55 protein-coding genes, 2 tRNA genes and 1 rRNA gene are annotated in these 54,679 nt (G+C 43.7%); 54 read left to right on the top strand and 4 right to left on the bottom strand.

The window, feature by feature from the left end:
• From rrf to rsmI, 11 genes are all read left to right on the top strand, one after another.
• A 5S ribosomal RNA gene (gene rrf, locus ACQCT8_RS18130) occupies positions 1-89 on the top strand; the annotation flags it as partial.
• Between the two features lie 198 nt (positions 90-287).
• The gene (locus tag ACQCT8_RS18135) at positions 288-449 is read left to right on the top strand and encodes a sigma factor G inhibitor Gin (protein WP_426873455.1); all 162 of its coding nucleotides are present in this window, start codon (positions 288-290) and stop codon (positions 447-449) included.
• A 322-nt stretch (positions 450-771) separates the two neighbouring features.
• Entirely contained in the window at positions 772-2,214 is a 1,443-nt protein-coding gene (locus tag ACQCT8_RS18140; RefSeq protein ID WP_426873457.1) for an aminotransferase class I/II-fold pyridoxal phosphate-dependent enzyme, read from the top strand.
• On the top strand, positions 2,207-2,848 hold the full coding sequence (gene tmk, locus ACQCT8_RS18145) for a dTMP kinase (RefSeq protein WP_426873459.1): 642 nt from the start codon (positions 2,207-2,209) through the stop codon (positions 2,846-2,848). The genes ACQCT8_RS18140 and tmk overlap by 8 nt, the downstream gene beginning before the upstream one ends.
• Before the next feature lie 103 nt (positions 2,849-2,951).
• Entirely contained in the window at positions 2,952-3,281 is a 330-nt protein-coding gene (locus ACQCT8_RS18150) for a cyclic-di-AMP receptor (RefSeq protein ID WP_278242518.1), read from the top strand.
• Positions 3,282-3,312: 31 nt separating this feature from the next.
• Complete coding sequence (gene holB / locus ACQCT8_RS18155) at positions 3,313-4,317, top strand: DNA polymerase III subunit delta' (RefSeq protein ID WP_426873461.1); 1,005 nt, start codon at positions 3,313-3,315, stop codon at positions 4,315-4,317.
• Complete coding sequence (locus ACQCT8_RS18160; protein ID WP_426873463.1) at positions 4,310-5,137, top strand: PSP1 domain-containing protein; 828 nt, start codon at positions 4,310-4,312, stop codon at positions 5,135-5,137. The genes holB and ACQCT8_RS18160 overlap by 8 nt, the downstream gene beginning before the upstream one ends.
• Positions 5,138-5,150: 13 nt before the next feature.
• A complete protein-coding gene (gene yabA / locus ACQCT8_RS18165; protein ID WP_278242515.1) occupies positions 5,151-5,522 on the top strand; it encodes a DNA replication initiation control protein YabA in 372 nt (123 codons plus the stop codon).
• 121 nt (positions 5,523-5,643) lie between these two features.
• Positions 5,644-6,387 (top strand): tRNA1(Val) (adenine(37)-N6)-methyltransferase, encoded by a 744-nt coding sequence (locus tag ACQCT8_RS18170; RefSeq protein ID WP_426873466.1) that lies wholly within the window; start codon positions 5,644-5,646, stop codon positions 6,385-6,387.
• On the top strand, positions 6,371-6,661 hold the full coding sequence (locus ACQCT8_RS18175; protein WP_426873468.1) for a GIY-YIG nuclease family protein: 291 nt from the start codon (positions 6,371-6,373) through the stop codon (positions 6,659-6,661). The genes ACQCT8_RS18170 and ACQCT8_RS18175 overlap by 17 nt, the downstream gene beginning before the upstream one ends.
• On the top strand, positions 6,639-7,529 hold the full coding sequence (gene rsmI / locus ACQCT8_RS18180; RefSeq protein ID WP_426873546.1) for a 16S rRNA (cytidine(1402)-2'-O)-methyltransferase: 891 nt from the start codon (positions 6,639-6,641) through the stop codon (positions 7,527-7,529). Before ACQCT8_RS18175 ends, rsmI begins: the two co-directional genes overlap by 23 nt.
• 85 nt (positions 7,530-7,614) lie before the next feature.
• Here rsmI and ACQCT8_RS18185 read toward each other — a convergent pair whose 3' ends face one another.
• Complete coding sequence (locus ACQCT8_RS18185) at positions 7,615-7,902, bottom strand: AbrB/MazE/SpoVT family DNA-binding domain-containing protein (protein ID WP_278242522.1); 288 nt, start codon at positions 7,900-7,902, stop codon at positions 7,615-7,617.
• Between the two features lie 576 nt (positions 7,903-8,478).
• On the opposite strand from ACQCT8_RS18185, the gene metG reads away from it, so the two are divergent.
• The 28 genes from metG (at position 8,479) to ACQCT8_RS18325 (ending at position 36,336) form a co-directional block, all read left to right on the top strand.
• Positions 8,479-10,464, top strand: coding sequence for a methionine--tRNA ligase (gene metG, locus ACQCT8_RS18190; protein ID WP_426873470.1), 1,986 nt, complete (start codon positions 8,479-8,481; stop codon positions 10,462-10,464).
• 435 nt (positions 10,465-10,899) lie between these two features.
• Complete coding sequence (locus tag ACQCT8_RS18195) at positions 10,900-11,664, top strand: TatD family hydrolase (protein WP_426873472.1); 765 nt, start codon at positions 10,900-10,902, stop codon at positions 11,662-11,664.
• 245 nt (positions 11,665-11,909) lie between these two features.
• Positions 11,910-13,238 carry a ubiquitin-like domain-containing protein gene (locus tag ACQCT8_RS18200; protein WP_426873474.1) on the top strand — a complete coding sequence of 443 codons (1,329 nt, stop codon included), beginning with the start codon at positions 11,910-11,912 and terminating at the stop codon, positions 13,236-13,238.
• A gap of 135 nt (positions 13,239-13,373) precedes the next feature.
• Positions 13,374-13,934: a ribonuclease M5 gene (rnmV, locus tag ACQCT8_RS18205; RefSeq protein ID WP_426873476.1), complete on the top strand. Its 561-nt coding sequence runs from the start codon at positions 13,374-13,376 to the stop codon at positions 13,932-13,934.
• Complete coding sequence (rsmA, locus tag ACQCT8_RS18210; RefSeq protein ID WP_426873478.1) at positions 13,927-14,811, top strand: 16S rRNA (adenine(1518)-N(6)/adenine(1519)-N(6))-dimethyltransferase RsmA; 885 nt, start codon at positions 13,927-13,929, stop codon at positions 14,809-14,811. Before rnmV ends, rsmA begins: the two co-directional genes overlap by 8 nt.
• Positions 14,812-15,074: 263 nt before the next feature.
• A complete protein-coding gene (yabG, locus tag ACQCT8_RS18215) occupies positions 15,075-15,932 on the top strand; it encodes a sporulation peptidase YabG (RefSeq protein ID WP_426873480.1) in 858 nt (285 codons plus the stop codon).
• A 146-nt stretch (positions 15,933-16,078) separates the two neighbouring features.
• On the top strand, positions 16,079-16,342 hold the full coding sequence (veg, locus tag ACQCT8_RS18220) for a biofilm formation stimulator Veg (protein WP_278242505.1): 264 nt from the start codon (positions 16,079-16,081) through the stop codon (positions 16,340-16,342).
• Between the two features lie 105 nt (positions 16,343-16,447).
• Positions 16,448-16,624 (top strand): small, acid-soluble spore protein, alpha/beta type, encoded by a 177-nt coding sequence (locus tag ACQCT8_RS18225; RefSeq protein WP_278242504.1) that lies wholly within the window; start codon positions 16,448-16,450, stop codon positions 16,622-16,624.
• 885 nt (positions 16,625-17,509) lie between these two features.
• A complete protein-coding gene (gene ispE, locus ACQCT8_RS18230; protein WP_426873483.1) occupies positions 17,510-18,379 on the top strand; it encodes a 4-(cytidine 5'-diphospho)-2-C-methyl-D-erythritol kinase in 870 nt (289 codons plus the stop codon).
• Positions 18,380-18,441: 62 nt separating this feature from the next.
• Positions 18,442-19,290 carry a pur operon repressor gene (gene purR / locus ACQCT8_RS18235; protein ID WP_426873485.1) on the top strand — a complete coding sequence of 283 codons (849 nt, stop codon included), beginning with the start codon at positions 18,442-18,444 and terminating at the stop codon, positions 19,288-19,290.
• A 21-nt stretch (positions 19,291-19,311) separates the two neighbouring features.
• Positions 19,312-19,689 (top strand): RidA family protein, encoded by a 378-nt coding sequence (locus ACQCT8_RS18240; RefSeq protein ID WP_426873487.1) that lies wholly within the window; start codon positions 19,312-19,314, stop codon positions 19,687-19,689.
• A 292-nt stretch (positions 19,690-19,981) separates the two neighbouring features.
• Positions 19,982-20,272 carry a septation regulator SpoVG gene (spoVG, locus tag ACQCT8_RS18245; protein ID WP_041054567.1) on the top strand — a complete coding sequence of 97 codons (291 nt, stop codon included), beginning with the start codon at positions 19,982-19,984 and terminating at the stop codon, positions 20,270-20,272.
• A 245-nt stretch (positions 20,273-20,517) separates the two neighbouring features.
• Positions 20,518-21,891 carry a bifunctional UDP-N-acetylglucosamine diphosphorylase/glucosamine-1-phosphate N-acetyltransferase GlmU gene (gene glmU, locus ACQCT8_RS18250; protein WP_426873489.1) on the top strand — a complete coding sequence of 458 codons (1,374 nt, stop codon included), beginning with the start codon at positions 20,518-20,520 and terminating at the stop codon, positions 21,889-21,891.
• A gap of 11 nt (positions 21,892-21,902) precedes the next feature.
• Positions 21,903-22,862: a ribose-phosphate diphosphokinase gene (locus ACQCT8_RS18255; protein WP_426873491.1), complete on the top strand. Its 960-nt coding sequence runs from the start codon at positions 21,903-21,905 to the stop codon at positions 22,860-22,862.
• Positions 22,863-23,130: 268 nt separating this feature from the next.
• Positions 23,131-23,769 carry a 50S ribosomal protein L25/general stress protein Ctc gene (locus ACQCT8_RS18260; protein ID WP_426873493.1) on the top strand — a complete coding sequence of 213 codons (639 nt, stop codon included), beginning with the start codon at positions 23,131-23,133 and terminating at the stop codon, positions 23,767-23,769.
• A 102-nt stretch (positions 23,770-23,871) separates the two neighbouring features.
• Complete coding sequence (gene pth, locus ACQCT8_RS18265) at positions 23,872-24,438, top strand: aminoacyl-tRNA hydrolase (RefSeq protein WP_426873495.1); 567 nt, start codon at positions 23,872-23,874, stop codon at positions 24,436-24,438.
• A 61-nt stretch (positions 24,439-24,499) separates the two neighbouring features.
• A complete protein-coding gene (locus ACQCT8_RS18270; RefSeq protein WP_278242495.1) occupies positions 24,500-24,730 on the top strand; it encodes an anti-sigma-F factor Fin family protein in 231 nt (76 codons plus the stop codon).
• Between the two features lie 664 nt (positions 24,731-25,394).
• Positions 25,395-28,943, top strand: coding sequence for a transcription-repair coupling factor (gene mfd / locus ACQCT8_RS18275; protein ID WP_426873497.1), 3,549 nt, complete (start codon positions 25,395-25,397; stop codon positions 28,941-28,943).
• Between the two features lie 453 nt (positions 28,944-29,396).
• Entirely contained in the window at positions 29,397-29,933 is a 537-nt protein-coding gene (spoVT, locus tag ACQCT8_RS18280; RefSeq protein ID WP_426873499.1) for a stage V sporulation protein T, read from the top strand.
• Between the two features lie 106 nt (positions 29,934-30,039).
• The gene (locus ACQCT8_RS18285) at positions 30,040-31,701 is read left to right on the top strand and encodes a putative polysaccharide biosynthesis protein (RefSeq protein WP_426873501.1); all 1,662 of its coding nucleotides are present in this window, start codon (positions 30,040-30,042) and stop codon (positions 31,699-31,701) included.
• A gap of 34 nt (positions 31,702-31,735) precedes the next feature.
• Entirely contained in the window at positions 31,736-33,199 is a 1,464-nt protein-coding gene (mazG, locus tag ACQCT8_RS18290; RefSeq protein WP_426873503.1) for a nucleoside triphosphate pyrophosphohydrolase, read from the top strand.
• Positions 33,200-33,214: 15 nt separating this feature from the next.
• A complete protein-coding gene (locus ACQCT8_RS18295) occupies positions 33,215-33,481 on the top strand; it encodes an RNA-binding S4 domain-containing protein (RefSeq protein ID WP_426873505.1) in 267 nt (88 codons plus the stop codon).
• A gap of 102 nt (positions 33,482-33,583) precedes the next feature.
• Positions 33,584-33,865 (top strand): sporulation protein YabP, encoded by a 282-nt coding sequence (gene yabP, locus ACQCT8_RS18300; RefSeq protein ID WP_426873548.1) that lies wholly within the window; start codon positions 33,584-33,586, stop codon positions 33,863-33,865.
• Entirely contained in the window at positions 33,862-34,410 is a 549-nt protein-coding gene (gene yabQ / locus ACQCT8_RS18305; protein ID WP_426873507.1) for a spore cortex biosynthesis protein YabQ, read from the top strand. The genes yabP and yabQ overlap by 4 nt, the downstream gene beginning before the upstream one ends.
• Positions 34,411-34,468: 58 nt before the next feature.
• Positions 34,469-34,888, top strand: coding sequence for an FtsB family cell division protein (locus ACQCT8_RS18310; protein WP_426873509.1), 420 nt, complete (start codon positions 34,469-34,471; stop codon positions 34,886-34,888).
• Between the two features lie 107 nt (positions 34,889-34,995).
• Positions 34,996-35,442 (top strand): S1 domain-containing RNA-binding protein, encoded by a 447-nt coding sequence (locus ACQCT8_RS18315; protein WP_278242487.1) that lies wholly within the window; start codon positions 34,996-34,998, stop codon positions 35,440-35,442.
• Positions 35,443-35,867: 425 nt separating this feature from the next.
• Positions 35,868-36,080, top strand: a complete 213-nt coding sequence (locus ACQCT8_RS18320; RefSeq protein ID WP_426873512.1) for a hypothetical protein — start codon at positions 35,868-35,870, stop codon at positions 36,078-36,080.
• Between the two features lie 25 nt (positions 36,081-36,105).
• Positions 36,106-36,336 carry a hypothetical protein gene (locus ACQCT8_RS18325; RefSeq protein ID WP_426873514.1) on the top strand — a complete coding sequence of 77 codons (231 nt, stop codon included), beginning with the start codon at positions 36,106-36,108 and terminating at the stop codon, positions 36,334-36,336.
• Between the two features lie 35 nt (positions 36,337-36,371).
• Here ACQCT8_RS18325 and ACQCT8_RS18330 read toward each other — a convergent pair.
• The 3 genes from ACQCT8_RS18330 to ACQCT8_RS18340 form a co-directional block, all read right to left on the bottom strand.
• A tRNA-Glu gene (locus ACQCT8_RS18330) sits at positions 36,372-36,443 on the bottom strand.
• Positions 36,444-36,447: 4 nt separating this feature from the next.
• Positions 36,448-36,524, bottom strand: a tRNA-Met gene (locus ACQCT8_RS18335).
• A 113-nt stretch (positions 36,525-36,637) separates the two neighbouring features.
• A complete protein-coding gene (locus ACQCT8_RS18340) occupies positions 36,638-36,763 on the bottom strand; it encodes a hypothetical protein (RefSeq protein WP_426873516.1) in 126 nt (41 codons plus the stop codon).
• Between the two features lie 343 nt (positions 36,764-37,106).
• Here ACQCT8_RS18340 and spoIIE point away from each other — a divergent pair, with 343 nt between their 5' ends.
• From spoIIE to lysS, 15 genes are all read left to right on the top strand, one after another.
• Complete coding sequence (spoIIE, locus tag ACQCT8_RS18345; protein WP_426873518.1) at positions 37,107-39,554, top strand: stage II sporulation protein E; 2,448 nt, start codon at positions 37,107-37,109, stop codon at positions 39,552-39,554.
• A gap of 93 nt (positions 39,555-39,647) precedes the next feature.
• Positions 39,648-41,066: a tRNA lysidine(34) synthetase TilS gene (gene tilS / locus ACQCT8_RS18350; protein ID WP_426873520.1), complete on the top strand. Its 1,419-nt coding sequence runs from the start codon at positions 39,648-39,650 to the stop codon at positions 41,064-41,066.
• The gene (gene hpt, locus ACQCT8_RS18355; protein ID WP_278242482.1) at positions 41,060-41,608 is read left to right on the top strand and encodes a hypoxanthine phosphoribosyltransferase; all 549 of its coding nucleotides are present in this window, start codon (positions 41,060-41,062) and stop codon (positions 41,606-41,608) included. Before tilS ends, hpt begins: the two co-directional genes overlap by 7 nt.
• Before the next feature lie 123 nt (positions 41,609-41,731).
• A complete protein-coding gene (gene ftsH, locus ACQCT8_RS18360) occupies positions 41,732-43,765 on the top strand; it encodes an ATP-dependent zinc metalloprotease FtsH (protein ID WP_426873522.1) in 2,034 nt (677 codons plus the stop codon).
• A 335-nt stretch (positions 43,766-44,100) separates the two neighbouring features.
• The gene (locus tag ACQCT8_RS18365; RefSeq protein ID WP_426873524.1) at positions 44,101-44,889 is read left to right on the top strand and encodes a type III pantothenate kinase; all 789 of its coding nucleotides are present in this window, start codon (positions 44,101-44,103) and stop codon (positions 44,887-44,889) included.
• On the top strand, positions 44,886-45,764 hold the full coding sequence (hslO, locus tag ACQCT8_RS18370; RefSeq protein WP_426873526.1) for an Hsp33 family molecular chaperone HslO: 879 nt from the start codon (positions 44,886-44,888) through the stop codon (positions 45,762-45,764). The genes ACQCT8_RS18365 and hslO overlap by 4 nt, the downstream gene beginning before the upstream one ends.
• Positions 45,765-45,766: 2 nt before the next feature.
• Positions 45,767-46,675 carry a peptidyl-prolyl cis-trans isomerase gene (locus ACQCT8_RS18375; RefSeq protein ID WP_426873528.1) on the top strand — a complete coding sequence of 303 codons (909 nt, stop codon included), beginning with the start codon at positions 45,767-45,769 and terminating at the stop codon, positions 46,673-46,675.
• Positions 46,676-46,840: 165 nt separating this feature from the next.
• Positions 46,841-47,767 carry a cysteine synthase A gene (gene cysK, locus ACQCT8_RS18380; protein ID WP_426873530.1) on the top strand — a complete coding sequence of 309 codons (927 nt, stop codon included), beginning with the start codon at positions 46,841-46,843 and terminating at the stop codon, positions 47,765-47,767.
• A gap of 217 nt (positions 47,768-47,984) precedes the next feature.
• Positions 47,985-49,400 carry an anthranilate synthase component I family protein gene (locus ACQCT8_RS18385; RefSeq protein ID WP_426873532.1) on the top strand — a complete coding sequence of 472 codons (1,416 nt, stop codon included), beginning with the start codon at positions 47,985-47,987 and terminating at the stop codon, positions 49,398-49,400.
• Entirely contained in the window at positions 49,397-49,993 is a 597-nt protein-coding gene (pabA, locus tag ACQCT8_RS18390; protein WP_426873534.1) for an aminodeoxychorismate/anthranilate synthase component II, read from the top strand. Before ACQCT8_RS18385 ends, pabA begins: the two co-directional genes overlap by 4 nt.
• Positions 49,990-50,850, top strand: a complete 861-nt coding sequence (gene pabC, locus ACQCT8_RS18395) for an aminodeoxychorismate lyase (RefSeq protein ID WP_426873536.1) — start codon at positions 49,990-49,992, stop codon at positions 50,848-50,850. The genes pabA and pabC overlap by 4 nt, the downstream gene beginning before the upstream one ends.
• A gap of 2 nt (positions 50,851-50,852) precedes the next feature.
• Positions 50,853-51,680: a dihydropteroate synthase gene (gene folP, locus ACQCT8_RS18400; protein ID WP_426873538.1), complete on the top strand. Its 828-nt coding sequence runs from the start codon at positions 50,853-50,855 to the stop codon at positions 51,678-51,680.
• A complete protein-coding gene (gene folB / locus ACQCT8_RS18405) occupies positions 51,673-52,035 on the top strand; it encodes a dihydroneopterin aldolase (RefSeq protein ID WP_426873540.1) in 363 nt (120 codons plus the stop codon). Before folP ends, folB begins: the two co-directional genes overlap by 8 nt.
• Before the next feature lies 1 nt (position 52,036).
• Positions 52,037-52,558, top strand: a complete 522-nt coding sequence (folK, locus tag ACQCT8_RS18410) for a 2-amino-4-hydroxy-6-hydroxymethyldihydropteridine diphosphokinase (protein WP_426873542.1) — start codon at positions 52,037-52,039, stop codon at positions 52,556-52,558.
• Positions 52,559-52,808: 250 nt separating this feature from the next.
• Positions 52,809-54,296 carry a lysine--tRNA ligase gene (lysS, locus tag ACQCT8_RS18415; protein WP_426873544.1) on the top strand — a complete coding sequence of 496 codons (1,488 nt, stop codon included), beginning with the start codon at positions 52,809-52,811 and terminating at the stop codon, positions 54,294-54,296.
• Positions 54,297-54,679: the final 383 nt, after the last annotated feature.

A 54,679-nucleotide genomic window follows, 5' to 3' on the forward strand; every position in this document is an offset into this window, starting at 1 on the left:
CCCGTTCCCATGCCGAACACGGAAGTTAAGCTCTTCAGCGCCGATGGTAGTTGGGGGTCTCCCCCTGTGAGAGTAGGACGTCGCTAGGCACAAAAAAAGAGTCATTCCCTTTGGGAATGGCTTTTTTATTTTCAGGTCACATCCGGGTAAATTTTTATATGGAGAAAAAGAGATGAAAAGACAGGCACATTCTTTTTTATAATGAATACTATAGTTAGGATTAGGTTCAATTAATCGTGTCCATACTTGATGATAAGAACCATCGAGAAGTGGAGGAGTGGAGTGGGATGAGAGTGTGCCAAGCTTGCCGCAGACGATATAAAAGAGGAATTCAATTACAAAACAAACTCATTTGTTCCTGGTGTGAACAATCACTAATTAAAATGGATACAGATGATCAAACCTATGATCGCTGGGTCTATATTTTAAGAAGGGATACACAAGCTTAATAGAATAAAAGTAAGGTATGCAGGATGAGGTTGGGACAAAACTCAAGAACGTTTTAAAAATGAAGATATTTTTATTAGTAGTATTAGGTGAGCGGAACGGAAGGCGGCGACTCCTGAAGAACATGACGGCAAGCTGAGCCTTTACAGAGCAAGGCTCTGAAAAGGCTCAGCGCCGTCCCTGCGGAAAGCGAAAGCCCGACTAAAGCGAAGTGAACCGGTATTAGAGCTTGAGACAGTTTTGTCCCAGGCTCATTTTATATTGGTTCAGATACTTTAACCCGTCTTTAAATGTTACAATTGTACGTAAAGACAGGTGAAGAAGATGAATCAAAAGAAAATGCCTTTAATTGAGGCTTTGCATACATTTAAAATGAAAAAACCCGTTTCCTTTCATGTGCCAGGTCATAAGAATGGCCTGATCGACCCGGGAGATCTTTTTTCTGCTGCAGGACGCTTTGATGCTACAGAGCTTTCATCTCTTGATGATCTGCATGCGCCTGATAGTGTGATCAAAGAGGCAATGGAGCTTCTTCGCAATCATTATCGCTCGATGTCTAGCTATTTTCTGGTTAACGGCTCGACTGTGGGAAATTTGACGATGCTGCTGACTGCGTGTGAAGCAGAGGACACGGTCTTTATCGCCAGCAACAGTCACAAATCCATTCTTCATGCCTGTTCGTTAAGTAAGGTGAAACCGGTATTTTTAGAGCCTGAGGTAGATTCTGTGACGTTAACCCCTAAAGGAATCTCACAGGAGGTGCTGTCTGAGGCACTGCAGCTTTATCCCGAGGCTAAGGCGCTCGTGATGACCTACCCTTCTTATTATGGCCATACAAGTGATCTGGAGGGGCTGATTTCTTTAGCAAAGAAAAAACAGCTGATAGTTCTGGTAGATGAAGCACACGGTGCACATTTTACTGCAGGCAGTCCGTTTCCAGCGTCCAGTCTTGCTGCAGGCGCGGATATGGTGGTTCATTCCGCACATAAAACGCTCCCTGCTTTTACCATGGGCTCCTTTTTACATATTGGTACTAACAGAGTAGACCAGCTGAAGGTAAAGAGAGTGTTAGGTATGCTGCAATCCAGCAGTCCTTCTTATTTAATTATGGCGTCGTTGGATGGGGCACGGTCTTATCTGGCCGGATTTGGGCAGCAGGATCTTGATCACTTTTTAAACCAGAGAAAAAGTTTTATCAGCAGCCTTCAAAAGCTGCCGTTTATTACGGTTATTGAACCGGAAGATCCGTTAAAGCTTATTTTAAGAGCTAATGGGATGACGGGCTATGAGCTTCAGCAGATTCTTGAAGAACAAGGGATTTTTCCTGAGTTGGCGGATCCTCTTCAGGTATTGCTGATCCTCCCTCTTTTAAAAGAGGGAATGTCCTATACTGAAGAGTTTGACCGCACAATCGAGGCATTAAAAGGAGCAGGAGATCGACAGGCAGACAATCTGATGCCGCCTAAGCCTAAGGTGCTGACCGGTCCTGGCAGCCGGATTAAGGAGCTTGCAATGTCAGTTGGAGACGCAGAAATAGCGCCTTTTGAATGGATTGCGCTTGATGCCTCTTGTGGAAGAATTGCAGCGGCTTCCATTATTCCCTATCCTCCGGGAGTGCCGTTTGTAATTGCAGGTGAAAAGCTGACAGAAGATAAAAGAGATCAGCTGATCAATTGGAGCTGTATGGAGATGCGCTTTCAAGGGGAGCAGCGGGTAAAAGAAAAAGAAATTAAGGTAGTGAAGGATTGTGAGGAACGGCATGGGTAAGAAAAGAGGACTATTTATTTCAGTAGAAGGACCAGAAGGCGCAGGAAAAACGACAGTGATCAAAGAGATTGAGCAGCAGCTGATCAGCCGAGGACACTCCGTGCTTCTTACAAGAGAGCCCGGTGGAATCGAAATCGCTGAGAAAATAAGAGGCATTATTCTGGATCCCGACCATATAGCCATGGACAGCAGGACGGAAGCGCTGTTATATGCAGCTGCGAGACGTCAGCACCTGGTGGAAAAGGTATTTCCTGCTTTAAATGAGGGAACGATTGTATTGTGCGACAGGTTTATTGACAGCTCCCTTGCTTACCAGGGATATGCAAGGGGACTGGGAATCGATGAGGTCTGGAGCATTAATCAATTTGCGATTGAGGATCAAATGCCTGACTGCACATTGTTTTTTGATCTAGAGCCTGAAGCAGGAATGGCAAGGATCGCACAGAACAGCCAACGGGAAATTAATCGGCTTGATTTAGAAGCCTTGTCCTTTCATGAGAAGGTGTATGAGGGGTACAAGCTGCTAACAGAGCGCTTCCCTGATCGAATCAAAGTGATCGATGCGGCACAGCCTGTAGAAAATGTTTGCCGTGACGCTCTGCTTGCTCTCACCCCTTATGTGGAACAGACATAGGCTAATGAGTGAGATAAAAGAATGATTTAGTAAAGTTTATTCATTCTTGTTATAATAGAAAGAAATTACACTTACTACATTTAATAAAGAGAGGGTGGAATTCATGAAACTGGTCGTGGCAGTAGTACAGGATCAAGATAGCAACCGTTTATCAACTGCTTTGATGAAAAATAATTTTCGTGCTACAAAGCTTGCTAGTACGGGTGGATTCTTAAAATCAGGAAACACAACTTTTATGATTGGTACAGAAGATACACGAGTAGACAAAGCACTCCAGGTGATTAATGAGAGCTGCCGTTCAAGAGAACAGATGGTGGCTCCAGTATCACCTATGGGAGGCAATGCAGACTCGTACATCCCGTACCCGGTGGAGGTAGAGGTAGGAGGAGCAACCGTATTTGTTCTTCCAATCGAACAATTCCATCAATTTTAAAAGAAATACGATATGTGGATGAGGGATTAGTATGGCTGCAACCTGGAATGAATTACAGCAGTGGCAGCCGCTCGCTGCTCAAATGCTGGTAAACAGTCTGTCAAAAGAAAGAGTGGCGCATGCGTATTTGTTTGAAGGCGCACGCGGCACAGGGAAAAAGGAAATGGCCGTTTTTTTAGCGCAGGGTTTATTTTGCCTGAACCCTGATCACGGTGTTCCCTGTATGGCGTGTGATCACTGCATGCGGATTAAAAGCGGCAACCACCCGGATATCCACTTAGTGGAGCCGGATGGTTTATCGATCAAAAAAGATCAGATTAAAGCGCTTCAGGAGGAGTTCAGCAAGTCCGGTGTTGAGTCCAGGCGAAAAGTATACATTCTTACTTTCGCAGACAAAATGACATCCCAGGCTGCGAACTCTCTGCTGAAGTTTCTGGAAGAACCGCATCCTTCTACGACTGCGATTTTAATTACAGAGCAAATGCATCAAATGCTGCCAACGATTCTCTCAAGATGTCAGCATGTGCCATTTCAATCTCTGACCCCTGTTTTCTTTAAAGAACGCCTGACCGAACAGGGAGTTCATCCTACTATGGCTGCTCTTCTTTCAAAATTAACGAACCAGCAAGAAGAAGGGATTCGCTTAAGTACGGATGAGTGGTTTGTACAAGGACGAAAAATCATGTTAAAATTATACGAAGCGCTGAAGGTTCACCCATTTGAAGCAATGACGCGTCTTCAAGGTGAATTTTTGCCGCATTTTAAAGAGAAAGATCAAATCGAATTGTCTTTAGATTTGTTTCTTCATATATATAAGGACCTCCTTTACATCCAAACGGACAAGCATGACCACCTTTCTTACCCGGATCAGCTTGAAGTGTTTCAAAAAGATGCGCTTCAAACATCGACGAAGCAATTGTCGGATCAATTGACCACCATTTTGGAAGCCAAGAGAAAGTTACACCAAAATATGAATACACAGCTGCTTATGGAGCAGCTGATGCTTAAATTGCAGGGGGGATCTGCACTTGTATGATGTAGTAGGAGTCCGTTTTAAGAAAGCGGGCAAAATTTATTATTTCGATCCGAACCAGCTTCAAATTGTCAAAGACGATTATGTCATTGTTGAAACGGTTCGAGGAGTCGAATATGGTAAAGTTGTAGTAGACGTGAAAAAGGTTGATGAAAACGATGTTGTACTTCCTTTAAAAAAGGTTGTACGCATAGCGGATCAAAAAGACCGCCTGTCCGTTCAGGAAAATAAAGATGAAGCACTCCATGCTTACGAGGTTTGTTCCAGCAAGATCAGTGAGCATGATTTAGATATGAAGCTTGTTGATGTAGAATATACGTTTGATCGAAATAAAGTGATCTTTTATTTCACAGCAGACGGTCGAGTGGACTTCAGAAACCTGGTTAAAGACTTAGCGTCTGTTTTTCGAACACGAATTGAGTTAAGACAAATCGGTGTTCGTGATGAAGCCAAGATGCTTGGTGGAATTGGACCATGTGGAAGAATGCTTTGCTGTTCCACTTTCCTGGGCGATTTTGAACCGGTCTCCATTAAAATGGCCAAGGATCAAAATCTGTCACTGAATCCGGCAAAAATATCAGGTCTTTGCGGCCGTTTAATGTGCTGCTTAAAGTACGAAAACGATGAGTACGAAGCTGCAAAAGAAGAAATGCCGGATCTCGGACAGTTTGTCAATACTCCTGAAGGAAAAGGGAAAGTAATTGGCTTAAATATGCTCGAACGGGTACTTCAGATTGAAATGAAGGGTCAGGACCGTACGCTGGAATATACGCTTGAAGAAATAATGAACAACGAGATCGCTACAATTCAAGCCACAGAGTAATGAGGTGGGGTTCGTGGATAAGAAGGAGTTCTTTGATTCCGTCAGCAATATGGAGCAGCAAATTGGTCACTTGTACCAGCAGCTGGGTGAATTAAAACAGCATCTGGCTGAAATGATGGAAGAGAACCATTCGCTTCAAATTGAGAATGATCACTTGCGCAGAAGGCTCGAGCAGCTTGAGACAGCTCGTAAAAAAGCAGGCAGAGTCAGCGGAAGCGGAAAAGAAAGCGGGTCAGAAGAAGCACAGGTATCAGATATAGGGGAAGGCTACGATAATCTTGCCCGCCTTTACCAGGAAGGGTTCCATATTTGCAATATCCATTTTGGGAGCCCGCGTAAAGATGAAGATTGTTTATTTTGTCTATCATTTTTAAACAAAAAATAATAGGTGCAATATGGGGGCGAACGTTTGTGACCTTGTTTAGATCTTTGGGCAGAAAAAGTGCTCGAAGGATAAACAGGTTCAAACGCAGCTCCCTTTTTTTGTGCCAGGGAGGTGCAGCAGCATGAATTTAACGGGAGACGAACGACTGGATTATTTATTGGCGGAGGACCTGACAATTATCCAAAGCCCCTCTGTTTTTGCGTTTTCTTTGGATGCCGTTTTACTGGCTCGTTTTGTGCAGGTGCCCATACAAAAAGGAAGTCTTGTGGATCTTTGTTCAGGAAACGGGGTCATTCCTTTATTACTAAGCACCCGGACAAAAGGGAAAATTACAGGTGTGGAGATTCAGGAAAAACTTTATGACATGGCAGTCAGAAGTATCGCACATAACGGACTTGAACACAGGCTTGAGATGGTGCATGAAGACTTAAAAGTCGTGGTGCCTGCTCTTGGTTGGGCAAAGCATGATGTCGTGACGTGCAACCCTCCTTACTTTTTAACACCATCAAAAGAAGAAAAAAACAGGAATGAACACTTTGCCATCGCCAGGCATGAGATTATGTGCACCCTTGAAGATACAGTCAAAGTAAGCAGTGATTTGTTAAAACAGGGGGGAAAGGCAGCGTTTGTTCACCGCCCTGGCAGATTGCTGGATTTAGTGACGCTCATGAGAAAATACCGCCTCGAACCGAAACGCATTCAATTTGTTTATCCGAAAATGGGAAAAGAAGCGAACACCATTTTAATAGAAGGAACGAAAGATGGGAAAGCAGATACTAAGATTTTGCCGCCTCTTTATGTGTATCAGGAGAATGGGGAATATACAGATGAAGTAAAGGAGATCTTGTATGGAAGCCTTACATAATCATTTTTTCTATGTGCTGCATTGCGCAGATGGGTCTTACTATGGCGGGTATACGATTGATTTAGAACGCAGACTTCAGCAGCATAATGAAGGAATCGCTTCAAAATATACCCGTACACGCACCCCTGTTACCCTTTATTACTGGAAAGGGTATGAATCCAAGCGTGAAGCGATGCAGGCGGAATACGCGTTTAAACAGCTTACTCGGAAACAAAAGGATCATTTTCTTTGGGAAAGAAGGGTTGAGTGTGATTTCGACACAGCAAAGCTTTAAAGAAATGAGTGAGGGCAGACTTTATTTAGTGCCCACCCCCATTGGCAATTTAGAAGATATGACGTTCAGAGCCATCCGTTTATTAAAAGAAGCAGATCTAATTGCAGCGGAGGATACGAGAAATACAAAAAAGCTCTGTAATTATTTTGAAATAACAACTCATGTGGTCAGCTATCACGAGCACAATAAAGAAACCAGCGGGGAAAAACTGCTGGAGCGACTACGAAGGGGAGAGCAGGTGGCTCTCGTCAGTGATGCCGGTATGCCATGCATATCCGATCCAGGATTTGAGCTGGTGCAGGAAGCGCTCAAGCAAGGTATCAACGTGGTGCCGCTGCCCGGAGCGAATGCTGCCTTAACCTCTTTAATTGCCTCGGGTCTTGTTCCACAGCCATTTTATTATTATGGATTTTTAGGAAGAGGGAAGAAGGAAAAGCGGGAGCAGCTTGAATTTCTGGCAACCATTCCTTCGACCTTTATCTTATATGAATCTCCTCACCGCCTGAAGGATACGCTTAAAGAAATGGTGGATTCTCTTGGAGGTGCCCGTCAAATCGTTATTTCAAGAGAATTAACGAAGAAGTTTGAGGAATTTATAAGAGGGACGATTGAAGAGGGTCTGGCATGGGCAGAGGAAAATGAGCTTCGCGGGGAATTTTGTCTGGTGGTCGAAGGAGCTTCTGCGGAAGATTGGCAGGCTGAAGGCGCTGACTGGTGGGAGCCGTTAACGATTGAACAGCATGTTGCTCATTATATGGAGGAGCAGGGCCTTACGTCTAAAGCCGCTATTAAGGAAACAGCTAAAGACAGAGGACAATCCAAAAGAGACATTTATCAGTCTTACCATGTCGATGGGGAACAGCGATAAAAGTGTCCGTCTGTTTTCTTCGTTTATATATAAAAAAAAGCCTGTTCAAGAAATTGCTTGAACAGGCTCACCATAGTCATTTAAATTAAGCGTCTTGAAGGTTGTTTTGAATTTCTTTAATAAGCAATTCAGCGCCTTCACGGCTAAGAACTAATTTTCCGCCAGCTAGTTTCAAATTGTCATCTGAAACCTCACCAGTAATTTGGCAAGTCATGCTTGGCTTGTACTTTTTAAGAATGATCTTCTCATCATCCACATAAATTTCCAAAGCGTCTTTCTCTGCAATTCCCAATGTGCGGCGAAGCTCGATTGGAATGACCACACGGCCTAATTCATCTACTTTACGAACAATTCCTGTTGATTTCATAAAAATTCCCCTCTCAAAATGGTTTTGAATGTACATACCCTCTTCGTCATGTTTCGACAAATTTCTCTCTGTGCTAACATCATACCAACGTTTCCCATATACGTCAATAAATAAATCTTAGAAACTTTTATTAAATTAATCTCATAAAAAAGCCCGAAATTACAAGCGCCGAAATAGTTTAACAATAATTTACTACTACATTATTCACTATATCATGAAATATATGTAAGTGTAAATAAAATAGTTTTAATTCAAACTATTAGAGCGTTCGACAAAATATTCATTTGAAGATTTTAGTTCGACATAAATGGAAATTAACGTATATTAAATATGTCATAGGCTTGCAATGAACTGTTCAAGCTTGTCTTTAACTGAAGGGCCCAATACCGCATGGGTAAAAATATACATTTAGTTTGAATAGAAGCGGAGAAGAAAGGCTGGACTGCATCGATCTGCTGCTCCTTGCTTCCATTTCAACAGGTTGCATTCACCGTCGTTTTCGGTTATATTTTTTAGCATATGAATGCGCGTCAGTATTGGTTTTCTGACGGTAAATGAGAAGGAACGTGAGGAGGATTTTCGGTGAGTCAGTCTAATAAGACATTTTACATTACTACCCCTATTTATTATCCTAGTGGCAAATTGCATATCGGTCATGCCTATACAACAGTGGCTGGTGATGCGATGGCACGTTATAAACGACTTCGAGGCTTTGATGTAATGTATCTGACTGGTACGGATGAGCATGGTCAGAAAATCCAGGAAAAAGCAAAAGAAAAGGGAATTTCTCCTCAAGCTTATGTAGATGAGATTGTCGAAGGGATTCAGGAGCTCTGGGGCAAGATGGATATTTCCTATGATGACTTTATTCGTACGACTGAAAAACGACATGAGGAAATTGTAGAAAAGGTCTTTAAAAAGTTTTTAGATCAGGGTGATATTTACCTTGGTGAATATGAAGGATGGTATTCGATTCCTGATGAAACTTTTTATACTGAAACCCAGCTTGAAAATAAGAAGTTGGATGAGAATGGAACGGTCATTGGCGGCAATAGCCCGGACAGCGGCCATCCTGTAGAAAAGGTAAGAGAGGAATCTTACTTTTTCCGCATGGGCAAGTATTCAGATCAATTAGTGAAGTATTATCAGGAGAACCCCGAATTTATACAGCCTGAATCGCGTAAAAACGAGATGCTGAATAATTTTATCAAGCCGGGACTTGAGGATCTTGCAGTATCCCGAACCACCTATGACTGGGGCGTGAAGGTTCCGGGGAATGCTAAGCATGTGATCTACGTGTGGATTGATGCATTGCTGAATTATATCACCGCTCTTGGTTATGGGTCGGAAAATGAAGAAAAATATAATCAGTTCTGGCCGGCTAATGTTCATCTGATGAGCAAGGAAATCGTCCGTTTCCATACAATTTACTGGCCAATTATGCTGATGGCGCTTGATCTTCCGCTGCCTAAAAAAGTATTTGCTCACGGCTGGCTGCTGATGAAAGACGGCAAGATGTCGAAGTCCAAAGGAAATGTTGTAGATCCCGTAACCCTGATCGACCGTTACGGACTTGACGCGCTGCGCTACTACTTATTAAGAGAAGTGCCATTTGGATCGGATGGGATTTTTACTCCGGAAGGATTTGTCGAAAGAATCAATTTTGATTTGGCCAACGACCTAGGAAATCTGCTGAATCGCACAGTGGCCATGATTAATAAATATTTTGATGGCGAAATCCCAACCTATAAAGGCTCTGAAGGTGTATTTGACCGGCAGTTAAAAGAATTAAATGAATCGACGGTCGAAAAGTATCAGGATGCCATGGAAAAAATGGAATTCTCCGTCGCTCTATCAACCATTTGGCAGCTGATCAGCCGAACAAATAAATACATTGATGAAACACAGCCGTGGGTTCTTGCGAAAGAGGAAGCGAAAAAACACGAGCTTGGCAATGTTATGAATCATTTAGCCGAAACACTTCGCCGGATTGCTGTTTTGCTGCAGCCATTTTTAACTCAAACGCCTGCATTTATTTTGAATCAGCTGCAGTTGACAGATGAGCGTCATTTGACATGGGACAGCTTGCAGAATTTTGGAGCGATTCCAGAAGGTGTTAAGGTAGTGAAAAAAGGAGAGCCGATTTTCCCGCGTCTGGAAGTAGAAGAAGAAGTCGCTTATATTCAGGAAAAAATGACGGGATCGGCACCTGCAGCTTTTAAAGAAGAACCGGTGGAAATAGAAGAAGAGATCGCAATTGATGATTTTATGAAAGTCGACCTCCGTGTTGCAACAGTTACGGAAGCGGAGCCGGTTAAGAAAACAGACAAATTGCTGAAAATTCAGCTGGACTTGGGCTTTGAAAAGCGACAAGTGGTGTCTGGTATAGCTAAATTTTATGAACCAAAGGATCTGATCGGAAGAAAAGTCATTTGTGTTACGAATTTAAAGCCTGTTAAGCTGAGAGGCGAACTGTCTCAGGGAATGATTTTAGCCGGTGAGAAAGATGGTGTGCTGGCTCTTGCCGAAGTAGCAGCATCCCTTCAAAACGGGGCACGCGTTAAATGAATAGGAATTGGATGAAGGAGCGGCTCTCCATTTGCAGAGCCACTCCTTTTCCGTTTTTTTATGCCTGTTTCAATTATTACACAAAGGTGACAGTAATGTTACGAGACTGTTTGTTGTGTAGTTTAGACTAAAAAACAAGTAATTTAGTCGATATATAGGCACTTTGTTGCATAAACAAGAGTTAATATGAGTGATATATATCAGAATAGTTTATAGCGAAGGAAATGTTGATTAGAGGCAACATTACCTTTAAATAATACTATATAAATATATTTTTGTTGCGAGTAAATATACACATATGCCATATTTCCTTTTTACATCATTAGACAATCAAATTAAAAATGTGACGAACTTGTTATCTGTTTGTTACATAACTGTGATGCATGTCACAGGAATTTTTAATAAACTAAATTTGCTGCTAAAGGAGAGAGTGAAATGTTATTTGATACACATGTCCACTTAAATGCAGATCAATTTGAAGAAGATATCGATGAAGTCATCAGCCGGGCAATGGAGAACGACGTTGAATGGATGACGGTGGTCGGATTTGATACCCCAACCATCCACAAAGCGATGGAACTTGCAGAGAAGCATGACTTTATCTATGCTGCAGTTGGCTGGCATCCGGTTGACGCAATTGATATGACAGAAAAAGAACTTAATTGGATTGAAGAGCTTGCCAAGCATCCCAAGGTTGTAGCAATTGGTGAAATGGGTCTTGATTACCATTGGGATAAATCGCCAAAAGATGTGCAGCAAGATGTATTCCGCAAACAGATTCAGCTTGCCAAGCGTGTTCAGCTGCCGATCGTCATTCACAATCGTGATGCGACACAGGACGTAGTGGACATTTTACGGGAAGAGAACGCTTCTGAAGTAGGAGGCATCATGCATTGCTACAGCGGAAGCCTCGAAATCGCACAGCAATGCGTCGACATGAACTTTATGATTTCTTTAGGCGGACCAGTTACATTCAAAAATGCAAAAAAGCCAAAAGAGGTCGCAGAAGGCATTGATTTGAACCATCTGCTTATTGAAACAGATGCTCCATTTCTTGCTCCTCATCCATACAGAGGCAAACGAAATGAACCTGCATATGTAAAATTAGTTGCAGAAAAGATTGCTGAAATAAAAGGCATTTCTTACGAAGAAGTGGGAAATCAAACGACACAAAACGCTAAAAAAATATTTAAACTATAAACTGTCTGAATAAGAAGCGGTTATTGGATAAACTTCATGGGAATTCGATTGTATGCGCGACAAAATGCCCAATGATTCTTCGAGTTTGAGACTGGATTTGTCGAAAAGAAAATCTTTTCAAGCCATATGCCTCTATGCATAATGGGACATAAATCACCTGTGCAGGGCAGCAAGTCATAGATTTCAAGGTTGACAAGTCAAAATAAACGTCTTTATAATCACTCGGAGTAGAGGGGGAGTTTTTCATGCAATCGAATAACACCGTGAAAAACCTGATTCAAGGGTCTGTAAACAAAAGGAACTGGGTCTATAGTCTAATCACCATTACTGTTTTTGTACTGGCTGTCACGTTTTTGTTTCAGGAAGGAATGAAAAAGACCGTTTCACTTTCTGTAAACGGTGAAGAGCAGCTTGTTCGTACAAATGCGGATCATGTAAAAGATATATTTGCAGAATTAGAGATTGATGTAGATTCCAAGGATTATCTGAATCCATCAGGTGATTCAGCAGTTTACCATGATATGAAGGTAAAGTGGGAAGCGGCAAAGGAAGTATCGCTTACGATGAGCGGACAAACCTGGCAGGTGAAGACCACTGCGGATACCATTAAAGAATTTTTGGACAAAGAAAATATTGAAATAAACGAAAAAGATAGTCTTTCTCATGAGTTAACGGCCGATATTGAAGAAGATATGGCGATTACGCTGGAGCAGGCTTTTGCCTGGACCTTGGTTGACGGCACAAATAAACAAGAGGCATGGTCGACTTCGATCACCGTCGCTGACTTTTTAAAGCAGCAGGATATAAAGCTGAATAAAGACGACCGCATTGAACCGGCTCTCGATACAAAACTATCGCGAGGAACGTCAGTGAAGATTGTCCGTGTTGAAAAAGTCACCGATGTGGTGGAAGAATCCAAAAACTTCGCTGTAGAGACAAGAGAAGATTCAGAGCTTACGTCCGGGGCAGAAGAAGTGGTTCAAAAAGGCGAAAAAGGCCTTGTAGAAAAGACCTATGATATTGTTCTTGAAAATGGAAAAGAAGTGTCTCGCAAACTTGCATCTGAAAAAGTAGTTAAAGAGAGCATCAATCAGGTTGTATCCATTGGTACAAAAACAGTAGTGGCTGACGTTTCACGTGAAACGGAAGCAGTGCAGGCATCATCTGAAAAAACAGAGTCAGCTTCACAGCCCGTTCAAACGGTGGCAACCGCTGCGTCTGCGCCTGCTGCAACTACGACCGCTGCTCAGGCTGTTAACACTTCAACGGACGAGCCGGAGGGCGGAAAAGAATTTACAGTGTCATCTACGGCCTATACGGCTTCATGCAATGGGTGTTCAGGCATTACAGCCACAGGAATTGATTTAAAAGCAAATCCTGGGATGAAAGTAATCGCTGTGGATCCTTCTGTTATCCCGCTTGGTTCAAAAGTATATGTGGAAGGCTATGGCTATGCAGTAGCTGGAGATACGGGCGGAGCAATTAAGGGAAATAAGATTGATGTCTTTATCCCAAGTAAAGAAGAAGCGTATCGCTGGGGAAATCGACAGGTGAAAATTAAAATTTTGCCATAGAACAGAATGCCATGGAACAGGAAGAGAAATCTTCCTGTTTTTTGTGTGTTTTCGCAAAAATTGATTTATACTAAGAAGATACAAAAAACGAGTTCCTTATACAATAGAAGAAACAAGGAATTTATGGAGGAACACATGAAAATCAAAGAAATTATTGTCGTAGAAGGAAGAGATGATACCACTGCGATAAAAAGGGCAGTAAATGCCGATACAATAGAGACAAACGGCTCAGCCGTCCATAAAAGTGTTTTGGAAAAGATTAAGCATGCTCAGGAAAAGCGCGGAGTCATTGTCTTAACGGATCCAGACTATCCCGGCCAGAGAATTCGGCAAATTGTGCAGGAATATGTACCGGGCTGCAAGCATGCTTTTATTGACCGGCAGGATGCACTGAGAAAAAAGGGAAGAGGGCTTGGAGTCGAGCACGCCTCCGCGGACATTATCCGGGAAGCTTTGAAGCATGCTCATACTATGATGGAAGCACCAGTTGAACAGATATCAAAAGAAGAGCTTATGGAAGCTGGACTAATAGGCGGGCCAAAAGCCAAAGTTCGCAGAGAACTTCTAGGAAAAAGGCTAAATATCGGGTATTCAAATGGAAAGCAGCTGTATAATCGCCTTCTGATGTTCCAAATATCAAAAGATGAGTTCATCCACGAGATGTCACGTATACTACAGGAGGAACAACATGACTAAAGACATTGCAACACCCATTAGAACAAAAGAAATAATGAAGAAATATGGATTCTCTTTTAAAAAGAGCCTTGGTCAGAATTTTTTAATCGACCCAAACATATTAGTAAATATCGTGGATCATGCCGGCCTGACAAAAGAAGACGGGGCGATTGAAGTGGGACCGGGCATTGGAGCGTTGACCGAGCACCTGGCGAGAGCCTCCAAAAAAGTCGTCTCCTTTGAAATTGATCAGCGGCTGCTGCCGATTCTTAAGGACACCTTGTCTCCGTACAATAACATCAACGTTCTCCATTCCGATATCTTGAAAGCTGACGTGGAAAAGACGATTAAAGAAGAGCTGGCAGATGTACAAAAAGTAATGGTTGTCGCGAATCTACCCTATTACGTAACGACGCCGATTATTTTAAAGCTGCTCACTGAAAATCTGCCCATTCAGGGATTGGTGGTTATGCTGCAAAAAGAAGTGGCAGACCGGATTGCAGCGAAGCCAGGTTCTAAAACATACGGTTCTTTGTCCATAGCGATTCAATACTACACAGAGGCATCCACGGTGATGGTTGTACCAAAAACGGTGTTTATGCCGCAGCCCAATGTTGACTCAGCGGTTATAAAGCTGATGAAGAGGGAAAAACCTGCAGTGGACGTAATAAATGAAGAATTTTTCTTCCAGGTCACGCGATCCTCTTTTGCTCAGCGCAGAAAAACCATCTTAAATAATTTAACAAGTCAGCTGCCAAATGGGAAAGCGAAAAAAGAAAGTATTCTCAGCGCATTGTCAGCTGCTGCAATTGACCCGGCCAGAAGAGGAGAAAGCCTTTCAATTCCGGAATTCGGTGCGCTTTCCGATGCCTTATATCCATTTTTTAAGCAGGACTGAATCAATTTTAAAAAGCACGGAGCTAAAGGCATTCGTAACTAAGATGTATTCACGAGACAGCTGTTTTCGCGAATGCATTCTTTTTTATGTGGTTTATTTTTTTAATTTGATGACATTATAAGTAAGAGCTTTTTACACTTTGCGTTAAAGTGGATGGCCTGCTTCAGGAGTTACACAGCTTCAGCCTGAAATAATAAATCAATCACCCATAGGCAGCTTCCTGCATAAAGTAAAGAGAGGTCAGGGAGACAGGAGGCCGCGCCATGGAATGGATCAACCAGTTAGTTGGACGGAAATCATACGGATGTGATGTATTGTTTCGTGTAGTGGATGTGGTAGAGCGGGATGGAGAAGAAGTGGCGATCTTGTTTGGTTCTGACATCCGGTTAGTGGCAGATGCCCCAGTAGCGGATCTAACACTGATGACAGAAAAAGATATTGAGCGTATAGAAGAAGAATGGAGAAGCCAAGAGGAGGAATCATTTCATTCCTTTAAAAACGACACAAAGAAAAAAGAGCAGCGAAATAATTCCTCCTCTAGTCAATCTTTTCATTTACCAGGTAAAGTTCTTCACATTGATGGCGATCCTCAATATTTAAATAAGTGTATCGATGCTTATTCCTCACTGGGTGTACCTGTAGTTGGAATCCATTGCCAGGAGCAGGAGATGCCTGAGCGCGTTTCAGCACTCATTGAGAAATATCAGCCGCAAATTTTGGTTCTGACAGGGCACGATGCTTATCTTCCCTCGCGTGGAAAAAAAACCGATATTAATTCCTACCGAAATTCAGCGGCATTCGTGAAAGCCGTGCAAACTGCAAGAAGAAAAATGCCCAGCCTGGATCAGCTTGTTATTTTTGCTGGCGCATGCCAATCGCATTTTGAATCGTTAATTCATGCTGGAGCGAATTTTGCCAGTTCGCCGCTCCGTGTAAATATTCATGCACTTGACCCTGTTTATACAGTAGGAAAAGTGAGTTATACCTCCTTTAAAGAATCTGTATTTATGGAAGACATTTTACAGCATACACTAGCGGATGAAGACGGAATTGGCGGTGTAGAAACAAAAGGTGTACTGAGAACAGGTACTCCTTATCGGGCTGAAATGTACACAGAATAAGGGAAAATACGAACTGCTGACGAAAAACAGCGGTATTTGCAAAATAAAAAACATTGACATTCACATTGAAACATTGATAAAATAATTTATTTGTTTGACCTCGCAGGAACGATGTGTTATACTAAAACCAGTGAGGTGGAAGCGAAATGCCAAAAACTTTAGCCGACATTAAAAAGGCACTTGATTTAAATCTCGGAAAACGTCTAATGTTAAAAGCCAATGGTGGAAGACGCAAGACAATCGAGCGTTCAGGAGTTCTTACTGAAACGTATCCATCCATTTTTATCGTGGAACTCGATCAGGATGAGCATGCTTTTGAACGGGTATCGTACAGCTACACCGATGTATTAACTGAATCTGTGGAATTAACCTTTATTGATGAAGGTTCTGAAGCAATTAACGTAAGCTAGCAGTGGACAGTCGTTTACTGCTTTTTTATTTTTTCTCGGATGCATAGCTCCTTTAATTTTGTACATAGTAAAGATGGCTGTTACCGACGGAGGGGGAAAACCGACGTGGGTAGACGTAGAAGCATCATGTCTGATCAACTCAAAGAAGAGATCGCCAAAGAACTCGGGTTTTACGACACGGTCCAGCAGGAAGGCTGGGGCGGCATAAAATCACGAGATGCCGGTAATATGGTGAAGCGAGCCATCGAAATGGCTGAAACACAGCTAGCGAAAAAGCAGTAAAGTACTTTTTACGATCATGTCAATTTTCGTTAACGACAGCTTGGGTGCGTGCAGGTTCATCAAATACAAACAGGTATCAGCCGCAAACCAGCAGAGGAAACTCTGCTGGTTTTTTCTATGGGGAGAGGCTTGGTGTTTTTAAGTGTGTTTAAAGACCATTCAGTGCCCAGCTTGCTTTGTGCTTGTCAGGGCAGAACGCCTGCTTCCCCTTTTCTTGGTGTCCAGTTCCAGCAGGCAGCCCTTCGAGTCACAAGTCAGTTCTCTGCGGTGGTAAAGAACGCCCTCCTCGCGAACCGCCTTGTGCTTGTCAGGGCAGAACGCCTGCTTCCCCTTTTCCTGATATCCAGCTGCAGGCGCTAGCTCCTCGAGGTCATAAGTCACGCTGTCCCCACAGGCAAAGTGCATGCCTGTGGGGACAGCGTGTCTTATGCTTGTCGGAGCTGAACAAGCGCCTTACGCTTTAATGTGATCCAGTTCCAGCAGGCAGCCCTTCGAGTCACAAGTCGATTCTCTGCGGTGGTAAAGAACGCCCTCCTCGCGAACCGTCTTGTGCTTGTCAGGGCAGAACGCCTGCTTCCCCTTTTCCTGATCCAGTTCCAGCAGGCAGGGGCTCGAGGTCATAAGCCAACCCGCCCAATAGGCAAAAAGCGCCTATGTGTGCAGGCTGTTTTATGCTTGTCGCCCCTAAACGCCTGCTTCCACTTTTCTTGATGTCCAGTTCCAGCAGGCTGCCCTTCGAGTCACAAGTCGATTCTCTGCGGTGGTAAAGAACGCCCTCCTCGCGAACCGCCTTGTGCTTGTCAGGGCAGAACGCCTGCTTCCACTTTTCTTCATTTATGCTACAATAGCTTCATTGAACTGTTTTGATGATTGAGGTGAAGTAGGTTGAAGATGATGGTAAAGGCACCTGCGAAGATTAATTTGTCGCTGGATGTGCTGGGTAAGAGATCTGATGGGTTTCATGAGGTGGAAATGGTAATGACAACCGTGGATTTAGCGGATCGGATTGAGCTGGAGATTGTACGGGATGGCTCAATTTATATTTTGTCGCATGATCGGTTTGTTCCGGGCGATCACCGTAACCTTGCGTATAAGGCGGCGGATTTATTGCAGCGCCGTTTTAAGGTGAAGCAGGGTGTTTCAATTACGATTCAAAAGCAAATTCCTGTTGCAGCGGGGCTGGCAGGAGGAAGCAGTGATGCCGCGGCGACACTGCGTGGGTTAAATCAGCTGTGGGCATTAAATTTATCGCTTGATGAACTGGCTGAAATTGGGTCAGAGATCGGATCCGATGTTTCATTTTGTGTTTACGGAGGAACGGCGCTTGCGACCGGAAGAGGAGAGATCATTCAGGAGCTTCCTTGCCCCCCTAAATGCTGGGTGATTCTGGCGAAACCGTCTATTGGGGTTTCGACAGCGGATGTGTATCGGAATTTAAAGACTGATCGGATCGAGCACCCCGATACAAAAGCTATGGTACAGGCGATTTATGATCAGGACTTTAAAGCAATGTGTGCTAATTTAGGCAATGCGTTAGAGGCTGTAACACTAAACATGCACCCTGAAGTAGCGCATATAAAAGACCAAATGGAGCGCTTTGGGGCTGATGCGGTCTTAATGAGCGGAAGTGGGCCTACGGTATTCGGTATTGTGGAGTATGAGTCAAAGGTCCAGCGGGTTTACAATGGCCTTCGCGGATTCTGTGATCAGGTTTTTGCTGTACGCCTATTGGGTGAACGGAACCCCCTTGCTTGAATCCGTATAATAATGATATAGTTACTATACATTATTCGGGTTTTAGGAGGTAGTAAACGGCAATGAAGGTCAAACGCAGTGAACGGCTTATTGATATGACTCATTACTTAATGGAACATCCAAGAGAACTTGTATCATTAACATTTTTTGCAGAGCGATTTCAATCTGCTAAATCTTCTATAAGCGAGGATTTAGTCATTGTGAAAGAAACGTTTGAACTTCGCGGTGTCGGAACGCTTCAAACCGTACCGGGTGCAGCGGGTGGAGTAAAGTACATCCCTGGGATTAAACGGGAGTACGCAAAAGAGCTGATTGAATCTTTACGCACCCACGTGTCTCATTCAAATCGTCTGCTGCCTGGCGGGTATTTATATATGACGGATATTCTTGGAGATATTCATTTAATGAATCATGTCGGCAAGCTCTTTGCTGCAGCTTTTGCAGACCAGAAAATTGACGTGATTATGACAGTCGCAACAAAAGGGATCGGAATTGCTCACGCAGTAGCACGGTATCTTGGGGTGCCGGTGGTCGTGGTCAGGCGTGACAGTAAAGTAACAGAAGGTTCAACTGTCAGCATAAATTATGTTTCAGGATCCTCCAAGAGAATTCAGACGATGGTGCTGTCTAAAAGGAGTCTGGCTCAAGGCTCCCGTGTTCTGATTGTGGATGATTTTATGCGTGCTGGCGGTACAGCTGCAGGAATGAAAAATCTTTTAGAGGAATTTTCGGCAACGGTAGCAGGTGTAGGGATCTTTATTGAATCTGAATACAGTGAAGAGCGATTGATTGATAATTGGATTTCCTTATTGAATTTGACGGGTGTAGACGAAAAAGGCAAAACGATTGGAGTAGAAACAGGCAATTATTTTGATCAGGTTCCATCCTTTTTAGGCGAAAAAAAGGAATAGAAATGATTAGGAGGAATTGAAATGAAGTTTGTTCAGACAAATCAAGCTCCCGCGGCTATAGGTCCGTATTCTCAAGGTGTTATTGTAAATAATCTTTTTTACAGCTCAGGGCAAATCCCGCTCACAGCGGAAGGAACGTTGGTTGAAGGAGCGATTGAAGGGCAGACCCATCAGGTTTTTAGCAACCTTCGTGCGGTTCTTGAAGAAGCGGGTGCATCATTTTCAACGGTTGTAAAAACGACCGTCTTTTTAACAAACCTCGAAAATTTTGCAGCGGTGAATGAAATTTACAGTGAATACTTTGAAGACCATCGTCCGGCAAGGTCGTGTGTAGAGGTTTCTAAGCTTCCTAAAGGCGCTGACATTGAAATTGAGGTCGTAGCATTAGTTAAGCAGTAGAAATTGTTTTTTCAAAAGAAGAGAAAACGGTCAAAGAGGCTGAGACACTTGTCCAAGTCTCTTTTTTCTATGCAATTTTACAGAGTCCATGACCTCAAGTAATGAATCATTCGACCATCTTATAGATTGTCGAAACCTTCTCTCACTAGTTAACCTGCTTTCAAGACCTCCTATAAAAAACACCTATATCTGAAAATATTTTCTACTTTTTTCATTTTTAAGTAGGAAAATGACAGTATTATGAAGAATTAATGAATAGTGCGTCATATAAGGGGAAAGGTGGTGGTAATTAGTGGAAGTGACAGATGTGAGACTACGACGTGTTAAAACAGACAGCCGAATGAGAGCCATTGCCTCCATAACTCTTGATAATGAATTTGTGGTTCATGATATTCGGGTAATTGACGGCAATAATGGTTTGTTTGTTGCCATGCCAAGCAAAAGAACGCCTGATGGTGAATTTCGTGATATTGCACACCCGATTAATTCCGGAACAAGAGAAATGATTCAGGAGTCTGTTCTTGAAGAATACTTACGCGTGGGTGAAGCAGAGGAAGCTCAGTTAGAAGAGGCTGGAGCATAAATAACAAGCTAAATAAACTGCACCGGGATGACTGAACCTGCTTCTGTCATTTTGGTGCAGTTTTTTATGGTGGAATAAAATCCTAAAAGACTGAAAAAGAGGCATATTCACTAGATTTATTCACCAGATTGACCAGATTATATGACAAATGAATGACAGATTGTTCTGAAATCGCTCCTTTCCTTGAAATAAAGGCATTTTTAATATATATTCGAAGTGGAAAAATGTTGACTGGAGGACCGACAATGTCGAATCGATATGCGGTAATTTTAGCTGCGGGTCAAGGTACCCGTATGAAATCTAAGTTGTATAAAGTGTTGCATCCAGTATGCGGGAAGCCGATGGTGGAGCATGTATTGGAGCAAGTAAAACATGCAAATATGAATAAAATTGTAACCGTTGTTGGTCATGGTGCTGAACTCGTTCAAGCTCAGCTTGGGGATCGTTCAGAATTTGTCTTGCAGGCGGAGCAGCTGGGCACCGCTCATGCCGTTATGCAGGCGAAAGATCGTTTACAAAATAAAGATGGAATCACATTAGTCGTATGTGGGGACACGCCATTGATTACGGCTGAAACGATGTCTTCTCTTATTCAGCATCATGAGGAGCAACAGGCGAAGGCGACTATTTTGACAGCTCATCAGGAAAAGCCGGATGGCTATGGCCGGATTATCCGGGATGAAAACGGTCTTGTAAAACGGATTGTAGAGCACAAAGACGCCAATGAATCAGAACGAAGCGTAAAAGAGGTCAATACAGGAACGTATTGCTTCGATAATCGTGCATTGTTTAAAGCGCTTGAAAATGTATCGAATGATAATGTGCAAGGGGAATACTATCTGCCTGATGTCATTGAAATTCTTCAGACTGAAGGAGAAACAATCGGTGCATTTCAAACTGCAGAGGCAAGTGAAACCCTTGGAGTGAATGACCGTGTCGCGCTTTCTCAGGCAGAAGGACTTATGAGAGCGCGGATTAATGAAAAGCACATGCGCAGCGGTGTGTCGATTATAGATCCTGATAACACGTACATCTCTAATGAGGCGGTAATTGGCCGTGACACCGTAATTTACCCGGGTACGGTTATTTTAGGTGAAACCACAATCGGTGAGGATTGCGTGGTGGGACCTGGCAGTGAATTCAAGGACAGTACAATTGGAGACCGGACTTCAATTAAGCAGTCTGTCGTACATGACAGTGCAGTCGGATCTGATGTAACGATCGGTCCTTTCGCTCACATCCGTCCTCAGTCCTCGATTGGCGATGAAGTGAAGATCGGAAACTTTGTCGAAATTAAAAAGGCCTCTTTCGGCAAAGCAAGCAAAGCTTCTCATTTAAGCTATATTGGAGATGCGGAAGTCGGTTCTGATGTGAACATTGGCTGTGGCTCCATTACGGTGAATTATGACGGGAAAAAGAAGCACCTGACCACCATTGAGGATAACGTTTTTGTGGGCTGCAATTCAAATCTTGTAGCGCCGGTGAAAATAGGCAAAGGCGCCTATGTCGCTGCCGGTTCAACGATTACAAAGGATGTGCCTGGAGAAGCGCTGTCCATTGCAAGAGCGCGTCAGGAAAACAAAGAAGGCTATGCGGGTAAAATTCACTCAAAAAATTAATGGAGGCTATCATGTCTAGAGAATATAAAGATTCAAAATTAAAGATCTTTTCCCTGAACTCGAACGAGGAATTGGCAAAAGATATTGCAGCTGCAGTTGGAACAAAGCTTGGAAAATGCTCGGTAACAAGTTTCAGTGATGGAGAAATTCAAATTAATATTGAAGAAAGTATTCGTGGATGCGATGTTTTTGTGGTTCAATCCACGTCAACTCCTGTAAACGAAAACCTGATGGAGCTGCTGATCATGGTGGATGCGTTAAAGCGGGCCTCTGCTAAAACCATCAATATCGTTATGCCATACTACGGCTATGCGCGCCAGGACCGTAAAGCCCGTGCAAGAGAGCCAATTACAGCAAAGCTTATTGCGAATCTTCTCGAGACTGCCGGTGCTACACGTGTCATCACACTGGACTTGCATGCGCCTCAAATTCAAGGCTTCTTTGATATCTTAATTGACCATCTCCTAGGAGTGCCAATCATTGCAGATTATTTTATCGCAAAGAATTTTAATCCAGAGGAAATTGTCATTGTCTCTCCTGATCATGGCGGTGTAACCCGTACGCGTAAATTAGCGGAGCGCCTGAAAGCGCCGATCGCCATTATTGATAAACGCCGTCCAAAACCAAATGTTGCCGAAATCATGAATATCGTCGGCAGCGTAGAGGGGAAAACTGCGATTTTAATTGATGACATTATCGACACAGCAGGCACTATTACGCTTGCTGCTAACGCTTTGATGGAAAGCGGGGCGAAGGAAGTGTATGCAAGCTGTACGCACCCTGTGCTTTCAGGTCCGGCAATTGAGCGGATTAACAACTCACCAATTAAAGAATTGATTGTCACTAATTCCATTGCCTTAAGCGAAGAGAAAAAAGGCGGCAAGATCGTCGAACTATCTGTTGCCAACCTTCTTGCAGAAGCTATTATTCGCGTGTATGAGGAGCAATCTGTCAGCATGCTGTTTGATTAAAAAAAAGAAGCTTCAGGAAATCGGCCTACCTAATGCCGGTTTTCCTGAAGTTTTTATTTTTGTTTATAAGGGCATAATACATTTTATATAAAAAAATTCCATATCCGTTAGTTTTTTATTACTAATTAAAAAATTAATGAAGTTTAGTAATGGTTTATATAATAAAACGCATCTCATTACTTAGGTTAAGGTTTAAGAGGACGCCAACAGGGGTAACTTTAAGAATAGGTTAATCCATACGATACTACAAATTGAAAGGTGATTAATTATGAGCTCAGTATTAAAAGCGACTAAACGCAGCGGTTTTAAAAAATCAGACATCACAGAATTACGAAATGCAGGCAAGCTTCCAGCTGTCGTGTACGGATATAAAGTTGAAAATACATCTGTTTATGTAGATGAAATCGACTTAGTTAAAACCATCCGTGAGGTTGGACGTAACGGAATTATTGATTTGGACATCGAAGGAAACAAGCAGAAGGTTGTATTAAGTGACTACCAATCCGATTTCTTAAAAGATGAAATCATCCACGCTGACTTCCTGGCTGTCAATATGTCTTCCGAACTTGACGTGGACGTTACGGTTCATTTGACAGGTGAAGCAGCAGGAACTAATGAAGGCGGAGTTGTTCAAACAACGCTACATGAATTGTCTATTTCAGCTAAACCAAGCGATATTCCTGAATATATTGAAGTAGATATCAGCAAGCTGGAAATTGGCGATGCCGTTTCAGTAGGCGATATCCGCTCAAACTACAATGTAACGATCAACCATGAAGATGACGAAGCAATTGCTTCTGTATTGGCGCCTCGGGTAGAGGAAGAGCCTGAAGAGGCATCAGAAGAAGGCGAAGAGACTTCTACTGACGAAACAGAAGAATCACCAGAGCAGCAATCAGCAGAATAATCTATTTTCGGGCGTAACCTTTCTTGGAGGTTACGCCCAAAATGGTTTATGATAGGTGTGAGCAGGTTTTTTGACTGTACTTATTGATGAGGTGTTTCAAAGATGAAATTGATTGTTGGCCTGGGCAACCCAGGGAAAACGTATGATAAAACGAAGCATAATATTGGTTTTGAAGTAATTGATGAGCTTTCCTCCCGCTGGAATGCCCCACTTTTGCAAAGTAAATTCAAAGGTGCATTTTCCACTGTTCACCGCAATGGTGAAAGAATCATTTTGCTTAAACCACTGACGTACATGAACCTATCAGGCGAAAGCATTCGTCCACTCATGGACTATTATGATATACCGCTTGAAGATCTCCTGGTGATTTATGATGACCTCGACTTGCCGACGGGATCCCTGCGTCTCCGGCAAAAAGGAAGCGCTGGAGGCCATAATGGAATTAAGAGTACGATTGCCCATTTAGGTACGCAGAATTTTAACCGAATCCGTATGGGGATCAGCCGTCCGCCGCAAGGAATGAAAGTACCGGATTATGTTTTAAGCAAATTTTCAAATGAGGAATGGCCTGCTATTCAAGAAGCCGTGAAAAAAAGCGCGGATGCATGTGAAAAATGGCTGGACAAACCCTTTTTAGAAGTGATGAATGAATTTAATCGAACCGAATGAATATCTCCTGTCCATGCGGCTTATACTACAATATAAGGTTGCATGAAGGGAGCTGAAAAAAGTGGCGATTCACTATCAGTGCCGGCATTGTGGAAATTCAGTCGGAAAATTGGATACTCACTCCGTTAATTCAGAACAGCTTGGCATTCATAAGCTGTCAAACGAAGAAAGACAGAGCATGGTATCTTATACTAAAGAAGGTCATGTAGAGATCCAGACAATTTGTGAAGACTGTCAGGAGTCCCTTGAGCGAAATCCTGATTATCACGAATTAGATTCGTTTATACAGTAAGCAGCTTTGGATGGGCGCATCCAAGGCATTTTCACTGTCTGACAGGAAGCTGTAAAAGGAAAAGATACTTTTATAGCGATGGTCGGTGGGCAAAGGTCATGTTTGATAGATCATTCTTCTGTGCAGACGCCTTACGCTTTTACGTTATCCAGCTTCAGCAGGCAGGGGCTCGAGGTCATAAGCTGCCCAGCCCAATAGGCAAAAAGCGCCTATGTGTGCAGGACATCTTATGCTTGTCGCCCCTAAACGCCTGCTTACGCTTTTAATGTTATCCAGCTTCAGGCGCTAGCTCCTCGAGGTCATAAGTCACGGTGTCCCAGCAGGCAAAGTTCACGCCTGCTTGGCCACCGCGCCTTATGCTTGTCGGAGCTGGACGAGCGCCTTACGCTTTTACTTTATCCAGCTTCAGCAGGCAGGGGCTCGAGGTCATAAGCTGCCCAGCCCAATAGGCAAAAAGCGCCTATGTGTGCAGGACATCTTATGCTTGTCGCCCCTAAACGCCTGCTTACGCTTTTAATGTTATCCAGCTTCAGGCGCTAGCTCCTCGAGGTCATAAGTCACGGTGTCCCAGCAGGCAAAGTTCACGCCTGCTTGGCCACCGCGCCTTATGCTTGTCGGAGCTGGACGAGCGCCTTACGCTTTTATTAATAGGAGGAGAGGCTTTTTGAGTGCTTTGTTGAGTGGGTTGTTGAATGATTCTGAGATAAGGTCTGTGATTGATGATATAGATATGGGCGCACGTGAACAGCTGATTTCCGGTTTGTCGGGATCGGCTCGAAGTTCGTTTATGGCAGCGGCGTTTAAGCAGGCGAACCGTCCTGTGATGGTTGTAACGCATAATTTACTTCAGGCACAGCGTTTGTATGAGGATATGCTTCAGTTTATCTCTGAGGATGAGGTCTTTTTATATCCGGCCAATGAATTGATTGCTGCTGAGATGAGTATTGCTAGTCCCGAGCTTCTCGCACAGCGTCTGGACGCGATGAATCATCTCGCTACGAAAGGCACGGGGCTTTACATCGTTCCGATGGCGGGTCTCCGCAAGATTGTTCCTCCGAAAAATAAGTGGAAAATGAGTCAGTTTACGTTGTCTCTAGGAAATGAAATTGAAGTGAACTCTACTCTTTCTGCGCTGCTGAAAATGGGCTATGAGCGTGCTGATATGGTCGGTCGTCCCGGTGAATTCAGTGTTCGCGGCGGAATAATAGATATTTACCCGTTAACTTCGCCGGACCCTGTCCGTATTGAGTTGTTTGATACAGAAATTGACTCGATCCGAACTTTTTCAGCAGATGATCAGCGATCGATCAAAAATCTGGATGATGTAACAATTGGCCCGGCTACTGAGGTCATCATGGAAAAAGAAGATCTGCAGCGTGTGGCAGCGGAGTTGTCGGGCCGGTTAAAAGCCAGCTTGAAAAAAGTGAAAAAACCTTCGATTCAAGAGGCAATGGCTGAGCAGGTCGAGTATGAAGCGGGGATGCTGAAAAATGGTCAAAAGCCAGATGAGTTATTTAAATATCATTCTCTCGCCTATGAAGAAGAAGCCAGTTTGCTAGATTACCTGCCGGAAGATGGCTTAGTGCTATTTGATGAAATAAGCAGGATTTATGAAATGGACGAGACATTGGAAAAAGAAGAAATGGACTGGTATGTTTCTTTGCTGGAAGAGGGAAAGATCCTGCATGATGTATCTGTTTCCCATAGTCTTGCTCAGATTCTTGCAAAAAGCAATTTGAAAAAAGTGTACTTTTCGTTGTTCACCCGTCAAATTCCGATCATTCACCCTAAAAAGATTCATACGTTCTCCTGTAAGCCAATGCAAAGTTTTCATGGGCAGATGCATGTGTTAAAAGCAGAGCTGGAACGGTGGAAAAACAGTAAGTATACGGTGGTCCTGCTTGCTCCGGATGGTCAGCGGCTGCAGAAGTTTGAGCGGGTGCTCGCAGATTATGAAATTGACGCAGCGATTGTTCAAGACGGCCAGCCCCTTATTCCGCAAGCAGTGCAAATTGTCAGCGGCACTCTTCAGTCAGGCTTTGAGCTGCCCATGCATAAGCTTGCAGTCATGACAGAAGAAGAGCTTTTCAGACAGAAAACCAGAAAGAAAAAGCGTCAGCAAAAGCTTTCAAATGCTGAAAGGATTAAGAGCTATTCCGAATTGAAGGTAGGCGACTATGTCGTTCACGTTAATCACGGGATCGGAAAGTATCTGGGAATTGAAACGCTTGAAATTAATGGCCTTCACAAGGACTATTTAAATGTCCGCTATCAGGGAAATGATCAGCTCTATGTTCCAGTTGACCAAATAGAGCTTGTCCAAAAGTACGTTGGTTCTGAAGGAAAGGAACCTAAGCTGTATAAACTCGGCGGTACGGAATGGAAGCGCGTAAAAAGCAAGGTTCAGTCTTCAGTGGCAGATATTGCAGATGATTTGATCAAGCTATATGCTGAACGCGAAACGGCAAAAGGCTATGCGTTTACAGAAGATACGAATGAACAGCAGGAATTTGAATCGGCTTTCCCTTATCAGGAAACGGACGATCAGCTGCGATCCATTGAGGAAATCAAAAAAGATATGCAAAGAGAGCGTCCGATGGACAGGCTGTTGTGTGGAGATGTTGGATATGGGAAAACAGAAGTCGCAATCCGCGCAGCGTTTAAAGCGATAATGGATGGCAAACAAGTGGCTATACTCGTTCCCACAACTATTCTTGCCCAGCAGCATTATGAAACGATGATGGAGAGAATGCAGGACTTTCCCGTTAACATCGGGTTGTTAAGCCGTTTTAGAACACGGAAACAGCAGCAGGAAACGATGAAAGGGCTGCAGGCAGGAACCATTGATGTAGTAGTCGGGACACATCGCCTGCTTTCAAAGGATATCAAGTATCGTGATATCGGGCTGCTAATAATCGATGAAGAGCAGCGTTTTGGAGTAACCCACAAAGAGAAAATTAAACAGCTGAAAACAAATATCGATGTGTTAACACTAACGGCGACTCCAATCCCGCGTACACTTCATATGTCGATGCTTGGCGTGCGAGACTTATCAGTCATCGAAACACCGCCGGAAAACCGGTTCCCTGTCCAAACCTATGTAATGGAATATAACGGACCGCTGATTCGCGAAGCCATAGAGCGGGAGCTTGCCAGAGACGGACAAATTTACTTCCTATACAACCGGGTTGAGGATATCACGAAAAAAGCAGATGAAATCCAAACGCTGGTCCCGGATGCCAGAGTTGCCGTTGCACACGGCCAAATGACGGAAACGGAGCTTGAATCGGTCATTCTGCAATTTCTTGAGGGAGAATATGATGTGCTGGTGACCACAACCATAATTGAAACAGGCGTGGACATCCCAAACGTAAATACGCTCATTGTGTTTGATGCGGATCGAATGGGACTGTCACAGCTTTATCAGCTGCGCGGCCGAGTGGGCCGTTCCAATCGGGTTGCCTATTCGTATTTTACGTACCGAAAAGATAAAGTTCTCACTGAAGTGGCGGAAAAACGTCTTCAATCCATTAAAGAATTCACGGAGCTTGGTTCCGGATTTAAAATTGCCATGCGTGACCTGACCATTAGGGGGGCTGGCAATCTGCTCGGCTCTCAGCAGCACGGCTTTATCGATTCTGTTGGATTTGACTTGTATTCTCAAATGCTGAAGGAAGCAATCGAGGAGCGTAAAGAGCAGCTTCCTGCTTTCTCTCATGAAGAAAAGCGTCAAAAGCCTGCAGTAGAACTGGACTTGGATGTAAAGCAGGACGCCTATATTCCGTCATCTTATATTCCGGATGGTCATCAAAAGATTGAGATGTACAAAAAATTCAGAGGCGCTTCTACTGTGGACGAAGTTACGGAGTTAAAAGACGAAATGATTGACCGATTTGGAGATTATCCAACAGAGGTTCATACCTTATTTCAAATAGCAGAAATTAAAGCCTACGGCCAGTTAATCGGTTTAGAAGCCATTCATCAGACAAAGGAGTCTGTGAAGCTTGAATTAAGTGAAGCAGGGACTGCTCAGATTGATGGAGCAAAAGCGTTTGAAATCGGAAATCGCCATGGCAGAGATGTTGGCCTCGGTATGAATGATAACAAGTTAACCGTCAGTATACAGCTCCGTAATAAAAAACCAGATCAATGGGTGAATATGATTCACGACATAATCTGCCGCCTGCCGGAAGCGATAAAAGAAACAGCTTAAATGAGGAGTATTGCTAATATGGTCATATAGAGGCTGGGACTAAACTCAAAAAAGTTTAAAAACGAGGATTTTTATTACTAGTACTAGGTGAGCGGAGCGGAAGGTGGCGACTCCCTCCTGCAGGATTTGACGGCAAGCTGAGACTACTCAGGGCAAGGGACTGGAGAGGATCAGCGCCGTCCCTGCGAAAAGCGTCCGCCTGAAGCGCAGCCGAACCGGTCAAAGAGCTTGAGACACTTTTGTCCCAAGCTCTTTCTTTATGTTTTTAGTTTCGAGTTATTGGAAATAATAGGCGATACCGCACAGCCAGTTTTACCATGACCGAAATACTTTTTTTGGAGAAATTGTGTGGAACCGGTATAAATTTGTCCGTTTATTTAATACTAACAGCAAGTACCAATGAGTGGAATAAAGGACAATCAAAATTCGCTAAGAGAAAGAGAGGCACCACGTATGAAAGCAACTGGAATCGTCAGGCGGATCGACGACTTAGGGCGGGTGGTCATCCCGAAAGAAATTAGAAGAACGCTTCGCATTAGAGAAGGAGATCCTCTTGAGATCTTTGTCGACCGCGAGGGAGAAGTGATTTTAAAGAAGTATTCACCTATTAACGAATTAGGGAATTTTGCGAAAGAATATGCAGAGGCGCTGCATGACAGCTTGGGTCACCCGGTTCTGATTTGTGACCGTGATAATGTTGTGGCCATTTCAGGTGTATCGAAAAAAGAGTACCTGAATCGGCGGATTGGAACAGGAATCGAAGAAGTCATGTCTGCCCGCAAAAGCATTTTGTCTGAAAAACAAACCAAGCTTGCAGTTATCGAACACCAGGATGAAGAATCGGCATCTTATGCTATTGCTCCGATTGTTTCGTCAGGAGATCCGATCGGTGCGGTGATTATCTTCTCTAAAGATGAAACTCTCGGAGAAGTTGAAAAAAAATCCTCTGAGACGGCCGCCAGCTTTCTTGGTCGTCAGATGGAAAACTAGAGTAAACACTTTATGAAAAAGCAGTTATGCGTGTCCCGAAAAAGCACAGATGTCATTGTGCTTTTTTTGTTATGTCAAGTGGTGAATCCGCATGAAGAGGTGATTTGTGGTAAACGACAATGTTCATGGATTTTGGTATACTATACTTTATGGGAATTGGAACAGAAAGGCAGTGGCCACGAGAATGAATCATTCCTCAAGCGATATGATGAAAGGCGCGGCCATTTTAACGCTGGCGGCGATTTTCACGAAAATACTAAGTGCTTTATATCGTGTGCCCTTTCAAAATATTGTAGGTGACACCGGTTTTTATATTTTTCAGCAGGTTTATCCGTTTTATGGCATATTGCTTGCTTTGTGTACATATGCATTTCCTGTTATGATATCGAAAATGATCGCAGAGCGGCGGGAACGCTCGTCTCAGGGTGAAGTGCAGCGTGTGATCCACATCTCTTTTCTTTATTTGACTTTAGTCGGTCTTGTTTTTTTTATACTGCTTCGTGCCGGCGCCGGATTAATTGCAGGATGGATGGGAGACCCCTTGCTGTCGGGACTGATCGCTTTCATGAGCTACCCTTTTTTGCTCATGCCTCTGTTATCCGTGTCAAAAGGGTGGTTTCAAGCAAACTATTATATGGTGCCGCCGGCCTTTTCACAAACAGCGGAACAGCTTGTCCGGGTCCTGTTTATTTTAGGATTATCGATCATGTTGATGGCAATGGAAGCCTCTTTATATACGATAGGAAAAGCGGCGGTCCTCGGATCCCTGGCTGGAGCGGTGACAGGCGTTTTCGTTCTTCTGTTCTTTCTGCGTAAGCAGGGGGTCAGCTGGAACTCTATTAAATGGATTGGTTTTCAAAAAAGCGATAGAAGCATCATCCGTCAGCTTACTGTAACGGGTACAGCCATTGGCATGGGAAGCATGATGCTTGTTCTTTATCAGCTGATGGACGCCCTGAATGTCTATTCTTTGCTGGTCCAAAGCGGAATCGGGGAACAAGCTGCTAAGGGGTTGAAGGGCATCTATGACAGAGGACAGCCAATGCTGCAAATGGGTGTTGTGGTAGCAACCTCACTCTCCCTTGCCATTGTCCCGATTATTGCCTCTGCATACGAGTCGAATAAGACGGAGGAAGTGAAGGAGCAGGCGAGACTGGCGGTTAAAGTGGGTCTGTTATTTGGAGCTGCAGCGGCTGCCGGATTAATGAATATTATCCAGCCGCTCAATACGATGCTTTTTCAGGATGCGGAAGGTTCCCGGGTGCTGGCGCTTTATATGGTATCCGTACTGCTTGCATCGGTTATTTTGACGATTAGTGCTATTTTGCAGGGGATGGGCGACGTGCATGTGGCAGCCTGGTCGATTGTCTTTAGCTTAATCATTAAATATGGACTTAATCAGCTGCTCATCCCGTCCTTTGGCACGCTTGGAGCATCGGCTGCAACTGTTCTTTCGTTGATGTTTGTCATGACAGTCGTGATCCGGCAAATTCGCAGACGAGTAGGTCCTTTACTATACGCTTTATTTTATAAAAGGCTTATCGCAGGTTTGGCTGGCATGTCTGGAGGAATTCAATTCATACTGTTTCTGCCGGTGGATTGGACAGGCAGCCGGCCGATGGCATCCCTCGCCTGCCTGATTACTGTAGCAGCCGGAATCTGGCTGTTTTTCAAAATTGTATGGAGAAAGGGACTTTTTACTGCAGCGGAAGTTCGACAAATCCCGCTTGGTAGAAAGCTTGAACGAGTATTTGGCCCCCTGCCGTAAAATAGAACTTTTTTAGATAAAGGAGATAGTGCATATGCCAAACCAAATTACGATTATCGGTCTGGGAGCAGGAGATCTGGATCAATTGCCCCTGGGTATCTATAAAACGCTGACCAACGCAGGAACCGTGATGGCGAGGACGATGGATCATCCTGTGATTGATGCTCTCTTGGCAGAGGGAGTCCGTTTTTCGTCATTTGACCATGTGTATGAGGCTCATGATCAATTTGAGGAAGTGTATAAGGACATCGTCAACCGTCTTGTGGAAGAAGCGAAAAAAGAGCCGGTCCTTTATGCGGTGCCCGGCCATCCTCTTGTAGCCGAGCAGACGGTTCAGCTTTTACTGGATTTACAAAAGCAAGGTATCCTTACAGTGGAAGTGCTTGGAGGACAAAGCTTTCTGGATCCGTTGTTTACCGCAGTCGGGATTGATCCCATTGAAGGATTCCAGCTGCTTGACGGCACTGCTTTAAAATCAGACGATCTCCATATGGATCAGCACATCATCATCGGTCAGGTGTACGATGGCTTTATGGCGTCTGATGTAAAACTGACGTTAATGGAAAAATATCCCGACGATTATCCGGTAACGATCGTAACTGCAGCAGGAAGCAGCAGTCAATATATGAAAACAGTTCCTCTGTATGAACTCGATCATGGCATGGAGCTGAGCAACTTAACGAGTCTTTATGTTGCTCCGGTGAAAGAGGAACAAGCCTATGGAGAATTCTTCAAGCTTCGCCAGATCATTGCGGTTCTAAGAAGTCCAGATGGCTGTCCATGGGACCGTGAACAGACACATGAGTCATTAAAAAAGCACTTAATTGAGGAAGCCTACGAGCTATTGGAAGCGATTGATCAAAAAGATATTGATCATATAACCGAAGAGCTTGGTGATGTGCTGCTGCAAGTCATGCTGCATGCTCAAATTGGAGAAGACGACGGGTACTTTACGATTCAGGATGTCATCCGAACGCTTACAGAAAAAATGATCCGTCGTCATCCGCATGTATTCGGGGACAAGGAAGCCAAAACGGCTGATGATGTCAGATCCAATTGGCAGTCAATCAAACAGCAGGAAAAAGGCACGCAGCAGGAGGCTCCATCTCTTTTAAAAGGCAAGGGCTCAGGAATGCCGGCACTTATGCAGGCGGTTGAACTGCAAAAAGCAGCAGCAAAAGCAGGTTTTGACTGGGATGACCGCTCAGGTGCCTGGGATAAACTTGAAGAAGAATGGCAGGAATTTCAGGAAGAGGTAGCGAATGGGAACAAAGAAGCGAGTTTTAAAGAATTTGGGGATGTCCTTTTTGCCCTGGTCAATGTTTCCCGCTTCCACGACATCTACCCTGAAGAGGCGCTGGTGAGTGCAAACCAAAAATTTATTTCCAGATTTTCTTTCGTTGAAAAAAAAGTTCTCGAATCAGGAAGAACATTTAACTCGTATACTTTAGCAGAGCTTGACGAGTACTGGAAAGAAGCGAAAAATTTAGGATTATAGAAAGCAGGGGGAAAAATGAGAGTAGATAAATTTTTAAAAGTATCCCGATTGATTAAACGCAGAACGCTTGCTAAAGAAGTGGCGGATCAGGGACGTATTCTTGTAAACGGCCAGCCGGCAAAAGCAAGTTCGACGGTGAAACCCGGGGACGAAATGATGATTCGTTTTGGACAACGGGTCGTAACGGTTTCTGTAGACCGCCTTCAGGAAACAACCCGCAAAGAAGAAGCTGCAATGATGTATACCATTCTCAAAGAAGAGAAAGTCGGATCTGCTGAATAAAAAAGAATTCTGAATGAGCGTCATACATCCCGTCATCCGCGCATAAAATGTGCTAAGTAACAGTTTGAACTTTAAAGCGGGGTGGATGAAGTGTCTTATTCAATGGAACCGAGGGTGGATAAGCCCGAGCATGAAATTATAATGAGCAAGAGACAGACTCTTTCAATCACTGGGGTAAGACAAGTGGAAAGCTTTGATAATGAGGAGTTTTTACTTGAAACGGTGCAAGGGTATTTATCCATTAAGGGAAAAAATCTGCAGATGGTTAATCTTGATGTAGACAAAGGTCATGTTTCTTTAAAAGGAAAAATTGACGATTTACTTTATATTGATGAACCAGGCCCGCAGGAAGCGAAAGGGCTGTTCAGTAAGCTGTTTCGATGATTCTGGATCTTCAGCTTCAAGTCATGTCGACGATGCTGGCAGCCGGCCTGGTGATTGGTCTGAACCTGACACTCTACGACCGGTATATTATCCGGCGAAGAACAGGCGGACTCAGGTGGCTGACAGATGGCGTTTTTTGGTGTGTACAAGCTTTACTCGTTTTTCTGCTATTATTTAACGTCAATGGAGGAGAGTGGAGGTTTTACGTACTGCTCTCCATCATCTGCGGATTTGCTGGCTACGAAGCATTAATCAAAAAATCATTTGTCGCGGTCCTTTCGTTTATTGACCGGATCGTGAAATGGATTGTGCGTATGCTGACGATGGTCGTTGGGGCTTTAATCTTCACTCCGGTGTTTTGGGTCGTCAGATTGATACGGGCCGTTTTTCAAACACTCTTTTCCGGAATATGTCGAATTTTCATAGTGATCGGTAAGATTTTGACAAGACCTTTTCAGCCATTTATCCAATTTTTGAAAAATAAACAATCTTTTTTTGCAAAAAAGATAAAAAAGTGGCTTAATCTGTTATATAATAGGGAATAAAGAAACAGGATCCGTCACAATGTGCACGAGATGAACAGAAGGAGGAAGGCATCCGCTTATGGGAAACCCACGCAAAAATGTAACATCACTTGAGAATCAATATGCAGCCGAGCAAAAACACTCTGAACAGCGCAGAGTCATGCACAAGAAAAGACTAATGAGACGCTTATCATTTTTCATAGTATTTGCGGTGGTCTTTGGCGGGCTTCTTATTTCATCCATGGTGACACGGGCAAATGTTCTCGATGAAAAGAAAGCAGAAAAGGTGCAATTAGAAGAGCAGGTTGTTCAGCTGAAAAAGGATGAAACAAAGCTCAATAAAGAGATCGAAAAGTTAAATGACGATGATTACATAGCCAAGTTAGCCAGACGGGACTATTTTTTATCGGATGAAGGAGAAATTATTTTTAATATTCCAGAAGACTCCGAAGGCACGTCTGGTATAGAGAATGGAGCAAATGGAGAAGATTCTGAATAGAATAATTTACAATATAGGGTGTCGCTATGTTGACACTCTTTTTTTATGTTGGCTATAATGATAAGTAAGGTCTATTTTTTATTTTTCTAAGGAGGATCATTTTTTTTATGTCAATCGAAGTAGGCAGCAAGGTACAAGGTAAAGTGACAGGCATCACTCATTTCGGGGCTTTCGTTGAATTACCTGGGGGTTCAACAGGACTTGTGCATATCAGTGAAGTTGCGGATAACTATGTCAAGGATATCAACGAACATCTTAAAGTAGGCGACGAAGTAGAAGTGAAGATCTTAAATGTTGAGAAGGACGGCAAGATCGGTTTGTCCATCCGTAAAGCAAAGGATCAACCACCGCAGCAGCAAACACAGCAACGTCCAAGACCCAACCGTGGAAATGACCAGCGAGGCGGCCGCAGCAGCAATAGCGGCGGACCTGTAGGAAGAGAAACATTTGAGCAGAAAATGGCTCGCTTCCTGAAGGATAGTGAGGATCGCCTGACATCTTTGAAGCGTCACACAGAATCAAAACGAGGCGGAAAAGGTGCAAAAAAAGGATAATTAGCTGTCAAATTCGTATGGTAGATGGCATCAATAATCTTGATCTGTCGATACAATACAATGCGAACCAGGAAGCCGGCGCCGAGCCGGCTTCTTTTTTTTCGAAAAAATAGCGAGAACACTTTCACTTCAGACGCACTGTTTTTGGGCAGTAAGTGGGGGTTGTTCAAGTATGAAGGATTTGCTGATCAGAATATAAAGAAGGAATATTGCGCCTCTCTGTTGTAATTATGTATATAAGTACGTAAGTTGAAGAAAGGGCTGTCAGGTTGAATAAAGAGGCAGAAACCAAACAGCTCGAGTAGATTTCTAAAATAGTGATAATACCCGAAACCAAATAGTGCTGTTGTACGTATATAAGTTAAAACATAATCGACGCTGCTAATGTAGGATTTTCTAACCGTCTTGAAAGGAGGATAAAGAAGTTGACTTTTTTTATGATTATTGGAGCTGTTGCGATTACAGGGATCATTACAGATCACTTACAAAAACAAGCTAAAAATAAACGAAAAGCCATAAAGGAAGAGTATGAACTGGAAAAATTAAAGCATGAGAATTTTCTGCTTGAAACAGAAAAGCTTAGACTTCAATTAGATCATCGCCATCATTCTGATTCTGATCACCAAAGGCTGTCTTAAACACCCAAATTAAAGGAGGATTAATATGAATGCAGATGCTATAACAGATTTGGTCGCCGTTGTGATGTCGCTCTCTATTCCCATCGTTGTGATTGTCGGATATTACTTCCAACGCCAATCCGTAATCAAAAAATCCATGTTGGAAGGAGAGATAGAATTAGAAAAGCTGCGGCATGAAAACTTCTTACTGGAAACTGAAAAATTGAAAGTAGAATTAGAGCATCATAAGCTTCCAAAAACCATTTCAACCAAATAAAAACACATCAGCCAAAGGCTGATGTGTTTTTATTATGACCCGTACGGGATTCGAACCCGTGTTACCGCCGTGAAAGGGCGGTGTCTTAACCGCTTGACCAACGGGCCTATATGGTGGCGGCAGAGGGGATCGAACCCCCGACCTCACGGGTATGAACCGTACGCTCTAGCCAGCTGAGCTACGCCGCCATTGAATAAACATGCTTTTTATTGTGTTGATAAACACAGAAAGCAAAATGAAGCACAAGTTATATAATACATAGCGCTTGAAAAAGTGTCAATGTTTTTTTGAATTATTTCGCTCAATTCTGTGCTTCAAGGTGAAATTGTTCTTTTTCATCTTCATTCGTTCCCCAAACGGGATCTTCTGAAAGAGTAAATAAGTGAGTGGTGTGCCCAGCTGACGGGTTCTTCTCGTACAAAAGCATAACTAGCCGCCTATTGCAGCAGACTGCTTTTCATAAAGGAACCGGCCGGAAGTTTTACAATGGATGAACGAAAACCAGCTAACATTTACTATACTCATTTTTTTACGGGTGCAATCCGAATTTGTAAATAAAGTATCCCTGACTTTCCGAGAAAAAGAACGAGCCTTCGACTTGCTTTCAGAAAATTAAAAGGCGAAAGGCAGAAATGATTCCCGAATAGCTCGTTTTTTTCAAAATAAGTCGAAAGAAACTTTAAAATCGCCTCTGTATTTTGACAAACTATTCTTCATTTTGTCTTTTATAATTACTCGCAACAACAACGAAACATTAGGGAGTGGAGTAAATGGAGAATGTACATGAGGTAAACATGAAAGTGACGAATTCAATTTCTTTAATGCAGGCCAAAAGAAAAATACCGAAGTGGAAGAACACAATCAGCCTGCTGTTCGTTCATTGGATGGTTCACAAAGGCATCCTTCATATCTTAGTCAGTCTTTTACTTGGACGAGCATTGTTTCTGTCACAGTTTACTCCTTTCGCCTTGCCAATGTTCGCTGTCATGTTTGCGGTGAGCAGGGAAAAATCAATTATCGTCATGCTGGGCCTGGTAGCAGGTGCTTCATCTCTTGGGATCTGGCAGGGGGTTTACACACTATCCACCATTATGCTGTTCTATCTTGCTTCTCTGGCAGTCAGGCAAAAAATGAAAACCAACCGCTTTATTCTTGCAGGAACGGTGGCGGGTTCCGTGATTGTAGCGAGGAGTATCTACTTAAGTATAGAGCTGCCTGAAGTTTTCACCTGGGTGGACGGGGTGATGGTGGCATTTGAGGCGGTGCTTGCCGGGATCCTGACACTTGTTTTTTTACAGGGATACCAGCTGCTTACGAAAACCCGGAAAAGAACATATGCCCCAGAAGAAATGGTGGCCATTGCTATAGTTGTCGCGTCCGTCGCCACCGGATTAATTGGTTTCACTGTAGGCGGTCTCGCTATGGATCATATCCTAACGCGATATATTGTCATTATTGCGGCTCTGGCCGCTGGGGCAATGGTAGGCTCCACAGTCGGTATTGTAACGGGACTGGTCTTTTGTTTATCCTCTGTGGCTCATTTGCCAGAGGTGGCCGTCCTGGCTGTTGCCGGTTTATTAGGCGGGTTAATGAAAAGCGGGAAAGGGACCGGTGTGGTTCTGGGTTTAATGATGGCTACCTTATTAATGGGACTCTTTATGAACCAGGGGGCGCAGCTTGAATTTTCATTATATGAGTCGGCCATTGCTGCCATTGCCGTCTTTTTAACGCCTAAGCGTTTTGTCTTTGCTATTTCCCGGAATATCCCGGGGTCGGTCGAACATGAGCTCGATCAGCAGCTGTATGCCCGGAATGTGCGGGATGCGACCGCTGAAAAAGTAGAAAAATTTTCAGGAATGTTTGAAATGCTGGCCAAAAGCTTTGAGTGTGCAGAAAAAGATCCAGAAACAGCCGTTACCGCTGTTTCTCTTGATAATACATTAAGCAGGGTGACAGAAAGCACCTGTCAAATGTGCTTTAAGAAGGATTATTGCTGGTCCACCCACTTTGATCGAACCTACGACTGGATGAAGGAATTAGCGAATCCGGATGATCATAAGCCGCCGCAGCAATGGCAGGGCTTTTGTGTAAAAGCAGAACAGGTTCAGCTGGCTTTTGAGGAGGAGTATGCGGACCGGGCGGCAAAACTGCAAATGAAAAAACAAATGATGGAAAGCAACCAATTCGTGTCCAATCAGCTCCAGGGACTGGCGGCTGTAATGAAGGATTTCGCATCGGATCTTCAGCGGGAAACGCAAAAACATGATAAACAGGAGGAGGAAATGCTTCATGCCCTGATTGAATTTGGCATACATGTAGATAATGTGGACATTCACAGTTTGGATTATGGTCATATTGATGTGGATGTGATGCTGCCTTTTGTAGAAAAGCACGGGGAATGCGAAAAACTGATTGCCCCGATGCTTTCATCCATTTTAAAAGAAACCATTGTCGTTCATCAAAAAGTCGAGATCCCTTCCCCGTATGAGGGAATGGTGGTGACATTCAGGTCGTCTAAAGCATTTAAGGTGAGTGTGGGGATCGCTCATGCAGCTCATGGAGGAGGGCTCATTTCAGGTGACAGCCACGCCGCAGTTCATTTGCATGGGGGGAAATATGCGATAGCCATCAGTGATGGAATGGGCAATGGAGAAAAAGCAAGAATGGAAAGCGATGAAACCATCCAATTGCTGCGGCAGATGCTGCAGGCGGGAATAGAGGAGGAGCTTGCTATCAAATCCGTTAATTCTATTTTAACTGTAAAGCGCACCGGTGATATGTATTCTACAGTCGACCTGGCGATGATTGACCTGCAAAATGCAAAGACAAAATTTTTAAAAGTAGGCTCTGTGCCAAGCTATATTAAGAGGGGGAAAACAGTGAAAACGATTGAAGCCAGCAATCTTCCGATGGGATTCTTCAGTGAACTGGATATGGAAGTGTTAGAGGACCAGTTAAAGGCAGGAGATCTATTGATTATGCTAAGTGACGGAGTGCTGGATGGTCCCCGCTTTATAGAAAATCCGGAACGGTGGATCAAGCGGCAAATCTCAGAGCTGAGAACAAGCGATCCTCAGGAAGTGGCGGATATTTTAATGGAGGCTGCCGTTCGAACATCTGGAGGAGAGATCGAGGATGATATGACGATAATGGTCGCACAGCTCCAGCATGAATTGCCAAAATGGGCGGCGATCCCCGCTGTTATTAAGACCGGATAAAATGCGGAAAATTGAATCAGTAGGAGGTGATAGGGAAAAATTGATACAATAGAGAGAGAACTCGTTAAAGAGGACCGGAAAAGGTGAAAGCGTATGAAAGACATTTTAAATAAAATTCATTCCTATATAGAAGAGCAGCATCTATTCAGTGATGGAGATAAAGTCATCGCGGCGATTTCAGGGGGGCCGGACTCGATGGCTCTTCTCCATTATTTGCTTCATCATGCAAAAAAACGCCTCAACATAGAAGTGGCGCATGTGGACCATATGCTGAGAGGAGAGGAATCAAAAGAAGATGCTGATTTCGTAGAAGCCTATTGCGAGCAGCAGGGAATCCCCTGCCACCGTGCTTCTTTGGATGTAAAGAAAAAAATGGCGATGGATGGCATAGGAGTGCAAGAAGCAGCACGAGCCGTACGTTACGACTACTTAAAGGAGGTCATGACAGAAATCCGCGCATCCAAGCTGGTTCTTGGGCACCATGGGGATGACCAGGCAGAAACCGTCCTGTTTCGCCTGGTCCGCGGATCTACGATGAAAGGGCGTGCAGGCATTGCGGCAAAACGCAATTTTGCAGGTGGATTCATAGTAAGACCGCTGCTTACTCTAACGAAAGCAGAAATAGAACAATATTGTGAACACTATGGCATCGAGTACCGAATCGATCCGAGCAATGCAGCTGATTCCTATACTAGAAATCGCATCAGACATCATATTATTCCATTATTAAAAGAAGAAAACCCTTCTCTTAATGAGCAGATTAAACGCTACACTGAAGAGGTGAAAGAGGACGAGGACTGGCTTTTACAGCAGGCAGAAGACCGATTGCAAAAACGAATTATTGAACAGCAGGTTCAATTTATGAAGATAGAGCGAAAGAATTGGTGTAAGGAAGCTCCTCCTTTACAAAGGAGAATGATTCATCTAATATTGAATTATCTTTATGCAAAAGTACCCACGTCATTATCTTCCGCCCATACGGCTTCTGTCAGAAAGTTAATGGAGCAAAAGCATCCATCAGGAGAGCTCCATTTGCCCAAAGGCTTGCTGGTTCAACGGTCGTATTCAACTGTAACCTTTCATTTTATTCCATCCGCTCAAGCGTTGCCTTATTGCTGTCGATTGGATCAAAATGAAGCAATTGTTCTTCCGGGAGGAGGAAAAGTGATTGCAAAAGAAGGTTTGGTGGAAGACTTAGATGAAACCGCTGATTTTTGCTGGCTTGATCCTACAGAGGTCGAGTGGCCGTTGACCGTCCGCACCAAAAAAGACGGCGACCGGATCAACCTCAAAGGGATGCATGGCTCAAAGAAAATCAAAAAAATATTCATCGACGAGAAAATACCGCTGGAGCTGCGCGGCCAATGGCCAATTATTACAGATGCTTGCGGTAGGGTGCTTTGGATTCCGGGGCTTCGCACTGCCCAAGGTGTTGAGAAGCCGGCAAACGGAAACCGTGCATGTACTTTAATTCATTATAAGGATCTTCTAGGGGGACATAGTTCGTGCTGAATCAGGATATTGAAGAAGTATTGTATACAGAAGAGCAGCTTCAGGAAAAAATTAAAGAGCTTGGAAGCGAGCTGACAGAGGAATATAAAGATTCTTATCCGCTTGCTGTCGGGGTTTTAAAGGGTGCTCTTCCATTTATGGCAGATTTGATTAAACGTATGGATGTCTATCTGGAGATGGATTTCATGGATGTTTCCAGCTACGGAAACTCTACTGTTTCTTCAGGAGAAGTCAAGATCATTAAGGATTTAAATACGAAGGTAGAGGGCAGGGACATTCTCATCCTCGAGGATATTATCGACAGCGGTCTTACGCTAAGTTATTTAGTCGATCTGTTTAAATACCGCAAAGCTAAGTCAATTAAAATTGTGACGCTGCTTGATAAGCCATCAGGCCGTGTTGCAGATATTAAAGCTGATTATGTTGGTTTTATTGTGCCGGATGCTTTTGTTGTAGGATACGGACTTGATTATGCGGAACGCTACCGAAACCTCCCATATATCGGTATTTTAAAGCCAGAAATCTATACGGATGCTGAGTGATGAGAGCTCATCCGAAAGCGCCGTATGCAAAGTATGCAGCCACGGGTCATAATGGTTGTCATGCTTTATTTCACTATGGTACTATTGGTATTAGTTTCTTTAACCGTGGGGAGGAGGTAAGGGATGAACCGGATATTTCGTAACACGATATTTTATCTATTAGTATTCCTGGTAATCATTGGGATTGTTGGTTTATTCAACAGTGGAAACCAGCCCGACCAGGAACTCACATACGGTGAATTCATCAACTCACTAGAAAATGGTGAGATTACAGAAATTGATATTCAGCCGAACCGAAGCGTTTATAACGTAGTCGGAAAACAAAGTGGATATGCGGAAGACGAGTATTTCGTTACCAACATTCCATTAGAAAGCAGCGTGCTTGAAACCATTGACGAGGCTGCAGCAGGAACGACAGACGTTGATGTGCTTGAAGCACCAGAAACGAGCGGATGGGTCACTTTTCTTACGACAATTATTCCTTTCGTTATCATTTTTATCCTTTTCTTCTTTTTATTGAACCAGGCACAAGGAGGCGGCGGCGGCCGCGTCATGAACTTTGGTAAAAGTAAAGCCAAGCTTTATACAGAAGAAAAGAAAAAAGTCCGCTTTAAAGATGTAGCGGGTGCAGATGAAGAAAAGCAGGAACTTGTGGAAGTGGTTGATTTCCTTAAAGACCCCCGCAAATTTACTGATGTTGGCGCACGTATACCTAAAGGGATCCTTTTAGTAGGTCCTCCGGGTACAGGTAAAACATTGCTTGCCCGTGCAGCAGCCGGTGAAGCCGGTGTTCCTTTCTTCTCGATTTCAGGTTCTGATTTCGTAGAGATGTTTGTTGGTGTCGGTGCATCCCGTGTACGTGATTTATTTGAAAATGCGAAAAAGAATGCTCCGTGTATTATCTTTATTGATGAGATTGATGCAGTGGGACGCCAGCGTGGAGCAGGCCTAGGCGGCGGACACGACGAGCGTGAGCAGACGCTGAACCAGCTGCTTGTGGAGATGGATGGCTTCGGCGGAAATGAAGGCATCATCATGATTGCTGCAACCAACCGTCCGGATATTCTTGACCCTGCCCTTCTTCGTCCAGGGCGTTTTGACCGTCAAATTACCGTTGACCGTCCGGATCTTGGAGGACGTGAAGCAGTCTTAAAAGTACATGCACGAAATAAACCGTTAAGCGATAATATCGACTTAAAAGCAATTGCGCAGCGTACACCAGGTTTTTCAGGGGCAGACCTTGAGAATCTTCTGAATGAAGCAGCGCTTGTTGCCGCAAGACGCGATAAAAAGGCCATCGATATGGCAGATATTGACGAAGCAACAGACCGGGTGATCGCAGGTCCGGCTAAGAAAAGCCGCGTCATCTCTCAAAAAGAGCGAAAAATTGTGGCATTTCATGAATCAGGCCATACCATTATCGGGGTTGTGCTTGACGAAGCGGATATGGTTCACAAAGTAACCATTGTTCCACGAGGACAGGCGGGCGGCTATGCCGTTATGCTTCCAAAGGAAGACCGTTACTTTATGACGCGTCCTGAGCTTCTGGATAAAATTACTGGACTTCTTGGCGGACGCGTTGCTGAGGATATCATTTTTGGTGAAGCCTCAACAGGTGCCTCTAATGACTTCCAGCGAGCAACAGGTATTGCCCGCCGAATGGTTACAGAATTTGGTATGAGTGAAAAGCTTGGTACGCTGCAATTTGGTCAATCTCAAGGACAGGTATTCCTTGGACGTGACTTTAACAGCGAACAAAACTACTCAGACCGCATTGCTTATGAGATTGACATTGAAATTCAATCCATTATCAAAGAGTGTTATGACCGTGCGAAGACCATTCTTACAGAAAATCGCGATAAGCTGGAGCTGATTGCGGAGACATTGCTGGAAGTTGAAACTCTTGATGCAGGTCAAATTAAACATCTTGTTGATCATGGAACGCTCCCTGTGCGTGACTATGGGAATGAAGATGATCAAAACGAATCGACAGGTTCAAAAGATGATGCAGCGGAAACGCCTGCTGAAAAATCATCAGAAGAACTTTTGACAGATTCAAAAGGACCAAAGGAATTTAGAGGTAATCAGCCTACTGAGGAAGATGTTGAACCTCCAAAGAACCCAGGTCCGATCGAAGAACGAAAAGATAAAGAATAACCTTCTACAGACGCCGTACTTCCGGCGTCTGTTTTTAGTTAAATGGCCGATTTTGTTGAATGGTTTCTGTTTTGCGTTAATTTTATTTCAACAGGATGTGACAAGGAAGCAGAAAAGACGGGGTTTCGACAAAAGAGGGGAATTTCTCGGAAAAAAACCTTGTTCATTGAAACGGAAGGAGGTCAGCGAGGTTGAGGATATTTGTCCCAGCCTCGTTTTTTGTTGAATGAACACGACCGTCTTTCAAAGCCAATTCAGAGCACTTCAATAGATTTCACATCGAATTATGGTATGATATTTGAAGTGTTAATAATTCTGTAGGAATGGTGAAAAACATGATATTTGTATTGGATGTTGGGAATACAAACACGGTATTGGGTGTATATAAGGATGATCAACTTCTTTATCATTGGCGAATTGAAACAAATCGTCATAAGACAGAAGATGAGTATGGAATGCTTGTGAAAAATCTATTTGAACATGTAGGACTTTCATTTGAGGAATTCGATGGGATTATCATATCCTCTGTAGTCCCGCCTATCATGTTTCCGCTTGAAAGAATGTGCCAGAAATACTTCGATCTTAAGCCATTAGTGGTGGGACCCGGTATGAAAACAGGGTTGAATATTAAATATGATAACCCCAAAGAAGTGGGCGCGGACCGGATTGTGAATGCTGTTGCAGGCATACAGGATCACGGCGGCTCACTCATTATTGTTGATTTTGGGACAGCCACCACCTATTGTTATATAAATGAAAACCGTCAGTATATGGGTGGAGTAATCGCCCCTGGAATCGGTATATCTACAGAGGCCCTGTATGCAAAAGCCGCGAAACTTCCGCGTATTGAAATTGCCCGTCCTGATCATGTTATAGGGAAAAGCACCGTGACTGCTATGCAGGCGGGAATCGTCTACGGGTATGTGGGACAAGTGGAAGGAATTGTTTCCCGCATGAAAAAAGAAGCATCCGGACCGGTAAAAGTCATCGCAACAGGAGGGCTTGCTTCTTTAATTTCAAAGGAATCAGATGTTATTGATCATGTAGACCCTTTCTTAACGCTAAAAGGGCTGCAATTAATATATAAACGGAATATGGAAGATGGAAAGGAGAATACAAAATGAGAGATTATATGGTACGGGCATTAGCTTATAACGATCACGTCCGCGCATATGCAGTAAATACAACAGCGACTGTTCAGGAGGCTCAGGAGCGCCATTACACCTGGCCCACCGCTTCTGCAGCACTCGGCCGTGCAATGACAGCAGGTGTTATGATGGGGGCGATGCTGAAGGGGGATAATAACCTCACCGTAAAAGTGGAAGGAAACGGTCCGATCGGTTTGATCCTTGTTGACAGCAATGCAAAAGGTCAGGTAAGAGGCTATGTAACAAACCCTCAAACCCATCTTGATTTAAACCCTCAAGGGAAATTGGATGTACGGGGTGCAGTAGGAACAGAAGGCTCACTAACAGTAGTCAAAGACTTAGGAATGCGTGAAAATTTTACAGGTCAGGTGCCGCTTGTTTCCGGTGAACTGGGCGAAGATTTTACGTATTATTTTGCAACCTCTGAACAAGTGCCGTCCTCAGTAGGAGTAGGGGTTTTAGTGAATCCGGACAACACTATATTAGCTTCAGGCGGTTTTATCATTCAGTTAATGCCGGGAGCGGATGAATCAACGATTGAAACTATTGAAAAAAGGCTTAGTTCTATTCCTCCTGTCTCAAAAATGATACAGGAAGGGCTGTCGCCTGAGGAAATCCTCGATACTGTACTAGGAGAAGGAAATGTACGTGTACTCGATGAAATGCCTGTTTCATTTTCATGCAAATGCTCAAAAGAACGCTTCGGAACCGCGATCATCAGTCTTGGAAAAGATGAGATACAGGATATGATTGAAGAAGACGGCCAAGCAGAAGCGCAATGTCACTTTTGCCATGAAACGTATCTTTACGACAAACAGGAATTAGAAGGCTTTTTAGCAGAGGCAAAGTAACCGTGAGTAAATCCGATCTGCGAAACAGGCGTCTTAAAGCTAAGCCACTCGTTTATATTATTGGATTTTTACTTTTAACTAATATCATTACATTGATCGTTTTAATGACAGCTCCTGACTCGGATTCCCTTTCTGAAACGGTTGCAACGGTTGATGGAGAAGAAATTTCGAGACAGGAATGGCTGCATGCCATTGAACTGCGGTACGGAAAAGAAGTTCTTCAGCAATTAATTAATCAGCGTGTCATGGAGCAATCTGCTGAAAAATACGATATCTCTATTTCACAGGAAGAACTGGATCAGGAATTTTCCCTGCTGCGTTCTGTATTAAATATGAATGATCAGGCCTCTCTGCCAAATGAAGAAGTGCTGAGGGAACAGCTTAAAACGGAGCTGATCTTAGAGAAACTGATTACCTCTGAAGTGCAATTTTCGGAGGAAGAGCGAAGAGAGTATTTCGATGAAAATCAGTCTCTTTTCTCAGTTCCTGTTATGTACCGTCTTTCTCAAATTGTCGTCGCAACGGAAGAGGAAGCGCAGCAGGTTATGCAGGAACTGTCGAACGATTCTTCTTTTGAGGCTTTGGCCAGAGAACGCTCCATTGATGCTGCGACTGCAAGCCAGGGAGGCATGTATGGGTATATTCCTGAGGATTCGACCTCTGTGGATGAAGGAATTATTCAGGCGGCAGGTTCACTTGAGCAGGGAGAGTGGTCCAGTCCAATTCAAACGGATCAGGGGTATGTCATCGTGTTTTTACATGAAACCACTGAAGGAGTGTCCTTTACTTTTGAGGAAGTGGAAGATCGGATTGAACGTCAGCTCGCGCTTGAACAATTAAATATTCCGGTAACGGCAGAATCTTTCTGGGACGAAATGCCGATCACATGGTTTTACGGTCCCACTGAATAAAAAACACAGAATGGAGGCTTACCGCTTCTATCTCTGTGTTTTTTAGCATATTGTTACTAGGACGAAAAATAATTAGTACATAATAGTTGAAATCATTCTGAAAAGTTGGTAAATTTGGAACATAACGAAATGCCGATTATATTACTAGGGATTAGGAGTGTGGATATGGTACGCATTGCAAATAATATTTCTGAACTCGTAGGGCAGACACCTATTGTGAAATTAAACAGAATGACCGATGAAAACTCAGCAGAGATTTATTTAAAGCTTGAGTACATGAATCCGGGCAGCAGCGTAAAGGATCGAATTGCGCTCGCTATGATTGAAGCCGCAGAAGAAAAAGGCGATCTCAAGGCCGGCGACACCATTATTGAGCCTACAAGCGGAAATACCGGAATTGGACTTGCTATGATTGCAGCTGCAAAGGGCTACCGTACCGTGCTCGTTATGCCTGAAACCATGAGTATGGAACGCCGCAACCTTCTTCGGGCGTATGGCGCAGAGCTAGTGCTGACACCGGGACCTGATGGAATGAAGGGGGCAATTGCCAAAGCAGAGGAAGTAGCAAATGAAAAAGGCTACTTTATGCCGCAGCAATTTAAAAACGAAGCAAACCCCGAAGTGCACCGCCGTACAACAGGTAAAGAAATTGTTGAACAGATGGGTGACCAGCTTGATGCTTTTGTTTTAGGGATTGGCACAGGCGGAACAATTACAGGAGCAGGGCAAGTGCTTCGTGAAAAGTATGAGAACATTAAAATTTACGCTGTAGAGCCGACGGACTCACCTGTTTTATCAGGTGGAAAGCCAGGCCCTCATAAGATTCAGGGAATTGGAGCAGGATTTGTTCCCGATATCCTTAACACAGACATGTACAATGAAGTCATCCAGGTTTCGAATGAACAATCCTTTGAAACAGCGAGAAAAGCTGCGCGTCAGGAAGGAATTCTCGGGGGTATTTCATCTGGAGCCGCTATATATGCAGCACTTAAAGTAGCCAAGGAATTAGGAAAAGGCAAAAAAGTACTGGCGATTATCCCAAGTAATGGAGAGCGCTATTTAAGCACACCTCTGTATCAATTTGAAGAATAAACAATCAGTCTAAAATGCTGGTGCAGCAGGAACAAGGTTGGATAGAACGGTAAGAGAGGGTGAGATCAATTGATCTTCATCCTCTTTCTTGTGTGAAAAATAATTTTTTCGTTAAAAAGAGCTCCGTCATTCGTTACGGTTAAGGAGGTTTCCGATGATTGAAACGACAGGATCGTGTATGATAAAAGATAGACCAGAGTTTAGGAGTGACACAGTAATGAGTTCATTTACTTTATCGTACCGAACCATACACACTACGCGCGAAGCGTTTTTTACTACATATACCTGTCAGTCTTCTGAGGAAGATCGGCATATTTTTTTAGAAAGCGGAAGAGGCGGCCGCTACAGCATGGCAGGCATCCGTCCGTTTGCCTGGGCAAGAGGAGAAAAAGACGAATTAACTGTATATGAGCAGGGAACAGAACAAACACTCAAAGGGGACCCGCTCCACCTGCTTATTGACTGGATGAAGCCTTATAAGCATGAGCCTGTTAATTCTTTGCCGGACTTTCAAGGAGGGGCTATGGGATATATCTCCTATGATTATGTCCGTTCTATCGAGCAGCTCCCGGAAATCGCAGTCAACGATCATGGTCTGCCCGATCTTTATTTTATGATTTTTGATCAATGGCTTGTGTTCGACCATCAAACCAACCTCCTGTATTTTATGGTGCTGCATAAAGAAGAGGAGGACCAGGAAACGATGCTTGACCAGTGGACTGCTTCTTGGCAGGAAGCAATGAATCAAGAAGGCAGGGGCAAGGAGGGTGGAAACATACGTGAAGAGCAGACGCAACTCGAGTTTTCTATGGATGAACGCAGATTCAGTCAAGCGGCGGAAGCCATTCGAACATATATTGCGCAAGGAGATGTGTTCCAGGTAAATTTATCGGTTCGCCAATCTAAAAAACTGCTTGCAGAGCCGCTTTCCATTTACAAGGAATTGCGCACTTTTAATCCTTCTCCCTATATGTCTTATGTTCATATGCCTGATGCCCAAATTGTCTCAGCTTCTCCGGAATTATTAATTAAAAAATCAGGAACTGAACTTAGTACAAGGCCGATCGCCGGTACCCGCTCAAGAGGGGATAATCAAGAAGAAGATCAGAGACTCGCAGATGAATTAATTCAAAATGAAAAGGAACGCGCGGAACATGTCATGCTAGTGGATCTTGAACGGAATGATCTCGGCCGGGTCAGCCGGTACGGTACGGTGGAAGTAAATGAATTTATGGTCATTGAACGGTATTCGCATGTCATGCACATTGTATCAAATGTACGCGGACAGCTTGACCCTTCCTACAATGAAGCTGATGTCATAAGAGCTGTTTTTCCTGGAGGCACCATTACAGGTGCGCCCAAGGTCAGAACCATGGAGATTATTGAAGAGCTGGAGCCTGTCAGAAGAGGTCTTTACACCGGATCGATTGGCTGGATCGGCTTTAATGGAGATATGGAATTAAATATCGTGATCCGTACGATGCTTGCCCAAAATGGAGTTGGACATGTTCAAGCAGGAGCGGGTGTGGTGATAGATTCCCATCCAAAGCGTGAATACAAAGAATCGTTAAAGAAGGCGCAGGCACTTTGGCATGCAAAAGATCTGGCAGAAGGCAAGGAGATGACAACATGATCTTAATGATTGATAACTACGATTCATTTACGTATAATCTGGTGCAATTTTTAGGAGAGCTTGGAGAAGAACTGGTCGTGCGGAGAAATGACGAGATTTCAATTGCAGACATTTCCGAAATGAACCCCAATTATTTAATGATTTCTCCGGGGCCGTGCAGCCCGAATGAAGCAGGGATCAGCCTTGAGGCAATCCATACGTTTGCCGGTATCATTCCGATCTTTGGTGTTTGCCTTGGCCATCAGTCCATCGCTCAGGTCTTTGGCGGAAATGTGGTTCAGGCAGAGCGGTTAATGCACGGAAAAACCTCACTTATTTATCATGACAGCCAAACCGTTTATCAAGAGCTGCCCAACCCATTTACTGCAACCCGCTATCACTCGTTGATTGTTGAAAAATCCTCTGTTCCTGAAGATTTAATCGTCACAGCGTGGACAGATAAAGGGGAAATTATGGGACTGCGCCACCGCACTCTTGCTGTAGAAGGAGTGCAATACCACCCGGAATCGATTATGACGGAGTATGGAAAGCTTTTGCTGCGTAATTTCCTGACAGCCTACAAATCATTTAAACCAAGAGTGGATGCCACATGAAAATATGGCAAAACGGAACTATTTTAGAAGCGGAAGACGCAAGAATTTCTCCTTTTGACCATGGGTTTCTCTATGGAATGGGCGTTTTTGAAACGTTCCGTACGTATGGGGGGCATCCTTTTTTGATTGGCGATCATGTGGACAGGTTAAACCTTGCGTTAAAGGAAATGCAGATTGACTATTCCTTTTCCATTGATGAAGTGGTGCAAATGGTCACTGTGCTCAGGGAAGCAAACGGAGGAGAAGACGGTTATTTTCGTTTGAATGTATCAGCGGGAGTCCGTGATATCGGACTTTTCCCGGATCCATATGAAAGACCGTCCATCATTCTTTTTCAAAAGCAGCTGCCTGTAAGCGGGGTGACGGAGAAAAAAGGCGAGTGGCTGACCATTTCCCGTAATACACCGGAAACGTCCCAGCGATTAAAGTCCCATCATTATTTTAATAATATCGCAGCAAGAAGAGAGGTGCGTGATGGGGCTGAAGGCCTTTTTTTAACAGCTGATGGCTTTGCAGCAGAAGGTGTGACCTCCAATTTGTTCTGGATCACCCAAAAGACCCTGTATACACCTTCTCTTGCAACCGGTATTTTAGCCGGAATTACAAGAGCAATGGTCTTAGCAATTGCAAAACACGCAGGGCTTCAGGTGGAAGAGGGATTTTACAGGAAAGAAGATGTGCTGAAGGGGGATGAAGTATTTGTGACGAACTCCATTCAGGAAATTGTCCCGCTGCACGCAATTGAAAAAACCTCATTTCCTGGATCAGCAGGTAAATGGACGATTTCTTTAAAACGGAAGTATCAAAACCAGACAGCTTCCCTGATACGCATAGAGGATTTAGGAAAGGAGGGATGAGCATGATTTTACACTGCAGGAATACAACGTTCGATCTATCTCAGAAAACCGTGATAATGGGAATCTTAAATGTCACACCAGACTCTTTTTCAGATGGCGGACAATTTGATGAACGGGAAAGAGCGGTCGAAAGAGCGAAAGAAATGGTGCAGCAGGGTGCAGATATTATTGATATCGGCGGCGAGTCAACACGTCCTGGACATCAGCCGGTTTCTGCTGAAGAAGAAATTGCACGTGTTGTTCCGATGATTCGGGCTATTGCGAAAGAAGTGAATGTACCTATATCCATTGATACCTACAAGGCGTCCACTGCAAAAGCGGCAGTCGAAGCCGGTGCTTCAATTATCAATGATGTTTGGGGAGCAAAGCGGGATCCGGAAATTGCTGTCGTGGCCGCACAGCACCAGGTGCCGATCGTCCTGATGCATAACCGGGCTAATCGCCAGTACGACTCATTTCTGAAAGAAGCATGGGAGGACTTAAACGACAGCATCCTGATCGCCAGACAGGCTGGAGTGCAGGACAGCCAAATTATTTTGGATCCCGGCATCGGCTTTGTTAAATCTCACAAGCAAAATATTGAAATGATGAGAAACCTGGACCGGTTAGTTGAGATGGGGTTCCCGGTGCTGCTCGGAACATCCCGCAAATCTATGATAGGAAATATTCTCGACCTGCCCGCATCCGAGCGGATGGAAGGGACGGGGGCAACGGTTTGTTTCGGTATTCAAAAAGGATGCCATATTATGCGGGTTCACGATGTAAAAGAAATCGCAAGAATGGCTAAAGTGATGGACGCATTAATGGGAAAGGATGAAGGCAATGGATAAAATCAAGGTAAATGGGATGGAGTTTTACGGCTATCACGGTGTGTTCCCTGAGGAAAACAAATTAGGCCAGCGGTTCCGGGTCAATGTACTATTGGAACTCGACCTGCAAAAGCCAGGACACTCAGATCATGTGGAAGACTCGATTAATTACGGAGAGGTTTACACTTTATGCAAAGAGGTAGTCGAAGGGGAGCCTTATCAGCTGATTGAGTCTGTAGCAGACCGCATTGCATCAGGTTTGCTGGGACAATTTGAAAAACTGGTTCAATGTACGATTGAAGTGATTAAGCCGGATCCGCCAATACGCGGTCACTATAAATCTGTGGCAGTTGAAATCACCAGGAGCAGAAATTGACATGACATCTATTGCTTACTTATCACTAGGTTCAAATCAGGGTGAGCCTTTTGTAAATCTTAAAGAGGCGATCAGTCAACTGCAAAGAACGGAGGGGGTTCAAGTAACGCGGGTTTCTTCCATATATGAAACAGACCCGGTCGGTGTAACAGAGCAAAACGCGTTTTTAAATCTTGCTGCTGAAATTGAAACAGGTAAGAAACCCGAAGAATTATTAGACCTGTGCCAGCGAATAGAAGATAAACTCGGACGTAAACGACTGGTTAGGTGGGGGCCACGGACCATTGATCTTGATATCCTTTTGTTTAACGCAGACATGATCCAATCAGACCGGCTGACGATCCCCCACCCGCGAATGCATGAACGAAGCTTTGTATTAATTCCTTTGCTTGAAATCAGCCCGGATGTGGTTTATCCAGGTTTAAAAAAGTCGTTAAAGCAACAGCAGCAAACACTTCCTGATCAGGCAGGAGTAAGGCTTTGGAAAAAGAATTACAGCCTCCTATTAGAAGAACTGCTTTAATATGCATAGTGAAATGAAGCTGAAAAGCTGCCGATCTTTAGATGGGCAGCTTTTATATAGAAGAGATTTGTCGAAAAAACCATGAATTTGTTTTGTTTCTGGGTTCATCTCTCATTTTTTTCGACACAGAGATTCAGCAAAAGAGACTTTAGGGGTGTACCCACTCTGCATATTGTGTAAAATAGACAAGTAGTTGTGAATCCGGTCTAAGACCTTGATTTATAGAAAATAAAAATAAGGAGTGAACGGAATGAGTCACGAAGAAATGAATGACCAGTTTCGCGTACGCCGCGAAAAAATGGAATCGATCCGTGAAAAGGGTAACGATCCATTCGGCAAACGCTTTGACCGATCGCACGGTTCAAATGATATTAAAACTCAATACAGTGAGTTTACAAAAGAGCAGCTCGATGAAACCCCTGTAACGGTTTCAGCAGCAGGCCGCATCATGACCAAGCGCGGAAAAGGAAAAGCGGGATTTGCCCACATTCAGGATTTACAGGGTCAAATCCAGTTATATGTTCGAAAAGATGCAATTGGTGATGAAGCCTATGAGCTTTTTAATACATCAGATTTAGGGGACATTGTCGGAGTAAGCGGGACAGTTTTCAAAACGAAGGTCGGAGAGCTATCCATAAAAGTAACAAGCTTTGAGCTCTTATCCAAGGCTCTTCGTCCGCTTCCGGAAAAGTTTCATGGCTTAAAAGACGTTGAGCAGCGCTACCGTCAGCGTTACCTGGATCTGATCACAAGCGAAGAAAGCAAAAACACATTTATCGCACGAAGCCGCATTATTCAGTCCATGCGCCGGTATCTGGATGACAATGGATATCTCGAAGTGGAGACACCTATGCTTCATTCAGTAGCAGGGGGAGCAGCAGCGCGTCCGTTCATTACCCATCACAATGCATTAGATATGGAGCTTTATCTGCGCATTGCGATTGAACTGCATTTAAAGCGTCTGATTGTCGGAGGAATGGAAAAAGTCTATGAAATTGGCCGCGTCTTCCGTAACGAAGGGGTATCAACCCGACACAATCCTGAGTTTACCATGATAGAATTGTATGAAGCATACGCTGATTTCCATGACATTATGAACCTGACTGAAAACCTAGTAGCACATGTAGCAAAAGAAGTGCTTGGCACTACAGTAGTACCATATGGCGGCCATGACGTGGACCTTACGCCAGAATGGACCCGCCTTCATATGGTAGACGCTATTAAAGAAGTAACTGGCGTTGACTTCTGGAGTGAAATGACTGCAGAAGAAGCGCATGCTCTTGCCAAGGAACATGGCATCGAAGTGAAGGAATCAATGGAATACGGCCACATTGTAAATGAGTTCTTTGAACAAAAAGTAGAAGAAACACTTGTTCAGCCAACCTTTATCTACGGCCATCCGGTGGAGATCTCTCCACTGGCTAAGAAGAATCCTGAAGATCCACGCTTTACGGACCGCTTTGAGCTATTCATTGTAGGCCGCGAGTATGCGAATGCCTTCACGGAGCTAAATGATCCAATTGATCAGCGTGAGCGGTTTGAAGCTCAGCTCCAAGAAAAGGCTGCTGGTAATGATGAAGCACATGAAATGGACGATGATTTTGTTGAAGCGCTGGAGTATGGCATGCCTCCAACGGGCGGATTAGGAATTGGAGTGGATCGACTTGTGATGCTTCTGACCAATTCACCATCTATTCGCGATGTTCTGCTATTTCCACTTATGCGTCATCGGGATTAAGAAAGAAAAGGGCTGTCCATGGGATGGCCCTTTTCTTTCTTTCGATCTAAAAGAATCATAGGGATGTGAATTTATAAGGAAATTTACAAAAGGTTTACAAGGCTTTTAAAATTAATTCTAGTTTTTTTGAAAAAACTATTGTCACGCTGTTTGTAGCATGTTATATTATTATTCGTTGCTAAGAAAAACAACGCGAACAAAAAACAATTAAAAAAAGTTGTTGACATCGATACTGAAATAATGGTAAGATGATCTAGTCGCTTGAGAGAGCAACACACAAACGAAACACCTTGAACCTTGAAAACTAAACAACCAAAAACGTCAACGTTAGTACAAGATTTACAAGAAACATTATGAGCTTTATCAAACACTTTACGGAGAGT

The organism is Jeotgalibacillus proteolyticus (assembly GCF_050107735.1).
GTDB lineage: Bacteria > Bacillota > Bacilli > Bacillales > Jeotgalibacillaceae > Jeotgalibacillus > Jeotgalibacillus proteolyticus_A.

What these genes read in the sequence shown, in the direction of transcription:
- purR (WP_426873485.1), top strand. Translation starts at nt 18,442, where the DNA reads ATGAAGGTCAAACGCAGTGAACGGCTTATTGATATGACTCATTACTTA.
- folB (WP_426873540.1), top strand. Translation starts at nt 51,673, where the DNA reads ATGGATAAAATCAAGGTAAATGGGATGGAGTTTTACGGCTATCACGGT.
- ACQCT8_RS18200 (WP_426873474.1), top strand. Translation starts at nt 11,910, where the DNA reads ATGCAATCGAATAACACCGTGAAAAACCTGATTCAAGGGTCTGTAAAC.
- ACQCT8_RS18150 (WP_278242518.1), top strand. Translation starts at nt 2,952, where the DNA reads ATGAAACTGGTCGTGGCAGTAGTACAGGATCAAGATAGCAACCGTTTA.
- tmk (WP_426873459.1), top strand. Translation starts at nt 2,207, where the DNA reads ATGGGTAAGAAAAGAGGACTATTTATTTCAGTAGAAGGACCAGAAGGC.
- holB (WP_426873461.1), top strand. Translation starts at nt 3,313, where the DNA reads ATGGCTGCAACCTGGAATGAATTACAGCAGTGGCAGCCGCTCGCTGCT.
- folK (WP_426873542.1), top strand. Translation starts at nt 52,037, where the DNA reads ATGACATCTATTGCTTACTTATCACTAGGTTCAAATCAGGGTGAGCCT.
- tilS (WP_426873520.1), top strand. Translation starts at nt 39,648, where the DNA reads ATGAAAGACATTTTAAATAAAATTCATTCCTATATAGAAGAGCAGCAT.
- spoIIE (WP_426873518.1), top strand. Translation starts at nt 37,107, where the DNA reads ATGGAGAATGTACATGAGGTAAACATGAAAGTGACGAATTCAATTTCT.
- rnmV (WP_426873476.1), top strand. Translation starts at nt 13,374, where the DNA reads ATGAAAATCAAAGAAATTATTGTCGTAGAAGGAAGAGATGATACCACT.
- veg (WP_278242505.1), top strand. Translation starts at nt 16,079, where the DNA reads ATGCCAAAAACTTTAGCCGACATTAAAAAGGCACTTGATTTAAATCTC.
- ACQCT8_RS18140 (WP_426873457.1), top strand. Translation starts at nt 772, where the DNA reads ATGAATCAAAAGAAAATGCCTTTAATTGAGGCTTTGCATACATTTAAA.
- ACQCT8_RS18135 (WP_426873455.1), top strand. Translation starts at nt 288, where the DNA reads ATGAGAGTGTGCCAAGCTTGCCGCAGACGATATAAAAGAGGAATTCAA.
- cysK (WP_426873530.1), top strand. Translation starts at nt 46,841, where the DNA reads ATGGTACGCATTGCAAATAATATTTCTGAACTCGTAGGGCAGACACCT.
- folP (WP_426873538.1), top strand. Translation starts at nt 50,853, where the DNA reads ATGATTTTACACTGCAGGAATACAACGTTCGATCTATCTCAGAAAACC.
- pabA (WP_426873534.1), top strand. Translation starts at nt 49,397, where the DNA reads ATGATCTTAATGATTGATAACTACGATTCATTTACGTATAATCTGGTG.
- ACQCT8_RS18295 (WP_426873505.1), top strand. Translation starts at nt 33,215, where the DNA reads ATGAGAGTAGATAAATTTTTAAAAGTATCCCGATTGATTAAACGCAGA.
- glmU (WP_426873489.1), top strand. Translation starts at nt 20,518, where the DNA reads ATGTCGAATCGATATGCGGTAATTTTAGCTGCGGGTCAAGGTACCCGT.
- ACQCT8_RS18255 (WP_426873491.1), top strand. Translation starts at nt 21,903, where the DNA reads ATGTCTAGAGAATATAAAGATTCAAAATTAAAGATCTTTTCCCTGAAC.
- pabC (WP_426873536.1), top strand. Translation starts at nt 49,990, where the DNA reads ATGAAAATATGGCAAAACGGAACTATTTTAGAAGCGGAAGACGCAAGA.
- ACQCT8_RS18170 (WP_426873466.1), top strand. Translation starts at nt 5,644, where the DNA reads ATGAATTTAACGGGAGACGAACGACTGGATTATTTATTGGCGGAGGAC.
- ACQCT8_RS18240 (WP_426873487.1), top strand. Translation starts at nt 19,312, where the DNA reads ATGAAGTTTGTTCAGACAAATCAAGCTCCCGCGGCTATAGGTCCGTAT.
- yabQ (WP_426873507.1), top strand. Translation starts at nt 33,862, where the DNA reads ATGATTCTGGATCTTCAGCTTCAAGTCATGTCGACGATGCTGGCAGCC.
- ACQCT8_RS18315 (WP_278242487.1), top strand. Translation starts at nt 34,996, where the DNA reads ATGTCAATCGAAGTAGGCAGCAAGGTACAAGGTAAAGTGACAGGCATC.
- spoVT (WP_426873499.1), top strand. Translation starts at nt 29,397, where the DNA reads ATGAAAGCAACTGGAATCGTCAGGCGGATCGACGACTTAGGGCGGGTG.
- mazG (WP_426873503.1), top strand. Translation starts at nt 31,736, where the DNA reads ATGCCAAACCAAATTACGATTATCGGTCTGGGAGCAGGAGATCTGGAT.
- rsmA (WP_426873478.1), top strand. Translation starts at nt 13,927, where the DNA reads ATGACTAAAGACATTGCAACACCCATTAGAACAAAAGAAATAATGAAG.
- yabG (WP_426873480.1), top strand. Translation starts at nt 15,075, where the DNA reads ATGGAATGGATCAACCAGTTAGTTGGACGGAAATCATACGGATGTGAT.
- ACQCT8_RS18340 (WP_426873516.1), bottom strand. Translation starts at nt 36,763, where the DNA reads ATGCTTTTGTACGAGAAGAACCCGTCAGCTGGGCACACCACTCACTTA.
- yabP (WP_426873548.1), top strand. Translation starts at nt 33,584, where the DNA reads ATGGAACCGAGGGTGGATAAGCCCGAGCATGAAATTATAATGAGCAAG.
- ACQCT8_RS18260 (WP_426873493.1), top strand. Translation starts at nt 23,131, where the DNA reads ATGAGCTCAGTATTAAAAGCGACTAAACGCAGCGGTTTTAAAAAATCA.
- ACQCT8_RS18310 (WP_426873509.1), top strand. Translation starts at nt 34,469, where the DNA reads ATGGGAAACCCACGCAAAAATGTAACATCACTTGAGAATCAATATGCA.
- ACQCT8_RS18175 (WP_426873468.1), top strand. Translation starts at nt 6,371, where the DNA reads ATGGAAGCCTTACATAATCATTTTTTCTATGTGCTGCATTGCGCAGAT.
- hslO (WP_426873526.1), top strand. Translation starts at nt 44,886, where the DNA reads ATGAGAGATTATATGGTACGGGCATTAGCTTATAACGATCACGTCCGC.
- ftsH (WP_426873522.1), top strand. Translation starts at nt 41,732, where the DNA reads ATGAACCGGATATTTCGTAACACGATATTTTATCTATTAGTATTCCTG.
- ACQCT8_RS18385 (WP_426873532.1), top strand. Translation starts at nt 47,985, where the DNA reads ATGAGTTCATTTACTTTATCGTACCGAACCATACACACTACGCGCGAA.
- ACQCT8_RS18325 (WP_426873514.1), top strand. Translation starts at nt 36,106, where the DNA reads ATGAATGCAGATGCTATAACAGATTTGGTCGCCGTTGTGATGTCGCTC.
- pth (WP_426873495.1), top strand. Translation starts at nt 23,872, where the DNA reads ATGAAATTGATTGTTGGCCTGGGCAACCCAGGGAAAACGTATGATAAA.
- lysS (WP_426873544.1), top strand. Translation starts at nt 52,809, where the DNA reads ATGAGTCACGAAGAAATGAATGACCAGTTTCGCGTACGCCGCGAAAAA.
- ACQCT8_RS18195 (WP_426873472.1), top strand. Translation starts at nt 10,900, where the DNA reads ATGTTATTTGATACACATGTCCACTTAAATGCAGATCAATTTGAAGAA.
- ACQCT8_RS18365 (WP_426873524.1), top strand. Translation starts at nt 44,101, where the DNA reads ATGATATTTGTATTGGATGTTGGGAATACAAACACGGTATTGGGTGTA.